A 55,754-nucleotide genomic window follows, 5' to 3' on the forward strand; every position below is an offset into this window, starting at 1 on the left:
CGCGGTTCTGTTCCTCCAACACGGCCCCACGTACCGCGTCGATACGAGGAAGGACTGTGAACTCGCCGTACAGCTTCTGGCGGATGTCTGGAACTCGCGCCTGCTTGACGCCAGGCCCAGGAGGCACGGCCTTCGCGGCGATCTCGTCGAGTCCTCGTGCAAGGCCGTCGACCGTCATGTCGCCCGCTGCCAGCCAATGTGAGGGATACCAACCGATTGCGCGCTCGACATCCTCGACGTCAGGAGTGATGACGGCGTGCTGGTCGGCGTACCAGCCGACACCTTCCTGGTGCAGGATGTCGCGGAGCGCAATCTTCGCTCCGTCGGCCTGATCCATCGGCGACTCCCTCAACGGCCGCCAGTCCTGACGTCGGTCGATCGTCCACCACTTCCCGTCGGCCTTCCGCACCCCTCCTCCCTTGATCTCAAGGACGACGACCACTCCCTTCCAGAGAATGACGAAGTCCGCTTCGGCCTGCTGCTTATAACGATGCGAGCGAAGCTTCACCGAGTGGAAGCCCACCGCGTCCGGACCACCGTCCACGTCATGGAGGAGCTGTGCAACCAGTCGCTCGGCGGCGCTCGCAGTGGTGTCGAGGATTGTCTTGAGATCCGGCGACAGAATCACAGCTCCTGCTCCTTCCACAACGGTTCGTACTCGCGGTAGCCGAGGAAGCGACTCATGTCGCCGAAGTCATCGGCCATGTCGACGATCAGACATTCGTCGCTCCCCCCGTTCGCAAGACCCCGGAGCCCTCGGCCAGCCATCTGGATATAGGCGTTCGGACTGAAGGTGGGACGTGCGATATACAGGGCCCGCACGCCAGGCGCATCAAATCCCTGGATCAACAGGTCGCAGTTCGCCAGCACCTGGATCTCACGGCGTTTGAACTTGTCGATCACTTCGCGCCGCTGTTGCCGACCGGTCTGCCCGCTGACCGAGGCGGCCCGACGTCCCCGATAGCTTAGCGATGCTGCCAGCACTTGCGCCGACAGAACGCTCGGCGTAAAGACGAGTATCGGCCATTTCGGATCCTGGCTCAGGATGTGTTCCACCAGGATGGCCATCCGGGCCTGGTCTTTGCCGAGCCGGTCCAGGACGGCTGGGTCGACTCGACGCATCCGGCTGGCCTTTTCGATCTCGCCCGGGTTCAGGGTTACCTTGATACCGGGCAGCACATCGTGAGCTACGCGGGCGAGAACCCCGAGATCGGCAAGGTCCTGATAGGGGTTTCCGTCGAATGCCTTGATGATGTGGTTACCGAATCTTCTGGCGAGCGCTGTCGTTGCCGACTCGGACGTTCCCTTGAACGGAGTCGCGGACAGGCCGATCAGCGGGCGCTCCCAACCCGTTCCAGCAATGCCCAGCAGGTCCAAGATCTTCGTGTACATCGGGGAGTTGCCTGCCCTGTGGCCTTCGTCGACGATGACGAGGGTCGCTGCCCTCAGCCATGCGTACTCGTCGTCCTCGAGGACCGAATTCAGCTTGGCGTCCGTGGCTACGACGACGCTGAACTCAGTGTCGGGTTCATGAACCGTGTTGCTCTCCCACAGCCTGCCGACCGTCAAAGGTCGCTCGTCGCCAAGGCCTCGCCACACGTTGCTCCACGTCTGAACGGCCTGCTCACACAACTCTTGCGACTGCGCTATCCAGAGGACGGGCCCGTGCAACTCGCCGTCGATGAACAAGCGCAGGACTGTCTCGGATGCGACGCGCGTCTTTCCAGCGCCCGTTGGCAACTCGACCATGGCCTTCCGAGACCGACCATCGGCGTTCTTCTGTGTGATGACCGACCGGAGTTCCTCACTGATCCCCTGCTGGAAGTTGTGTAGGGGATTCAGCTTGACCGCACCTGGGACGACGAACTCGTCATCCTGACGCTCCGCACGTCGCCCCGCGTACTCCGCACCGAAGCCCATCTGCCGAAGCCTCGAGATGGTCGATGGACCGCCTGCCCACTCGGTGGGAATGTCCGGAAATCCCAACTGTCGGAAGTTGGCCTGTAACTGCTTGACAGAGTCCGACCCGTAGACCGTCAAGAACAGGTTCGCGACCGAGGTCCTGCCGTCTACAACTCCCTGGGCTTCGAGTGCCTGCCAAAGCCCTGAGGGCAGCACCTCACGCAAATCGTCCGGTCCAAAGTAGACGTCGAGTCTCGCGGCGTCATCGGCCGCTGCGGTCGCCTCGATGCGAAGTGCCTCGAGCTGACGGTCCAGCCCTGCCTTGAGCACGGCCGAGAGGTCCGCATTGTTCAGCCTCAACTCGAATGCGTCATTGACGAAGCCGAGTACCTGCCGCTCGTCTACATCATTGACGACAGCGAGATTCGAGCCGTCGAGATGCCACCGAATCGCCTGATCCTCGACGCCATCCTCGGTGGTGACTCGTTTCGCGAGTTGGGCCACGCGAGTGACCGTTGCGTGCTCGACCCGATCAGCGCCCATCCTGCCGCGTAGGCCGGGATAGACATCGATGACCCGTTCGCTCTCCTGCCCTCCTTCTACGAGCACCGAGAACGAGAAACTCTCGTCGAACCGCCTGCACCCGACAAGATCGGCTACTTCTGCGATCTGGTCTTCTCCCACGCGAAGATACGGACGGTGCCGCGTCGAGAGATAGCCTTGCTCTTCGTCGGTGCTCGCTAGGTATACAGCATTCGGTGGGCGGGCCTCGAGAGCCTTCCGGACTCGGGCTGGGATGCTCGACGGATGCGCGCCAGGATAGGCAATTCGACAGGCTGCCATGACGAACTCCACAAGGATCGAATCCTTGATCGTCGGTGGGAAGATCTCGGCTCCGAGAGCATCCCGCATGACAGCCGCAGGCACCGCATCCAGCTCATCGGGGAGTTGTAACGCTTCCGCGACCTCGCTCGGTCCCTTCAGGAGCGGGAGCAGGCCGTCGAACTTCACAAGCGAAGGCGCCACCACGTCAGCCGGGTCCAGGTATCCGCGGTTCGTGTTGAGTCTCCCCGCGTGCTCGGCCGCCCAACGCACCGGTGACTTGACGGAATAGGTTCGCCCGGTGTCGAGGTCTTCGCAGATCCAGTCCTGGTCACCTCCGCCCAAGAGTCTTGTGGTCCACAATTCCCGTGTCGACTCCGAAGCCCCGGCGTCGCGCAGCATGAAGAGCATCGAGAACGGTCCCGGGCCGGATTCGAAATCCAGCTCGATGCGCTCAATGGGCCGCTCACCGGGCCCGCGCGGCTCATTCAGCGTCGACAACAACCACTGCTTGTAGCGGTCGAAAGCCGGTTCGTCGGAGACGGGATACGCCTTGACCGGACGGCGGATCACACCCAGCTGATGTGCGACATCGGGCAGGCACCTCGACCGGTCGAGTGTCCTCGGCTCGAATGCCGAACCGAGCGACTCGTCGATGTCGAACACCTGGCGCGGAACACCCCAGTTACCATCCAATGTCGGGACCTTGACCTTGTCGACCTCGGCCCCGAGGACCTTCACGGCAACCTGGACGGGAACATCCAACACGGCGTCCCAAAGCCTCGTCAGCTCCTCGTCCGTGCCATGAGTCGAGATTCGTGCGAGGCGTGCGGTGAGTACGGCCTTCGGGTCGAGATCGCCGAAACCTGCCTTTCGCAGATCATCCTCGACTCCCTTCTTCTGCAGAAATTCGGGGCTGACGAATGCCGCACCGTCGATTTCGATGTCGACCTCTTGGCTCAGGAAGACGACGGCCCTGTCGGCCAATGCACGCAGCCCCCTGGTGGTTGGGATGACCCTGGCCTTATCGATGTCCTTCAGACTCCGATGGGCGCTGACAACCCGCAGCGCGTGCACCGCCGAGATGACATCGTCACCTTCGGCCCATTCATGCAGCCAAACGAGGAGACTTCGCTTTGGCATGCTCTCCAGCGCGCGCTTGTCGTCCCTGCCGCTGGCGGAGACCTCGTCCACGGATGCCCCGGCCGTGAACATGTCACGAAGTCGCGTGATGCGCGTCGAGTTCGCGTAGCAGCGCCACGAAGGCACGTCATCACCCGTGTTCGGAGACTCGCTCCAGGCCTTGTGAATCTCTGCCTTGAAATCGACAGCGAAATCGAGGGGTAGTAGGTCTGCCGCGTGCTTCAGGGCTCCCTTCGCATCAGGAACAAGTCCTTTGGCAGCAGCGAGGACAGGGACATGAGCAATCAGGAGCCTGTCGCCGAAGCTCAGGATCTCGCGTCCACGAGCAGGCAGGTAGTCAAGGTGTGCAGCAACGTCGTCGTCGGTCCGAACAGCAGGCAACAGGTCCACGAACATCGCCGAGAGCGTTCCGAGAATCTCTCGGTTGTAGTCGTTGTGGAGGAGCGTCGTCCGATCATCGTTGACGCTCCAGGGCGCATTGAACAGCGCCGAGGCGGAGGTTCGGTCCTGCAACGGAAAGTACGACCAGAACTCACCGATTCGCCGGCGAGCCTGGCGCGCAGGCAGAGCCACGGTTACCTTGACCTTCTCACGTGAGACCGCCTGGCCGACCTCCTTACGTGCCTCCGCACTCGGCGAGTGCATACGATCCTCGACAATCCACTCGTCCCCTTCGCCGTCCGGCCCTTCGATCCTCAGGCACCCGCCGCCGAGATCACGGGAGATGTGGCTGGTCTCGAACGGCTCCGAACCGATTATTCGAAGCCTGATCTCGCGGACGTCGTGCACGAAGAGCAGGAACTCCGACGAGAAGCTTTCGATCTCCTCCCTCAGCCGACGGAGATTTGTCGCATTCGGAAGCTTCACAACGGTCGTTGCCCACTCCGCCAGTTCCTCCAGGATCGGATCCGCATCGATCTCGGCGACTGCGTCGACAAGTGTTGCCGTGCGCAGAATGGGATACCGTTTAGCCTGAGGCACGACCTTCTCGAGGGCCGCCTTGGCCTCCGACGAGTTGAACCGGAACGAGATGGACCGGCTCAGCACCTGTGGCTCGCCGGAAACTGCCAGAACCGATTTGAAGCCGAGGCCGAACCGGCCGATCTCATCTCCTCGCTTGCCGCTCAGGTATGCCATTGTGATGGCTCTCAGTCCGCTCTGCGAGAATGGCCGACCGGCGTTCGCGCAATACAAGGTCCCGTTCTCGACATCCAGGAGAATTTCGACTCGCCCGGCACCCAGCCCATCGCCGTTCTCTGCACCGGACAGCGCGTCAGCAGCGTTCTGCACAAGTTCAAGCAGAGTTCGGTGAGCGTAACCCCCTGTGCGAATCGATTCCTCGTGATTCGCATGCTCTGAAACTAGGTCGGGGTGAATTTCATACGACCGGATCGCGCGCATGAATTGATCCCTGACTTCCGAAACAAGCGCGGGGTCGGCGGCCCATGCGTCTCGAGCGTAAGTCATCTCGAATGCCCCCCAAAAACAGCATCTACAACCGTGACCTGCATGAACCTTTCTGCGTTCACGTCCTGACGACGGGGGCGTTGCATCCGGTGACGACGCCTCGGATCAAGAATCGGGCGCGCGGACGATGTTCCGCCGGCCTTGCGCACCAGGTCGTCCTCGAACTGCTTGCGGAACGTCTCCGCCAGCTCGGGCAACGACCGTTTGAATCGATCGGCCGCTGCCGCTGCTCCGTGAGTTCTCGCGAACTCGGCGAACACCGCGTACAGCTCTGGATCTGACATGCTCCGCTCCTGCGGTCGATAACGTACGCACGCTGTGCGCCTGAACCCGGAGCCGTGCGCTCCCCCGAGGTCCCCCGGCGGCTATATCGCGACCGATGACCGAACGTTACGTACGGTCACCCGGATTCCTCTCGGTAGTCAAGGCCCCGACGACCCGACGAGCCGCTAGATCAGGGTCCTCGTGCTCCCAGATCCGCAGAACAGTCCAGCCCGCATCGCGCAGATGAGCGTCGGTCTCGCGGTCACGATCGACGTTCTTCCTGAGCTTCTCGGCCCACCACGCCGCGTTGTTCCGTGGGCTGGTGCCGTGCTCGGGACACCCGTGCCAGAAGCAGCCGTCGACGAACACCACGACGTGTTTCGCACTGAAGGTGATGTCCGCTCTCCGGCGCGGCAGTCCGGGCAGCGGGTAGTTGACTCGATACCGATATCCGAGACGGTGGAGGCGTCGGCGCAGCTCGATCTCGGGCTTGGTGTCACGACGCGCCTGACGCGACATCCTCGCCGACGTCCCCGCCGAGGTCTCCAGGATCCGCTCGGCCGATGCAGGGACTCCTGCCGCCTCAGCAGTCGCGTCGTTGGTCTCCATTACGCAGTCCAACTTCTCACGATCTGCGGGGCAGTAGCACGCCCCGCGCCTACGGCGTTGCGAATCGTCGGGCCTCTCGACGCCCATATACTCTCGCCTCATGACCCGGGATCGGCATGGTCTGCCTGCGGAATTCGACATGGTGGACCTGTTCGCAGGACCCGGTGGACTCGACGTCGCGGCGCGATGGCTCGGAGTGACAGCTGTCGGAATCGAATGGGATCCGAACGCCTGCGCTACTCGGCTCGAGGCAGGTCTCGCGACCGACGACGTCGGCGACGTACGCGACCACACGCCGGAGAAGTTTCGCGGGGCTAGGATCCTCGCCGGCGGGCCACCTTGCCAGACGTACACCGTTGCGGGCAACGGCGACGGTCGGCGCGCATTGAACCTGGTTGTCAGCGCTGCGAGGAGCATGGCGTCCGGCGACGACGCGGAGTCCGTGCTCACGACCGTCGACGAGCGGACCAGACTTGTGCTCGAGCCGCTGCGTTGGGCCCTCGACGCCTATCGGTCGGGCGATCCTTTCGAAGCGGTCGTTCTCGAGCAGGTTCCTGCCGTTCTGCCGGTCTGGAAGACGGTGCGAGAAGTACTTTCGAGCATCGGGTACAGCTGCGACTGCGGAATTCTCCGAACCGAGCAGTTCGGCGTCCCCCAGACCAGGCGTCGTGCGATCCTCGTCGCCAGACTCGACGCCGAGGCAGCCCTCCCGACACCGACCCATCGGCCGTTCCGCCGAGAGATCTCCCGCAACGACGGCGACTCGACTCTCAGGCCCTGGCGGACGATGTACGAGGCGCTCGACCGGCCTGAACCGTTCACAGTTGTCTCCAACTACGGGACCGGAGGAGATCCCAAGAAGCGCGGGCGTCGTACCTCCGACCAACCGGCGTTCACGGTGACCGGAAAGGTCACGCGCAACCGGGTGAAGACGGCCGGCGGACAGGACGATCGAATCACGCTCGCCGAGGCCGGTGTGCTGCAGACCTTCCCTCACGACTATCCATGGTCCGGACGCGACATCGCCCAACAGATCGGCAACGCGATCCCGCCTCGCCTCGCCGTTCATGTCCTGGCATCCGCGCTCGGCCGGTGCGTGGACGAGGACTCACTCGACACAGCCATCTCCCGAAGCTGGGCCGACGCCAAGATCGAGTCACCATTGGTCCAATCGACTGCCGTCGATCCGGAGCCTTCGCTGTTCTCGGCCGGCGCCTGACAGCCCTGCGCCATCGGCCCGACCGCTACCCCGCGCGGACTTTCAGAAGTCCGGGCGATCGGATCATGCGAAATCTCCTGTTGGAACTCTTAGCGGGGGCGCGGGAGGGTGGGGTATATGGACTTCACTCAGCTTGGGCGTACGGGACTGAATGTCAGTCGGATCGTTTTGGGGACTATGAACTTTGGGCCTCTGACCGAGGTGGGGGATGCGCACGCGATCATGGATCGGGCGCATGAGGTGGGGATCAACTTCTTCGATACGGCGAACGGGTATGGGCGGGCTATCTACCCGGGGCGGACCGAGGAGATCATCGGGGAGTGGTTCGCCAAGGACGCCAAGAACCGGGAGAAGACGGTGCTGGCGACCAAGGTGTACGGCGACATGGGTGACGGCTGGCCGAACGAGGGGAAGCTGTCGGCCCTGAACATCCGCCGCGCGCTGGACGCGAGCTTGAAGCGGTTGCAGACGGACTACGTGGATCTGTACCAGTTCCACCACATCGACCGGAACACGCCGTGGGAAGAGATCTGGCAGGCGATGGAGGTCGCCGTACAGCAGGGGAAGGTCCTGTACGCCGGGTCGAGCAACTTCGCCGGATGGCACATCGCGCAGGCGCAGGAGGCGGCGGCGCGGCGCAACTATGTCGGGCTGGTCAGCGAGCAGTCGCTGTACAACCTCGCCCAGCGGGACATCGAGCGTGAGGTGCTGCCGGCGGCGCAGGCGTACGGGCTGGGCGTGATTCCGTGGTCGCCGCTGCACGGTGGGTTGCTGGGTGGTGTGATCCGGAAGGAGAACGAGGGCGTACGGCGCCTTGAGGGCCGCTCCAAGGAGACGCTCGAGAAGCTCCGGCCGCAGATCGAGCAGTACGAGGCGTTCGCGGACGAACTCGGGCATGAGCCGGGTGAGCTCGCGCTCGCGTGGCTGCTGCACCAGCCCGCGGTGACCGGTCCGATCGTCGGCCCGCGGACGATGGAGCAGCTGGAGTCCGCCGTACGCGCGGTCGACATCAAGCTCGACGAGAAGTCGCTGACCCGCCTCGACGAGATCTTCCCGGGCTACAAGACCGCCCCGGAGGACTACGCCTGGTGAGTCGCAAGGCCGCCGTACACAACCGCGTGTACGGCGGCCTTCAGGGCTGGATCGAGTCGAGGAACTCACGTACGGCGTCGCGGTTGTCGGTACGGCGCCATGCGACCGCGAGCTCGGCCGGCGGGAGATCGGGGACGGGGCGGCAGACCAGGCCGGGACGTTGGTACAGGCCGGTGTTGCCTTCCGCGAGAAGGGCTATGCCGACGCCGGCGGTGACCAGCTCGAGGACCTCGTCGGCGGCGGTGGCCTCGGCCGCCACGACAGGTGGACCGGGTCGGGCGTCGACGGCCAGCCAGAAGTCGCGTAGCGGGCCGGCTGTCGCGGGAAGAGCCACGAACGGCTCGTCCAGGAGCATCGAGAACGGGATCGAAGGGCGGTCCGCCAAAGGATGCTGGACGGGTAGAGCGACCCAGCGGGGTTCGCTGATCAGCACGCGGGTCGCGAAGTCGGCGGAGATCGGGAGCCAGACGAAGGCGACGTCGCTGGTTCCGTCGGCCAGGCCGGCGGTGGGGTCGTCCCAGCCGACCAGGCGCAGCGAGACCGTCCAGCCGGGGAGCGTGGCGCGGAAGCGTTCGACGGCGGGGCGTTGGAGGTCACGGCCGACAGCGGTCTGCATGCCGACGACCAGCTGATGCGGGTGGGCTGCCGCCCGCGCTTCGGCGTACCCGCGGTCCCAGGCGGCGAGCACCTCCCTCGCCACCGGGAGCAAGACCGACCCCTGCGAGGTCAGGGTCAGTCCGCGCGGCCGGCGGTCGAAGAGGTCGAAGCCGAGGCGGCGTTCGAGGGCGCGGAGCTGCTTGGAGAGTGCGGGCTGCGAGACGAACAGGCGGGCGGCCGCGGCCGTCACGGTTGATTCCTCGGCGGCCGCGACGAAGTACCGGAGCTCGCGCAGGTGCGCATCCATAACCAACGGTTATATCAACAGGTCTTGGTGCCGCGGCGGGGTGCGCGTCGATGCTGGGCGCATGACGAAGACACGCAACCTCGGCGGGCTCGACGTACCGGCGATCGGGTTCGGTGCGATGGTGCTCTCCCCCGGCATGTACGGCGCGATCGACGACGACCGCGCACTCTCGGCTTTGACCGCGGCGATCGACGCCGGCGGGACGTTCATCGACACCAGTGACGCGTACGGCGACAGCGGGCACAACGAAACCCTGATCGGGCGGGCGATTCGCGGGCGGCGCGACGAGGTGACGGTGGCGACCAAGTTCGGGCTCCGGCTGAGCGAAGGTGCGCAGGCGCATCCCCTCGAGGTCGGGTTCGCGTTCGAGCAGCTGCTCGTGAACGCGGAGCCGAAGTACATTCGCGGGTACGCCGAGTCCAGTCTGCGCAACCTCGGCATCGACGTGATCGACCTGTACTACCTGCACTTCCCGGATCCGCAGGTGCCGATCGAGGACACCGTCGGCGCGATGGCCGAACTCGTTGCCGATGGCAAAGTTCGGCACCTCGGAGTGTGCAACGTGACGGCGCAGGAGCTGCGGCGAGCGTACGACGTACATCCGATCGCAGCCGTCCAGACCGAGTGGTCGATGTGGCGGCCGATCGCTCCCGAGCTGCTCGACGTGGCGCGCGAACTCGGCGTCGGCGTCGTACCGTGGAGCCCGCTCGGCGCCGGGTTCCTGACGGGCACCGTGCAGGCGCTGGACAAGGACGACTTCCGGAACAACGCGCCGCGTTTCGACGCCGCGAGCCTGAAGGCGAACAACGCGTCGTACGACGCACTTCACGCGCTCGCCGCGGACCTCGGGATCACGCGGAGTCAGCTCGCGCTCGCGTGGTTGCTGCACCAGGATCCGGCGGTCGTGCCGATTCCGGGCAGCCGTACGCCGGCGCACATCGTGGAGAACCTGGCGGCCGCGGACATCACCCTGCACCCGGACACGCTCCAGCGCATCGACGCTGTGCTCGCGCGTCTGACACCAGTCGGCGCGACCCTGCTCCGGGACAAGCGGTGATCGCTGCCCGCGCGGTCGGACCGTTGGTTGCCGCGGCAATCGTCCTCACCCTCGCCGGCTGCGGCCGACCGTCCGCCGCGCCCGAAGAGGGACGCCGTTCGAGTGAGCCCGCTCCATCAAGCGGGTCCGGCGCATCAAGCGGGACCGGCGGGTCGAGCAGTGCGGGTACAACGGCGCCGTACGACGTGCTGCCGGCGGCACGGACGTACGTCGACGCGGTCAACCGGCGGGACCTCGACGGTCTCGTGAACGCGTTCCGCCCGGATGGACAAGTCGTCGACGTGTCGCGGACGATCACCGGCCGGGACGCGATCCGGACCTGGGCTCGCAACGAGGTGATCGGGGGCAGCCTGCGCGTCGTACGTGTCGTGGAACGGCGGCCTGACGGACAGAAGCTGCTGGTCCACTGGGCACCGGCCGGATCGAATGGCTGGCCGGCCCACTACGACTCACTGTCGCGGGTGCTCAGATCAGTCAGGCGGACCTGCAGTACGCGTGACGCTCACTTGGCGGCGATTGCTTCTATTTCCAGCAGCCATGCTTCGTCGTAGATGCCGGTGATGATGACGGTGAGAGCTGGGGCGTGGTCGCCGAGCATTTCCTGGCGAATGGTCGAGTTTTCGGCCCGATAGGCGCGATCCGACAGGTAGGTCGTGACCTTGATCAAGTCGGCGAGGACCATGTCGTGATGACTCAGAGCGGTCGTGATGTTGGTCCAGGCCTGGCGGCACTGGGTGGCGAAGTCCGGGGCGAGGTCGCCGGTGGGTGAGACCGGAATCTGGCCGGAGATATAGACGGTGCGGGCGGGGGCAGCGACCTCGACAGAGTGCCGGTAGCCGCCTCCGTCAGGGACGAGTGGTCCGGGTGTGATCACACCCGGATCATCGCAACGCCGAAGGTCAGGCGTGGACCGCCGTCGTGGGGAGCATGCCGATCAGGGCGTCGGCGGCCAGGGAGGCGGCGGGGCCGGTGGGGACGGCGACGGAGACTTGCCAGTCGGAGGCGGTGCCGGGGGCCAGGGAGACGGTGACGTGGTCGCCGCGTTTGGCGGCGATGCGTTCGGGGACGAGCGCCACGCCGAGGTCGTAGGCGACCAGGGCGAGGAGGGTGTGTACGTCGTTGACCTCGATCGTCACCGGGTGTGCGACGCCGGCCGTGGTGAACGCGCGGTCGGAGATGGCGCGGGCGCCCCAGGTCGGGTCGAAATCGACGAACGACTCCCCCGCCAGATCGTCGAGGGTCACGCCGGACGCCTTCGCGAGCCGGTGGTCGGGAGCGCAGACGAGAACCATCGACTCACGCGACAGTGGGCGCAGGTCGAGCCCGTCGACCGGGTCGCCGGCGGTCGCGACGAACGCGACGTCGAGGCGGCCGGACGCGAGTTCGTCGAGCATCGGCGTGGAGCCGCCTTGGCGGACCTCGATCTCTACGCCCGGGTACGCGGACCGGAACTTTGCGAGCAGCGCCGGTACGTCGACCACCCCGAGGCACTGCTCGAGCCCGACCGTGAGGTGACCGCGCAGCAATCCCTGGACCGCGGCGACGGCGTCCTTCGCGGCCTCGGCGGCGGCGAGGGTACGTCGCCCCTCGCAGAGCAGCGCCCGCCCTGCCTCGGTGAGCTCGACGCTGCGGGTGTTGCGGACGAACAGACTCGCTCGAAGCTCACGTTCGAGCGCGCGGATCGAGGCGGACAACCCGGACTGCGAGATCGACATCGCCTCAGCAGCCCGCGTGAAGTGCTTCTGCTCGGCCACCGCCACGAAGTGTTCCAAGTGCCTCAGCTCCATGACTAAGAACTGTAGTCGATGGAAGGAAATCGATTCACCTGTCCCGCATGTTGGCGCGACCGCTCGGCGCACCACCGCGGACTGCCAGGTCCATCCCGGCCGACCGCCAGGCCATCACAAATGCGCATGTGCCGCTCGCTCCAGGCGGCGAACGGCGCCGACTGCGCGATTGTGATGGCCTGGCGGTCGGCGTCCAGCGGGTAGGGCGGACGTGGGCCACTCACCAAGCGGGCGAGGACCGGGAGCCGCACCAGGCCGCCACGCTCAGGAGGGACGGCATGGCGCCGCGGTGGTGACGTTGGTGAGTGCGGTAGGTCCGCACGGGGAGCGAGCAGCCAGATATCCACAGGTCGAAAACAGCGCGCTCGCGGCGAGGCCGTTCCGAATACGTTCCCCGGCATGGAAGACCCGCTGGCGGACGAGCTCCGCGATCACTGGACAGACATCGGCCTTGGCCGGACTTTCACCTTGCTCATCGCCGCTCAGGAGCACGTGAAGATGAGACGGGCTGAGCGAGCGTTGGCGATTTGGCAGCAGTTGATTGATGAGGGAGGCACAGCTGGTGATGACGCCCGCGTCGACCATGCCGACTTCCTGTTCGAGCAGGGCAGGAACGACGAAGCACGGAGCGAACTCGACGCCGTGATGGCGAGCAATCGGATCTACAGCTTCGCGTGGTGCAGCGCAGCCGAGTTGCTCGAGAGGCGCGGTGAGTTGGACGAAGCCCGGTTCTGGTACGAGATCGCGGCCGACCAGCTGACCGCCGACGACATCACCACCGGGTTGCACCGGATCCAGGATCTGTTGACCGGTCGCCGGCGCGTGAACTGGGCGTTGGGGCTTCCGCTCGATGCGCTCGATCTCATGGGAGCCCAGAGTGAGGATGAGGCGGCGGACAGAGAGGCCGAGCTGCACGACCTGCTACGCAATCCAACGGTGAGCGATGGCAGCATCCAGGTCTGGGATCGCGGCGAGTTCGACGACACCGTGCGATGGCGCAGGCACTTCATCGGCGAGAACGCGGACGGCTACTGCCGCAGGGTCGAGCGAGTGCTGCGCGCCCAGGATCAGCGCGTCACCATCGCCACCTGGACGTACGGCGGCCTGCTCGATTGCCTGCGCGATGCCAGGATCCGGCACGATGAGCTGCCTGACGGCAGACGGATCGCGTGGCCACCGCCGCGTAACCAGCCGTGCTGGTGCGGATCTGGCGTCAAGTACAAGAAGTGCTGCGGCGGACCATTGCCACGCGTTGAGCCTGCGTCGAATGTCAGTAGGTATGGTGTCGCCCATGGCGGATGAGGAGTTTCGGGTTGAGGTTGTGCTCAGTGACGAGGGGCACGGGTTGACGTTCTGGGATCGGTTGCGGGCGTTGGATCTGGATGACGACGCGCGGAAGCGGCTCGGGAGTCAGGTGACGGTGACCCGGGACGGGAACCGGATGCTGCTGTACACGCACACGCTCGACGACGCGCAGGAAGCCGAGCGGACCGCGAAGGATCTGGTGGCCGACGAGCACCTCGACGCGACGTACACGGTCACACGGTGGAATCCGGCCGAGCAGGACTGGACCGACCCGAGCGTGCCGGTCGGCCCGCACGACGCCGCCGGTGACGCCGCGAAGAACGCGGACATGGAAGTCCCGGACCCGCGGTACGTCGTGATGCAGGCCTACAAGCCCGAGTTCCTCCGCGACCTCGGCCTTTAACCGGTCAAGCCGGGTCAGCGCGGGGTGTAGCCCGTTTGGTGGCAGAAGGTGTTGGCGGCGGTTTGGTGGGTGGTCGCTTCGGTGGGGCGGTTGAGGGCGGTGCAGCAGTGGGCCAGGAGGCTGTGGGACCACTGTTGGCCGATGCCGTACTCGGCGGCGTCCGACTCGGCTAGGGCCTGGGTCGCCTGGGCGTAGGCCAACTCGACCTCGCCGTCGAGGAAGTTGCACTGGGCAAGGTCGGCGTGGAGTTCGGCGAGGATGGTCCCGTAGCCCGACTTCGTGGCGAGTGCCTCGCCTTCCTCGAAGTACGCTCGGGCGGTAGCCACGTCGCCGGCGAACAGGTGGGACTCGGCAAGTGCCTGCAGGGCGACACAAGCGTCGTACCCGTTGCCGATCTCGCGGCTCTCGCGTAGTACCTCGGTCGCGATCCGGCGCGCCCCCTCGTGGTGCCCGAGCCGGTTCTCGACACCAGCCCTGGCCAGTCCCCACTGGACCCGGTCGAGGCGGTTGTCCACCAGCGGCTCGGCGGTCCGCAGATCCGCCGCGGCGAGCTCCAGTTCGCCGAGTTCCTTGTACGCCCCGGCACGGTTGACCAAGGCAACGAGTCGGTCGTTGCTCGTCGGACCCGTGTACTCCAGTGACTCGGTGATGCAGGCCACGGCCTCGCGGAACTCCCCGAGATGAATGTGGTTCATCGCCTGCGCATTCAGCCCGCGTGGCATCCGCGCGAACTCGCCGCAAGCCCGGAACACAGCCAATCCCTGCCGGAACGCCTCAGCGGACTCGCGGAGCCGTCCCTGAGCGTTATAGCTGACCGCGATGTTGCACCGCAGCGCACCTTCGCCAAGCGTGAACCCGCACGCGCGGTACAGCTCTGCGGCCTGCTCGAAGAGGGCGACCGCCTCCTCGTTCTCCCCCGCCTGCCGAGCGAGTACGCCGCGCGCGTGCAGCATCGCGCCGCGGCCGGCCTGATCACCCGACGTACGAGCGCCGAGCTCGCCGAGCCGGATCAGCGCACGCCATGTGCCGGACAGACTGTTTTCATAGAGGTAGAGCCGCACGATGTCCGCGAGCTGCCACGCGACGTCGGGCGTCCCGAGCTCCAGGGCACGTTGCGCGACGGCCTCGACGTTGAGCAGTTCGGCCGCCAGCCAGTCCTCCGGATCCGTCACGGTGAGGTCGTCGTACGCCGGGATCGGGATGCGGACCGCGCCCGGTTCCAGGACGGTCATCGCCGCGTTCGCCGTACCGACGTACCAGCGGCACAACGATGTCCACGCGTCGAGGTCCGGCTCGGCGAGGTGGGCGGCGTACTCCTTGACCAGGTCGTGCATGAGGTAGCGGCCGTGACCGACCGATTGCAGCAGGCTGGCGGCTTCGAGGCGGTTGAGGACCTGGTCGTACGTCGGCCCGATGAGCGCCTCGGCCGCGTCCGGCGCGAACTCCTGTCCCGGGAACAGCGAGAGCAGCCTGAAGCCGCGTTGCACCTCCGGGTCGAGCAGGTCGTACGACGTTCTGAAGGCGGAACTGACCGCGGTGTCGTCGTCGATGGTGAGTGTCGCGAGCGCCCCGGTACGACGCGTGCGTGAGACGAAGGCCGCGACCGAGCCCCGCGAGGCGACGGCGCCTGCGATGCGGAGGGCGAGCGGAAGGCCGGCGCACAGATCGACCAGTTCCTGAACGTCCGCATTGGTTGCCTGAAGCATCGAATGGACGAGGGCGGTGCCGGCCTCCGGGCTGAGGACCGGGACGCGGAGCGGGATGCCGCCGTCGAGCGCGGCAAGCGCGTCCAGCGGGTTCCGGCTGGTGACCAGGACGGCGCTGGTCGGCGTACCGGGGAGGAGCGGCCGGACCTGCGCCGCATCCTGCGCGTCGTCGAGGACGAGCAGGATGTTGCGCGTCGCCAGCCGCGACCGGAAGAGGGCGGCGCGCGCATCGCGGTCGTCCGGGATCGCGTGCGGGTCGACGCCGGACGCCCGCAGCAACTCGACCAGTACGTCGTCTGCGCGCCGCGGCTGGTCCGATGCGCCACGGAGACGAACGAACCACTGCCCGTCCGGGAAGCGTTCGGCCAACTCACTCGCGACGCGAACGGCGAGAGCCGTCTTGCCGACGCCGGGCGTGCCGGAGAGCGCGACGATCCGGACGCCGTCGGTTGCGGTGAGCAGTCCAGCAACCTCGGTCACGAGGTCGTCGCGGCCGACGAGGTTGCGGATGTCGAGCGGGAGCTGGTTCTGATGCTGCCACTCGTCGTCGAGGGAGGAGGTCAGGATCGATTGGCGGAGTGCCCGCAGTTCGTCGGTCGGGTCGAGCCCGAACTCGTCGACGAGCCGCCCTGCGAATCCGTCGTACGTCGACAACGCCTCGGCCTGTCGTCCGCAGCGGTACAGCGCCTTCATCAGCAGCGCGGTCAGGCGGTCGCGCAGTGGTTCCTGTGCGCTGAGGGTCTGCAACTCCGGGAGTACGTCGGCGTGCTCGCCGCGGGCGAGGCGCGCATCGTAGTACTGCTCGATCGTGGTCAGCCGCTCCTCGCGCAGGCCGACCGCAACGGTCGGCTCGACCTCGACCGGATCGCCGCGCCACTGGTCGAGCGCGTGCCGAAGGTGCTCCACCTGCCGCGCCGGATCCGCCGCGGCCGCGGCCACCGCGGCCCGGAACGCGACGAGATCGGACGGTTCGGCAGCGAGCAGGTACCCGCGGCCGCGGGTCTGCAGTACGCCGCCGACGAGGTCGCGCAGGCGCCGCACATAGGTGTGGACGGTGGCGGTCGGGTTCGCCGGCTGGGGCGCGCCGTCCGGCCAGAGCCTGTCGATCAGCTCGTCCACCGGCACATCGTGTTGCGGCCTGTGCAGGAAGAGGATGTGGCTCTGTTCCAGCGGTTCGCGGTTGAGCCGGGGTTGATCGGGCTGGACTGGAACGGGTTCCGGGATGCGCAGGCTCCAGTACGGCGGTATGCCGAGGACGGGTTCCTGGGCACGGACGACGGGCGGCTGATGGTGCGCACCGGATCCGACACGGCAGGGTTAGTGAACTGGCGGTCGGGGTCGTTCGACGGGCGTACGACGTACTGGGAGATCGGGATCGCGCTGCTGCCGGAGTACCGCGGGCGTGGGATCGGGTGGCGGGCGCAGGCGCAGCTGACGGCGTACCTGTTCGAGCACACGTCGGTGCACCGGATCCAGGCGGCGACGCATCCGGAGAACGCGGCCGAGCAGAAGTCCTTGGAAAAGGCGGGTTTCCGGCTCGAAGGAGTGATCCGCGGGTGCGAGTTCCGGGCCGGACGGCTGCGCGACGGATACCTGTACAGCCGGTTGCGGGACGATCCGGCGCCCGAACTCGGCAACGGTTCGGTGACAGGATCCGGCGCGGCACCCGTTGAGGAACCTCTCGCAGATTAGTCTCGGCGGGTCGCTGCACGCTTACGCGGCGTGGTTCTGCGACGCTGAAAAAGCTGAGGGAGAGGGGAATTCGTGTCTCGTCGACGTGGTCTCGTTGCCGGAGCCGTCGTTCTGTCGTTCGTGCTCGCCGGCTGTTCCGACGTGGCCGCGAGTGAGACGACGCCTTCTCCATCTCAGGCTTCGAGCAGCACGCCTGCGACGACTCCGACGGCTTCACCGACCGTCAAGCCCACGGTGAAGCCGACCGTGAAGCCGAAGCCCAAGGTGAAGCAGAAGCCGGAGTACTACGCGCTACGCGTAGAACGGCAACTGAACAAGCTCGGGTACCCGGTCGGCGACATCGACGGCGACATCACCGCCCGCGCCAAGCAGGCGCTGTGCGCGTGGCGAGAGACCCACGGCCTGCCGGTCAGCCGCAAGGGACTCAGCCTGAACGACGCGTACTCGGTGCTCAACGCAACCAGTCGCCCGGCGCCGACCCGCTCCCCCGGCATCTACGTCAACAAGACCTGCCAGATCCTGTACCAAATCGTCGGAAAGTCCTACAAGCGGATCGTCTGGATTTCGACCGGCGGCCCCGGGTACGAGACCCCGAACCGCACCGGCGCGGTCTGGCGCAAGTGGGCGGGCGCACACGAGAGCAGCCTGTACGACGACGCGTACATGTACGACTCCCTCTACTTCCTCAAGGACCGCCCCGGCATCGCCCTGCACGGCTCCCGGGTCAACTCCCTCGTCAAGCCCTACCCCGACAGCCACCGCTGCGTCCGCGTAGTACGCCCCGAAATCCACCAGATCTTCACCGACACCCCCATCGGCACCAAGGTCCAGATCTACGGCGAGTACTAGTGACGTTCCTGCCGGGCTCAGCCGGCGTGTGATGGCCGATCGGGAGACGCTGGAGCTTGCGTACGCGCGGCTGGCCGAGTATCACAACGAGGATCTGCCGCAAGGTATCCCTCCGGTCACCGCGGAGACGTTCGCGGGCTACCAGGTCACGCCGTACGAGGAGTGGCTGATCTTCACCTCTGCGGACGGATTCACCAACCAGACCTTTCTGGTCAGTGGCCAGATGGTCTACGAGTCGCCAGGCTGGCAGTCGTACGAGGACGCCCTCACCGAAGCCCGGGCTTTGAAGGCGACCGGCGCTACCCGGCGCCGGTCGCAATCGTCACGACCAGTGTGGCGGCGCGGGTGGTCAGCTCTTCGGGGGCGGCTGCGCCGGCGTGGATCTGCATCGCGACCCCGTCGAGCAGGGACGTGATCAGGCGCGCGCGCATTCGAACTTCCGCCTCGGGGACTCCTTCGGAGACAGTGCGTAGGAGAACTCCGAGTTCCCTGTAGAAGGCCTCATAGATCTCGCGGTTGAGACGCGAGAAGCGTTCATGATGGTAGGCAAGGAGCGACATCGTTCCGAAGATGCTGCCTGCTCCGGTCGTCCAGTTCCGCACCAATGCCCGCGCGGCCGCTTCCAAGCCGTCGGCTGTCGTCGCGCTGTGGACGGCCGCGAGATCGTGCTCGAACTCGGCTCGGATCAGCGCCTCGAGCAGGTCGTCCCGGGATCGGAAGTAGTACTGCAGATTCCCCAGCGTCATCTCGCTCCTGGCCGCAACGCGCCGGAGGACGAACTGGTCGAACCCGTCCTCGACCAGCAACTCCCGCGCCGCAGCCAGCACGGCGTCCCGGCGTGCTCTGCCACGGTCGCTGAACGAGGTGGTCACACCCGCACCCTAGCTGACTCTAGGTCGTTGACCTATCATTAGGTCAACGACCTAAATGAGAGGAATCCGGATGCCAGACCGTATGACCCGGGCGGAGCGCGAGACCTTCCTCGCCGAAGTACGCGTCGGAGTGCTGTCCGTCGAATCGGAGGATCCAGAGCGTGGGCCGGTCACCGCCCCGGTGTGGTACGACTACTCGCCGGACAGGGGCGTGACCGTGATCATGAACGGAAAGTCCCGCAAGGGCATCGCGATCGACGCCGCCCGGCGGTTCGTTCTCGTCGTCCAGTCGGAGGCGACCCCGTACCGCTACGTGACCGTCGAAGGACCGGTCGCTGAGATCCGAGCAACCGATACAGCGAAAGACCTACTACCCCTCGCGATCCGCTACCTGGGCGACGCCTTCGGCAAGGAGTACACGCAGGAGTGGGAACGAGCCGGCGGGCCTGACACCGACCTCGTCTACGTCATGAAGCCACAGCAATGGAACACCGCCGACTTCACGAGCGATTTCAGCTGATCGCACCGAGCAGCCACCTGCCGAAGGCGTGGCCGCTCGGCTCGATGCCGTGAGTTAGTGCTTCGGTAGGCGTTCGACGTGGGGTTTGGGGGTGCCGTCGTAGGGGTTGGGTGGGAGGCCTGTTAGTAGGTCAGGCAGGTTGAAGGTTTGGAAGAGGGTCAGGTCGAAGAAGGCGACTGCGTGGACTATTGCGGTGGCAGTGAGGGTCAGGACCTGGATCTGGAAGGCTCGGTGGATGTCGTCCTTCGGGTCTCGCATGTAGACGGCGAAGGCGGGGTGGCCGTTGGCGGTCAGCGGGACGAGGTACTGGTCGCCGGGGCGTTCGGCTGGGCAGTGGGTGCTGATCAGGCGGCCGATGTCGCGGGCGCCGCGGAACCATGACGTGAACGGGGGCATCTCCCAGATCGCGTCGTCGGTGAAGAGCGTGACGATCGCGGGTACGTCGTACTGCTCGAACGCCGCGCGGTACCGGGCCAGGGAGGACTTCGTCGGGTGCGACGAGCAGGCCGGCGTTGATCGGTGCGGGAGGAATGTCGCTCAGCAGGTCGGCGATGCTCGGTCGGCCCTCGAGGTGGAGGACGGTCACGGCGCGTTCGACGGGCGGGAGGCGTTGCAGCGCGGCGATCAGGCCGAGATCGATCGGATGGTCGTCCATCAGGTCCGCTGGAATGGGTTCCAGCCAGAGAATCTCGGAACGCTCGGAGAGCGCTCCCTCAGGATCATCGCTCGGCGCGGCGAGGTCTGACGGAAGCGGACGGCTGCCGACCTGCTGCAAGCAGGCGCGAGTGGCGTCCTCGTATCCCTTGCTGACAGCAGCGATCTCGACGGCGTCGGTGATGGATCCGAGCATCCGGTAGCAGTGCGAGACAAGACCGCGCTGCAGTTCGTCAGCGCGGTACGCCGTACCTCCGGAGCCGTTCATAGGACCAAGTCGTCACCTCATCGGCCAGTCTCGCTGTTCCGTACGCCGGCTGTCGAGATACTCGGCCAGGGCGAGCGCGCGCAGGTCCTGGTGATGCGGTACGGCGAGTTGCGCGCCGATCGGCAACCCGGACGTCGACCAGCCGGCGTTGACCGTGGTCGCGGGGTGCTGGGACATGTTGTACGGGACCGTGAAGGCGATGTGCTCGAACGGCTTCCCGGGATCATCCGTCGGGTACGCGAGCTCCGCCGGGAACGCCGTGATCGGGGCGACCGGCGACAGGATCACGTCGTACGTCGTGAACACCCGGCCGACCGCGGCCGCCATCGCGCCCATCTGGCTGTACCCGTCGAAGACGTCCGAAGCGGTGAGATCGGAGGCCGTCGAGACCCACTCGCGGATCTGCGGAAGCACCTTCGCGCGGCGTTCCTCGGGCAGTGCGGCGATGTCCGTGGCGGAGCGGATCCGCCAGAAGCGGTCGAGGCCGTCGAGCATCTCGCGGGTGATGATCGGCGTGATTGGTTCGACGATCGCGCCGGCCTTCTCTAGTACGGCGGCCGCGGACGAGACCGCTGCCGTGACCTCGGGATCGACCGGCAGCCCGACGCCCGCATCGAGCAGCAACGCAACGCGCAAACCGTCGAGGTCGACCTCGAAGACGTCGGACGCCAACGGGATCGAGGTGTGGTCGCGCGGGTCGTACCCGGACATGACCTGGAGTGCGAGCGCCGCATCCGGCGCCGTACGGGTCAGGGGTCCGATCGCGCGCCCGGCGTACGGGTTGCCGACCGCGATCCGCCCGTGCGTCGGCTTCAGCCCGACCAGTCCGCACCATCCGGCCGGCAACCGGATCGACCCGCCGATGTCGGTGCCGACGTGGATCGGCCCGTACCCGGCGGCCGCCGCGGCAGCCGCGCCCGCGCTCGAACCGCCGGCCGTCTTCGTCACGTCCCACGGATTGCGCGTCAACCGGTGGAAGGTCGAGACGCCGGACGACAACATCCCGTACTCGGGCATCGTCGTCTTGCTGAAGATCACCGCCCCGGCCGCCCGCAACCGCGCCGCGGCGGGCGCGTCCTCCGTGGCCGGGGAGAGAGCGGTTGCCGCCGTTCCTTGCGGTACGGGCGTTCCGCGCGTTGCGATGTTCTCCTTCACGGTCACCGGTACGCCGTCCAGTGCGCCCGCCGTACCGTCCCGCCAGCGACGCTCCGACTCGTGTGCCGCGGCCCGCGCACCCGTTGGGTCTGGTGCGTAGAGCGCGCAGAGCTGGGGTTCGAGCTGGTCGACGCGGGTCAGCACGTCCTCGATGACCTCGACCGGGGACACCGAGCCGTCGCGGTACTTCGCCAGGAGTTCGGTTGCCGTCAGGTCAGCGAGATTCATGCAGGCTCCCTCAGTAGCGGATCAGTTCGGTGGGTCGAAGCGGCCGTCGACTGCGGTCCAGCCGCCGTCGACCGCGAGAACGCTCCCCGTGACGAAGCTCGAGGCATCGGAGGCGAGGTAGACGACCGCGCCCGCGAGTTCGCTCGGTTGGGCCCAGCGGCCGAGCGCACCCTTCTGCGCGTACGCGTCGTACCAGCCCTTGTCGGCCTTGATCTGTGCGGTGAGCGGTGTTTCGACGACTCCCGGGGCGATCGCGTTCGCGCGGATGCCGGACGGGCCGAGTTCGGCGGCGGCGGTGCGCAGCAGCTGGACGAGGCCGGCTTTCGTTGCCGCGTACACCGATTGGCCCGGCTCGACCGTGGTGCCGCGGATCGAGCTGAACCCGATGATGCTGCCGCTCCCCCGCTCCGCCATGCCCCTCCCGAACGCGCGCAGCAGCTGGAACGACGCACGCAGGTTGAGCGCTACGACCCGGTCGAACTCCTCGCCGGTGTAGTCGAGAATCCGCTTCCGCACGTTCGTCGCCGCGGTGAACACCAACACATCCACAGGATCCAGCTCAACCACAGCCCGCTCAATCGCCAAGTCATCAAGCACATCAAGCCCGTACGCCGTCATACCCTGATCACCCGTCGCGTGCGCTGCTGTTTCTTGGGCGGCGGTGAGGTCTCGGTCTGCGCAGGTGACGCGGGCGCCGTGCGCGGCGAGGGCGAGAGCGCTCTCCCGGCCGATCCCGCTGCCGGCGCCGATCACCACCACGTGCTTGCCGTCGAGCCGGAACAACGTCGAGTAGTCCGTCACCGTGTCACCTCGTGTTCCTGTCTCGACCTTGTGCCCGCACCAACCGTTTTCGGCACCCCGAAGTGGTTGGTGGGGGCACAAGGGGGATCCGCTGGTCATGGGCGCGGGCGGATGATCGCCATCCGGGTCGTGGTGAGTTCCTCGATCGCGAAGCGCGGGCCCTCCCGCCCGGTACCGGAGTCCTTTACGCCGCCGTACGGCATCACGTCGGACCGGAACCCAGGCACCTCATTGATCACCACTCCCCCGACGTCGAGCCGATCGATCGCCGCGAACGCCGTCTCGAGCGAGGACGTGAACACGCTGGCGTGCAGCCCGTACCGGGTCTCGTTGACCGCGCGGAGAGCGCTCTCTACGTCCGGAACGGATCGCACCGCGATCACCGGCCCGAAGATCTCCTCGTCCCACGCCGGCAGCCCGTCCGGTACGTCGGTCAGCACGATCGGCCCGAGTACGTCGCCAGGGGCCTCGTAGGCGATCGATGCGCCGGCATGGACCGCATCGCCGACCCATTGCCGAACCCGATCGGTCGACGCCGGGTTGATGAGCGCGGACACCCGAGTCACTGGATCACGCGGATCGCCAACCACCACGCCAGGCATCCGAGCACCGAGCTTCTCGAGCAACGCTTTCCGCACCGACTCGACGGCGATGACGCGCTGGACCGAGATACAGGCCTGCCCGGACGCGTAGTACCCGCCGCGCACGATCGCGTCGGCGGCCGCGTCCAGGTCGGCGTCCGCGGCAACGACCAGCGCGGAATTGGACCCCAGTTCGAGCAGCACTTTTGTCGGCGCCGCGTCCCGCGCGATGCGATGCCCGACGGCCGCGGATCCGGTGAAGGAGACCGCACCGATCCGATCGTCGGTGGTGAGCGTGGCACCCACGTCGGCTCCGCCCGTGATCAACTGGAGAGCGCTCTCTGGTGCTCCCGCATCGGCAAGTGCGGTTCGCATCAGGTGCGCGAGCCAGAGCGTGGCGAGCGGCGTCTGCGGCGCGGGCTTCACGATGATCGGGCAACCGGCCGCGAACGCCGGCGCGATCTTGTGCGCGGCGAGCAGCAACGGGTAGTTGAACCCGGTGATCCCGATGACCACGCCGATCGGTTTGCGCACCCAGAAGCCCTGCAGCCCTTCGCCGCTCGGCAGCAGGTCGAGCGGCACCGTCTCACCGTGCAGCCGGGCAACCTCCTCCGCCGAGGTCTCGAGGGTGAGCAGTGTCCGATCGATCTCGACCCGGCAGTCGACCAGCGGTTTGCCGGTCTCGAGCACGAGTAGATCCACGAACGCGTCCCGCTCGGCGAGTACCGCGGAATGCACGCGTTGCAAGACGTTCCGGCGCACGTACGACGGCAGCCGGCCGACCGTTTCTCGCACGGAGAGCGCGTTCTCGAGCGCTGCCCGGGCGAGCTCGACGTCCCCGACCGGTCCGTCCGCCACGGTCGAGCCGTCGTACGGGAAGATCACCGGAGCGGTCGACGGTGTCTCGACCCAGGTCTCACCGATCGGCAGACCGGCTGGCATCGTGATCGTCCCGCCGCCATCGAGCTGGATCTTCACGCTGATTCCCCCTTCGCGAGTAGGTCGGCGGTGGTCGCACCGGAGAGCGCTCTCTGAAGTGTCGGGATGGCCGAGACCAGGCGCTGCGTGTACGGATGCTGCGGGGCGGCGTACACGTCACCGGTGTAGCCCGTCTCGACGATCTGGCCGGCGTGCATCACGGCCACGCGGTCGCAGACGTGCTTGACCACGGAGAGGTCGTGGGAGACGAACACCAGCGTGAGGTTGAGTTCGTCGACGAGATCCGAGATCAGGTTGAGTACCTGGGCGCGGACGGAGACGTCGAGAGCGCTCACCGGCTCGTCCGCGATCAGGATCCGCGGGCGTGGGGCGAGGGCGCGGGCGATGGAGATGCGCTGCCGCTGGCCGCCTGAGAACTGGTGCGGGTACCGGTCGCCGGCGTCCGCGGAGAGGCCGACGGCTTCGAGCAACTCGCGAACGCGCTCTCCCGACGCCGGATGTCCTTGAACGACCAGCGGTTCGGCGATGATGTCGCGGACCCGCATCCGTGGGTCGAGTGAGCTCATCGGGTCCTGGAACACGAGCTGCAGGTTTTCGCGCAGCGAGCGCAGCCGGCGTTCCGGGAGACGGGTGATGTCGGTGTCCTCGACGATCACGTGCCCGGACGTTGCCCGGTCGAGTGCGGCGATCAGGCGCAGCAGCGTCGACTTGCCGCAGCCGGATTCGCCGACGATGCCGAAACGCTCGCCCTGCTTGACTTCCAGGCTCACACCGCGAAGTGCGTGGACGACCGGAGCAGGCTGGAGCAACGAGGTGCGTGGGCGGGGGTAGTCGCGCACGAGATCGACGACCTCGATCGCCGTCGGCGTCTCCGGCTCCCGCGTCGTCGGGATGTGCTCGGGTGGCGGCGCTGGCTCAGGCATCGTCGCCTCCTGCTGGGTGGTGGCAGGCGAACCCGTTCGCTTCGTCGCCCGTCCACGCAGGTGTCTCTTCGCAGAGAGCGGTTGCGTGGGCGCACCGGGTCCGGAAGACGCAGCCAGATGGGAACCGTCCAGCGGGCGGTACGTTGCCCGGGATCGTGGTCAGGCGACGGGATGTCGTCTCGAGATCGGACGCCGCCAGCAAGCCTTCCGTGTAGCGGTGCCGCGGACGCGTGAACACCTCGTTGACCGGGCCTGCCTCCACCACGCGTCCGCCGTACATGACGAGGACCCGTTCGCAGACCGTGGCGACGACGGCGAGGTCGTGGGTGATGAAGAGCAATGCGGACGAGCGGTCCACGACGCCGCGGACGATCAGGTCGAGTACGAGCGCCTGCACCGTCACGTCCAACGCCGTCGTCGGCTCGTCGCAGATCAACAGCGCCGGATCGTTGGCCAAAGCAAGCGCCAGAACAACTCGTTGCCGTTGGCCACCGGACAACTGGTGCGGGTACGCGCGGAGCGTCTCGGCTGGGAGCTGCACACGGTCGAGCAGATCAGCCGCAACGGCCCGGGCCGCGGGTTTCGCGAGGGTCTTGTGGACAAGCATCGTCTCGGCGATCTGGTCACCGATCCGCATGGTCGGGTTGAGCGCGGTCATCGGTTCCTGGAAGACCATCGCGATGTCGCGGCCGCGGACGCGGGACATCCGCCGTTCGTCCGCGCCGACCAGTTCGTGGTCGACACCGTCGAGGCGCACCGATCCGCCGGCCCGCACCTCCTCGGGCAACAACCCGAGAATGCTCAGCGCGGTCAGTGACTTGCCCGATCCCGATTCTCCGATCAGCCCGACCCGCTCTCCCGCGCCGACCGTCAGATCGACGTCGGACACGAGCGCCGTCTCCCGGACGGTCACCGACAACCCCTGCACCGTGAGAACGTTGTTCATCTGCGATCCTCCAGTTTCGGATCGAAGCGGTCCCGGAGGCCGTCGCCGAGCAGGTTGAACCCGAGGACGGCGATCGCGATCGCGATCCCGGGGAAGATCGCCAGCCGCGGCGCGCTGAACAGGAACTCCTGGCTCTCCTGCAGCATCCGGCCCCAGGACGGTGTCGGCGGCGGCGTTCCGTACCCGAGAAACGACAACGCCGCCTCGGCGAGCACCGCGATCGCGAAGGACACCGAGGCCTGCACCGTGATCAGGCTGGTCACGTTCGGCAGCACGTGCCGGAGAGCGATCGGAAACGGTTGCCGGCCGGCCGCGCGCGCCGCGAGAACGTACTCCGTCCGCATCACCTGCAGCGCCCCGCTCCGGATCACCCGCGCGAAGCTCGGTACCGAAGCGATGCCGATGGCAACCATCGCGGTCAGCGTGCTGGCGCCGAACACCGCGCCGAACATGATCGCCAGCAGCAACGCCGGGAACGCGAGCAACAGGTCGTTGGCCCGCATGATCACCTCGCTCGGCCACCGCCGTACCATCGCCGCCAGGATTCCCATCGGTACGCCGATGACCGCGGCTACACCGACCGCGACGACGCCGACGAACAGCGTGGTCCGCGAGCCGACCATGATCTGGCTCAGCACGTCCCGGCCGAACTTGTCGGTCCCGAACCAGTGCGACCACGACGGTTCCAGCAACCGCGAGGCGGGAGTCACCAGCGTCGCGTCGTACGGCGTCCAGACGAACGACACCAGCGCCATCAGTACGATCACGGCGACGATCACGCCGCCGGCGATCAGACTCGGGTTCAGTCGCTTCATCTACGCCGTCCTCAGTCGTGGGTCGAGGGCGACGTACAGCAGGTCGACGAGGAAGTTGACCAGCAGTACGGCGATCACGAGGACCATCACCACGTCCTGGACGAGCAACAGATCCCGGTTCGAGACGCCGTCGAGCAGGAGGCTGCCGAGGCCCGGGATCACGAAGACGCGCTCGACGACCACCGCGCCGATCAACAGCGTGGCCAGTTGCAGGCCGAGCACAGTCACCACAGGTACGGCGGCATTGCGTAGACCGTGCCGCCATAACGCCTGGAACGGTCGCAGGCCTTTGGCACGAGCGGTGCGTAGGTAGTCCTCGCGGAGCACGTCCAGCACAGCGCTGCGGATGTAGCGGGTGAGGACGGCGCCTTGAACCAGGCCGAGGGAGAGCGCCGGCAGGATCAGTTGCTTGAGAAACATCGCCGGATCCTGCGCGGGCGGCGTCCAGCCGTTGGCCGGCAACCAGCCGAGCCGCACCGCGAACACCACGATCAGCAGGATCCCGGCCAGGAACGCCGGGACCGCGACGCCCACCTGAGAGAACGCAGAGAGCGCTAACCCGGAGATCTTGCGGTGCCGCGCCGCCATCACCGTCCCGGCCGGCGCGGCGACCATCAGGGCGATGATCATGCCCGCGACGACCAGCCACAGAGTGACCTGCAGCCGGTCGAACACCTGCGGACCGATCGCCGCCTTCGACACGTACGACGTACCGAGGTCACCGTGCAGCAGGCCGCCCAGCCAGTCGAAGTACTGCGTCGGCAGCGGGCGGTCGAGGCCGAACTGCCGACGCAGTTCGGCCACTGCCTCGTCGGACGCGTTCACGCCGAGTGCGACCCGGGCAGGATCGCCGGGCAGCACCGCCATGAACGCGAAGACCAGCACAGAGCTCACCGCAAGACTGACCAAGAACACGCCGGTGCGCTCGATCAGGCGGAGGATCATCGGGCGAGCTTGGAGAGATCGAAGTTCTCGGTGATCGCGTTCGTCGGCAACCCCTTGAGGCTCTTGTCGGCGACCATCAGGTTCGGCAGCAGGAACAGCCAGTCGCCCGCGGCCTGCTCGGACAGCCGGCGCGCCGCCTTCTTCAGGTTGTCGACCTGCGCGGCCTCGTCACCGGAGTCCGCCGCGGCCAGGTAGCCCTGCAGCGTCGGGTCGTCGTACCGGGTGTAGTACTTCGCGTTGAACACGGCGCCCAGGTCGCGCGGCTCGACGTGGGCGATGATCGACATGTCGTAGTCGGCGTTCTTGAACACCGTGGTCAGCCACGCCGCCGGGAACTCGAGCTGGTCGATCGCCACCTTCAGACCGGCCTGCTCCAGCTGGCTCTTCACCACCTGGCCGCAGGACGTTGCGTACGGCAACGTCGGGAGCCGGAGCCGGAGCGTCTTGCCGGCCGCACCGGAGGCCTGCAGCAACGACTTGGCCTTGGCGAGGTCGTACGGCGCGACGCCGGTCAGGTCCTCGTACCACGGGTCGGTCGGCGGGACCATGCTGCCGATCAGCTTGCCGCGACCGGCCCAGCAGGTGTCCAGCAACGCCTTGTGGTCTATCGCCATCCGGATCCCCTGCCGGGTCCGGATGTCCTTGAACAGCGGCAGCGAGTTGTTGAACGACAGCAGTACTTCGCCGTTCGTGGTGCCCTCGATCACCTGGTACTTGTCGTTGCTGGTGAACTGGCTCAGGGCCTCCGGCGCCTGCACCGTGCCGATCACGTTGATCGTGCCGGTGAGCAGCGCGTTGTTCAGCGCGGTCGCGTCCTTGAAGTACTTCAGCGTGATCTGCTGGAAGTACGGCTTGGCGCCCCAGTAGTTGTCGTTGCGGACCATGACGATCGAGTCGCCGCGGTTCCACTTCGAGAACGTGAACGGTCCGGAGCCGACCGGAGCGGTCGCGAGCGCGCTGACACCGCTCTCCGAGAACATCGCGCCGATCCGGGTGGTCATCCGGAACAGCCAGTCGTTGCTCGGCTTCGTCAGCGTGACCTGCAACTGGGTCGGCGACAGCGCCTTGGCCTGCGAGACCACGTCCATCGCGGCCTTCAGCGACGTCGTCCACGCGGTCTTCACCCGGTTGATGCTGAACACCGCGTCGTTGGCGGTGAACTGCTTGTCGTTGGTGAACTTCGCGTTGTCGACCAGGTCGAACGTGTACGTCTTGCGGTCCGGCGACACCGTCCACGACTTCGCCAGCGACGGCACGATCTTGCCGGAGTCGTCCTGCTTGACCAGCGTCTCGTACACGTTCCCGAGCAGCACCTGCGGGATCGCGGCGCCGTCGGTGGTGGTGAAATCCAGGCTGGCCGGCTCCGCGACCAGACCGATCGACAGGTTCTGGTCACCCCCCGGTGAGCTGCCGGACGACGTACCGGATCCGGCCGAGCAGGCCGTCACGGCCAGCAGCGCGGCGGACGCGAGGAAAGCGACCGCTCGAGTGGAAAACGACGGCTTCACGTCTACTCCTCCGGTGCGCCGACTGGTCTGACCAGTGGACTAGGTCTTAATGGGCCACTAGGTTTGTCCCCTGGTCAGGTGCCTGTCAAGCGAATGGGGGTGTGCCGGATGACAAAGGGTCCGCAGTTCGAACCGGTACAACCCGTGCGCGCTTATCAGCGGATCGTCGAGCAGATCGAGGACGCGCTCGCCCGCGGTGACCTGACACCGGGCCAGCGGCTGCCGAGCGAGCGTGAACTGGTCGCGCAGTTCGCCGTCAGTCGGTCGACGGTTCGCGAGGCGCTGCGGGTGCTGGAGAGCAACGGCGTGGTCCGCTCCCGGCCCGGCGATCCGAACGGCCCGGAGCTCCTGCCGTACTCCTCATCCGCGCTGCGCAAACAGGTGGCGAGGCTGGCGCGGGTCGACGAACTGACTCTGAGTGAGCTGATCGGGTTCCGGATGATCATGGACGGCGCCGCGATCCAGGTCGCGTCCCGGCTGCGGACCCCGGAGGAGCTGGACGCCCTCGAGGCGACCCTGGTCGCGATGCGGGACGCGATCGACGTCGACTTCGCCGCGTTCAGCGAGGCCGACCTCGCGTTCCACGAGCTGATCGCGCGGATCAGCCGGAACTCCCTGATCCAGACCTGCAACGAGGTCGTCCGCGGCGTCGTACTCGGACTGATCGCCGACAAGATCGCCCATGCTCCCAACAGCCGCGCCCTGATGCTCGAGTCCCTGCACCACCACGCCGAGGTGGTCGACGCGATCCGCGCAGGCAACGGCCACGCCGCGGCCCGGATCGCCCGCCAGAACATGTTCGACTACTACGCCGGGTACGTGCCTGACTCCGAGCAGGAAACGTTGCGTGCGCTCATAGAGGACTGAGTCATTCCCGTGGCATTCTGACGGGATCGGTTCACTGCTGTGGGGGGCACAAGCGTGAGCAAACCTGCGATTCTCACGGTCGACGACGACCCGATGGTCTCGGCGGCCATCTCCCGCGACCTGCGACGCCGGTACGGCGACGACTACCTGGTCGTCCGCGCGACTTCGGGCGATCAGGCGCTCGCCGCGCTGACAAAGCTCGCCTTGCGCAACCAACCGATCGCGTTGATCGCAACCGACCAGCGAATGCCCGGCATGACCGGCATCGAACTGCTCGAACGCGCCCGCGAGCACGCCCCGAGCGCGAAGTACCTACTACTCACCGCGTACGCCGACACGGACGTGGCGATCCGAGCGATCAACGAGATCGGCCTCGACTACTACCTGCTGAAACCCTGGGACCCGCCCGAGGACCAGCTCTTCCCGGTCGTCGACGACCTGCTCGGCGACTGGCAGCACGCGAACCCCGAGCACACCTCCGACGTCCGTGTCGTCGGCAACCGCTGGTCGGACCGCGCGCACGACATCAAGACGTTCCTGGCCCGCAACCACGTCCCGTACCGCTGGTACGACGTCGAACGCGACACCGAAGGCCGGCGCCTCAAAGAACTCGCCGACGCCACCGACCACGACCTCCCGCTGGTCCTGATCCCGGAAGGCGACACGCTCCGCTCCCCCACCGCCCTCGACCTCGCCTCCGCCCTCGGGCTACGGACCCGCGCCGAGCAACCGCTGTACGACGTCTGCATCGTCGGCGGCGGACCGGCCGGACTCGCGGCAGGGGTCTATGCCGCATCCGAGGGCCTCAGCACAGTGATCGTCGAGCGCGAGGCCCCCGGCGGACAGGCCGGACTCAGCGCGGCGATCGAGAACTACCTCGGGTTCCCGCGCGGCCTCACCGGCTCCGACCTCGCCCAGCGCGCCGTCGCCCAGGCGTCCCGCTTCGGCGCGGAGATGGTGCTCGCGCGCTCGGTCGTGGGCCTCGAGTCCCGCGGCCCCGTGCACGCCGTACTGCTCGAAGGATCCGGTGAGATCGAGGCCCGCGCGCTGATCGTCGCGACCGGCGTCTCGTACCGCAGCCTCGACGTCGACGGCCTCGGCGACCTCACCGGCCGCGGCGTGTACTACGGAGCGACGGCAAGCGAAGCCAGGCAGGTCCAGGACGACGAGGTGTACGTCGTGGGCGCTGCGAACTCGGCCGGACAGGCAGCGCTCAACCTGGCCCGCTACGCCAAACGCGTCGTCCTCCTGGTCCGCGGCGACACGCTCGAGAGCTCGATGTCGCGGTACCTCATCGACAAGATCTCCGAGGCCGCGCACATCGAGGTACGGTGCCGGACCGAGGTGGTCGGTTGCCGCGGCGACGGTCATCTCGAGGCCCTGACGTTCGCCGACCGCACCTCTGGCCGGGTCGAGGAGGTGCTCGCGAGCTGGTTGTTCATCTTCGTCGGCGCGATCCCGCGGACCGATTGGCTCGGCGACTCCGTCGTACGCGACGCCAAGGGGTTCGTCGTGACCGGGCCGGATCTGATCGCACAGAACAGGTGGTCGCTGGCCAGGCCGCCGTACGCGTTGGAGACCAGCGTGCCGGGGGTGTTCGCGGCCGGCGACGTGCGGCTCGACTCGATGAAACGCGTGGCGTCCGCGGTCGGCGAAGGCGCCATGTCGATCTATCTCGTCCACCGCTACCTTGCGACCGTCTGATGTACGCCGTCGACCTGCGCGCCATCCCGCTCTTCGCCGGGTTGAGCGATGCGCAACTCGAGGAGCTGATCGACGGCAGCACCGAGGTGTCGATCGAGCGCGGCGTCGACCTGTTCCACGAGGGCGAACCCGCCGACTTCTGGTGGGTGCTCGTCGACGGCGCGATCTCGCTGCACCGCAAGATCGGCCGCGAGGACACCGTGATGGGCAAGATGGACGTCCCGGGCCGCTGGGCGGGCGGGTTCCGCGCGTGGGACGAGCACGGCGTGTACCTCGCCAGCGGCCGCGGCCTCGCCGAAGGACGGGTACTGCGGGTGCCGGCCGACGTACTGCGGGAGCGGATCGACGACTGGTTCCCGCTCGCGGGGCATCTGATCAAGGGCGTGTACGGGACCGCGCGGGCGATCGAGTCGACCGCCCGGCAGCGCGAGTCGCTGATCACGCTCGGTACGTTGGCGGCCGGGCTGGCGCACGAGATCAACAACCCCGCCGCGGCCGCCGCACGCTCGGTCAGCGCACTCGACACCGCGTGCGTCACGCTTCTGTCGGCGCTGCGCGGGCTCGCGGAAGGCGACGCGACGGCCGCGCAGTTCAGTGCGCTGGACGAGCTGCGGCTCGAGCTCGGCTCGGGTACGGCGGCGCCCGATCCGGTGGACCTCGCCGATCACGAGAACACCATCGCGGACTGGCTCGACGACCACGGCGTCGACCGGTCGTGGTTCATCGCTCCCCCGCTCGCCGCGGCCGGCACGAGCGTGGACTGGTGCGAGCGCGCAGCCGACATACTCGGCGATGCACTGGAGCCCGGCCTCGAATGGGTGGCCAGCACCTTGTCGGTCGCGACGCTGCTCAGCGAGGTCAAGGAGTCGACGCGGCGGATCACCGAACTGGTGGCCGCGGTCCGCTCGTACTCGCAGATGGACCGCGGCTCGATCCAGACGATCGACATCACCGAGGGCATCGAGAGCACGCTCGTGATGCTCGGGCACAAGCTCCGCGACGGCGTCGAGGTGGTTCGCGCGTACGGCGCCGGCGTACCCCGGATCGATGCGTACGCCGGCGAACTCAACCAGGTCTGGACGAACCTGATCGACAACGCGGTCGACGCGATGGAAGGCGTCGGCACGTTGCGGATCACGACCCGGACCGACGGCGACCGGGTCGTCGTCGAGTTCACCGACACCGGACCCGGGATGCCGCCGGAGGTCGCGGCCCGCGCGTTCGAGCCGTTCTACACGACCAAGGACGTCGGCAAGGGCACCGGTCTGGGCCTCGACATCGCGCAACGGATCGTCGCCGAACACCACGGCGGCACGATCGCCATCACGTCACGCCCCGGCGAGACCACGGTCCAGGTGCGACTCCCGCACCAACCACCAGGCTGAGATCAGGTGTCGTGTTCGAGGATGCGGACTCGGGGCACCTTCAGGAGCTTGCGTGCCTTGGTGGTCCAGTCGGAGCACACGAATGATGCTGCGGTCTCCGGCCAGGCGACCACCACGACCTCTTGGCTCTTGGTGGTCTTCACCATCTGCATCAGCGCCAGCAGCACCTCGCCGTGCGTGATGGAGACGTGCACCGGGTAGCCGCTCGCCGCCCGAAGCTGCCGGGAGCTGTGCTCGATCACCGAGGCGAGATCGACGGCCGGGTCCGCGAGGGTCGCCGTCGGTGGTCCGCCCTGTGTTCCACGCTGTGTTCGACTCTGTGCTCGGTCAACTGTTGCCGGCGGGCTGGTGCGCGCCGACGCCACCGTCGCCGAGCCGACAACGGACGCCGAGCCGGTCAGACCGGCCACATCCGCGAACGTCGATCCCAGCAACGCCATCGGACCGCCGAACCCGCTCTCCGGATGACTGGAGACCAGCAGGTGGTAGTCCACGGCGTCTTCGCGTCTTGCATGCAGGGCGGCAACGCGGCGCGCGTCGCCCTCGCTCATCTCCCGCTCGATGAGCACCACCACGTCATACGTCATTCGTGGCTCCCTTCGCGTCAATTCCGTTGTACTCCTGCCAGGGACCGGTCCAAAGCACCGGCCCCGCCTCCGTCACGGAATTGTCAATTTCTTCTCAGGCTCCTGCCAGACTCGCCCGAGCGAAGGTCAGGGAGCGGGAGAGGTTGCTCCGAGGCTGGCGCGAGCGCGTGAGTCGGGGGCCAGAGCCGACAGCAGGTACGGCGCGTCGATGAGCGACAGGCTCGCGCCGTCGAGTAGACGCGGATGCAGCGCGTAGACCTCCGCGCCCGCACGCGGCGTCACGTCACCGGTCAGGACCGCCACGAAATCGGCGCGTTTCGCCGCGTCCTCGTCCCAGCTCCGGTCCGGCTCCAGCCGCGCGACGACCCGCCGCGCGAACGTCGCCGCCTCCTCGGCCGGGTCCCGGACATAGCCCACGACCGACCCGTCGGCGCACCGGACCGCGATCTCGTCGGCCCGCGCCGCCGCGTGCCAGCAGCAGATCTCCCACAGGCTCACCCGGTCGCCCGACCCGTGCACCTCTTCCAGCGTCGCCGCCATCAGCCCGAGACGACCGCCGTACCCCGCGATGTTGTGGCCGTAGCCGGCCGCGCCGAGGTTCACGTCGTACCAGCGCAGTTCCTTGTTGTGCAGGTCGACGCCGAACGGCATCAGGATCTTCGCCGGACCGGCCAGGTCGAAGCGGTCCTCGACCGCCGCCGGATCGAACAGCCCGTTCGGTTGCCGCAGCATGCCGACGAAGCCGCGCTCCAACTCGTCGAACGGTACGTCGTTGTAGCTGAACACCACCGGCAGCAGATAACGACCGCTCACCCGGCGCACCGCGCGCAGGTCGATGTCCACGAACTCCGTCGATCCGTCCGGGCCCGGCGCGGACGTCAGGTCGCCGGAATGCACCAGCGCGTCCTGGTCGAACCGCAGCCGGGTGTAGTCGCACAGCCCGACGAAACCCCACTCCTCGTCCAACACCGCCACGGACAGATCGAGATCGATCCGCAGCCCCCGCGGCTCGACCCAGTGCAGGAACAGCCGCAGCAGCTCGTCCTGCGGGATCGGCACCGCGCTCCCCCGCGTCATCCGCAGCAGGCTCGACGACGCGTTCCGCTCCGAGCCGGGCGCCGCCATCCGGGACAGCTCCTCGTCCAGGAACACCCGCTGCCAGCGCGGCAATCCCGTTGCCCGGCGCAACATTTCCCCGGTCAGTACGCCGGACAGCTCGACGGCGAGCGCACTGGGCAACGGCTCCCGATCGTCGACCGATGTCCAGATCCGGGTGGTCCCGCCGCGCGGGAAGAACAACCGCAGATCGCCCGGCGGCGTCCGGACCTGGCCGAGTGCTGCTGTGATGACCGCCGGCGAGACGTCCGACACCGCAGTCGTCACGGCGTCGACGAGCTCCGCGTGTTGCGCGGGCGGAAGCGCACGCGCCAGGTGCACCAAACGGCGTACCAACTCGCCGGGACGCTGCCGCAGCAGGTCGAGCGCCTGCTCCGGTCGCCCTTGTATGAAAGCGCCCTCGACGCGCGAGCTGAACGTGCTCAGCACGAGCCGCCCGTGCTCCACCCGCACCAGCGGATGCTGCGAAGCCTCGCCCGCCACCGCCCGTCCAGCCGGCGTGCCGAGGTCCAGATCGGTACGCCGGAGGACCGCGAACGCCAGCGCGGCGACCGGGGAGCGCGCGGCGAACTCGAACGGATGCAGGTTCTCGCCGATCCGTTTCCAGGCACGCTCGTGGCGCAGCATGTCCTCCACCAGTGTCTCAACCGGGAGCCGGTCTAGACGCTCCAGCACGAGCCGCCGAGTTGCCCGCGGCAACGACTTCCGCCGGGCCGGCGGCGTCCGCAGCCCGGGGTCGGCGTCCATCAAGGCGTAGATCAGCCGCAGTACGTCGGTGGCGGTGTCGGCGCGATCGATCAGCTCGGGATCGTCGGCGAGGAAGTGCGCGATGACCAGTGCACGGGTTTCCCGGACCGGGATGTCATCGGGGATCCAGGCCGAGCTGGCGCCGGCGAGCAGCACCTGCAGGTCCGCGCGGTCCGCGGCGGACAGGGGTGCGCGGCGGGCCAGCAAGGCGCCGACGGTCTGGCGGACCGAGTGGGCCGTGGCCAGCGAGAGTAGCCGCAGGCGATCCGAACGGACATGCGTGGGCGGCTCCTCGGCCGGCGACGGCTTGAGGAACGGATCCTTCGGGTCGATGCGGCGCAGGCAGAGCGGACAGGCGCTGAGGTCGGTGCCGTCCCAGCACGTGCGGCAGACCAGGTGTGCGCACGGAGAGACCGCGTGCACGGAGGTCGTGTCGCCGCAGAGCACGCAGGGTTGCTCAGGCTCCTGCAGCAGGCGGGCGAAGACCCGGTTCACGTAGAAGGTCTCGGTGTTGCCCGGCACGCTCTCCGGGAAGCCCCGGAACAACGGCGTGTGCTTGGCGTCGAACCCGGACTCGGCGTCGAGCAGGTCGAGCAGCGCACTGCCGAAACCGGCCAGCGCGGGCGCCGACAGCGAGGCGCAGTGCCGGTACAGACCGACCGAGAGCAGGAGGCCGCGCTGGATCAGGTCCGCCTGCAGCGCGGACAGGCCCGCCTGGATCGTGAGCGGTCGGCGCGGCCACTGCCAGGCGGAGCGCCGTACCGGTGGAGTGAGGGCGGTGGCGTCGACGAGCCGGCGGCGGCGCAGCAGCACAGCCGCTTGCGGATCCGCTGGTTGGTCCGGCATACCGTCTCCCCGCTGACGTCCTTCATCTGAAGAGTGCGCCAGGGGCGGAGAGCGGACGCGCTACTTGGCCTGGTGAAGGAGAAGGAAGCACGTCCAGGAGCCGCCCCTGGCACTGAGAACGCTACCGGGCGCCACCGACAGTTTCCGGACTCGCCACAAGGCCCGCGCAGAGGGGCCAGAACGAAGAGCTCCGGTAGCAGGGTCGGGGCCGCCCCGCCCAGACCCCGCTACCGGAGATCTCCAGAGTAGAACGTTCACCCAAATCGCGCGCCACCGGGTCCCCGATTCGTTGCCGAACTGGCACTGATGCGCCGCGCCGCCGCCGTTGCGATCACCCTCGGCAGGCAGGATGCCACGGATAGTAATTGGCATAGTCCATGGATAATCCTGGTGCGGTAAATTGCCGGGCTTCCGGGTTTATGCGGTGAACGATTCCTGTGGAATGTAAGAAAGCAGTAAAGAAATACCGTCGGTCACCAGTCGTTGCCGCCACCGGTGAACCAGTCATTGCCACCCGTGAACCAGTCGTTGCCGCCGACGCCGTCGGTGCCGGTACGGGTGGGGAGCGCTGAGATCTGCATGTTTTCGACCCTTCTTGGTGCTGACCAACTGGTGGACTGACCCGGGCATCCGGGTGACCTGATGTGAACAGGTCGTTACTATGAATGCATAACCGCTCAGATCGACCGCTTGTGAGGCAGACGATGATTCTGATCGGTCGGAGCAGCTGGGTGCTACCTCGGCAATGGAAGCTCTGGTCGTTGCCCAGGACCGCCCTGGCTTATGTGCTCGCGATTGATTTGATTGCGGTGACGATTACCACACTCGCGGTCCGGAGCACGCTGAGCGGCCCGAATTCCGGCGTCCGGCATTCGGAGTGGGTGGCGTTCGTCGTACTGGCCGTGGCCTCGACCCTGCACCTGGAGTGTGCCCGCGGAATCGAGCGCCGACGCGAGATGGCGGCCAACACCTCGCCGCACACCAATCTGAAGTGCCTGTGGATCTTCGCGGCCCTGCTGCTGCTCCCGCTGTCGCTCGTGGTCCCGCTGGTCGTGCTCGCCTACACGTACTCCTGGTTCCGCGTGTACGGCCGGACCGTCGCGCACCGCAAGGTCTTCTCCACCTCGACGTACATCCTGGCCAGCGCCGCAGCAGCCGCCGTACTGCGTGCAGGCGGTCTCCTGGACGCTCCGCGCGTACCAACCGGCTTCTGGTCGCTGCTGGTGGTTCTGGCCGCGGCCGCGACCTGGTGGCTGGTGAACTACGCACTGGTCATCGGAGCGATCCTGCTCTCCACTCCGGACGCCACGGCGCGTGAGGCGCTCGGTGAGCTGTCGGACCAGATGGTCGTGTGCGCCGGTCTGGGGCTGGGCGTGGCGATCGCTGCGGTGCAGACGTCGTACCCCTGGGTCGTTCCGGTGCTCATGGTGACGGTGCTGGCGTTGCACAGGGACCTGCTGCTCCCGCAGTACCAGCGCGCCGCCGGCATCGACTCCAAGACCGGTCTGGCCACTTCGTCGTACTGGGCGAGCGCAGTGCCCGCAGAGCTCGCTCGCGCGGACACACTGCGCAGCACAGTCGGTCTGCTGATGCTGGACCTGGACAAGTTCAAGGAGATCAACGACACCTACGGCCACCCAGCTGGAGACGAGGCGCTGCGTGCCGCCGGTGAGGCGATCCGTGCGGAGGTCCGTAACGGCGACCTGGTCGCCCGGGTCGGTGGAGACGAGCTGGCGGTGCTGCTGCCGGGTGCGTTCGAGTCCGAGGTGCTGGAGATCGCGGAGCGGATCAGAGAGCGGCTCGTAGGCCTCACGGTCTCGGTCAGTACGACGGACGGGGGTACGGCGACGCTCGACGGCGTACCGGCGTCGTTCGGCGCGGCCGTCTACCCGGCTGTCGCGAACACGATGGACCAGCTGATCCTGGCCGCCGACGACGCACTGCTGAGAGCCAAGCGGTCCGGGCGGAACCAGATCATGGTCGCGCGCCCGAACCACCCCGAAGACCTGCAGCCCGACGAGGCTGCGCAACAAGAGGCTGCCGAGCAAGAGGCTGCCGAGCGAGCCGTCAGCGACTGACCTCGATCAGCGCCTTACCGCGCAACGTGCGGTTCTCGAGCGCCCGGTGCGCGTCGGCCACATGGTCGAGGTCGTAGACCTGGTCAATGACCGGCTTGAGATCCCCCGCAGCCGCGCGGGCGATCACGGCGGCGCCGGTGACCGACGTGGTCGTCGAGTCCGCGCGCAGATCCATGATGCCCTTCACGGTGAGGCCGCGCCGCTCGACCTCGGCGGCGTCGTACGGCGCGAAGCTGCCACTCGGCGCGCCGTGGGCGGAGATCCAGCCGCCGTCCTTCACCACGCTGAACGCAGCCGCACCCAGGTCGCCGCCGGCGCCTTCGAACACGATGTCCGCGCCTTGGCCGCTCGTTGCCTCAAGCACCAACTTCTCCCAGCCCGGCTTGCCGTAGTCGATCAGTACGTCGGCGCCCTGGGCCCGGCTGAGTTCGAGCTTCTCGTCGCCGCGGGCGGCCGCGATGACGCGGGCTCCAGCCTTGTGCGCGAGCTGGATCAGCAGCAGGCCCATGCCGCCGGCGGATGCGGTGATCAGTACGTCCTGGCCGGCCATCGGCGGCACGAGTTCCTCGAGCATGAGGGCCGTGAAGCCGTCGCCGTACACCGCGACCGCGGTCCGCAGGTCGAGTTCGGGCGGTACCTCGACCAGATCGGTCGTGGTCAGGGCCAGCTCCGCATGAGTGCCGAAGGCCACGCCGCGACCCACGACGGTCTTGCCGATCCAGTCCGCGGATACGTCGGGGCCGACCGCGCGGACCCGTCCGCCGAGGTTGGTGCCGGTGACGTACGGCGTCTGCACGTTGAAGAACTCGCCGTGCTCACCTCGGCGGATCGCGGTCTCGACGAAGATCACGTCCGCCACGCCGACCTCGACGAGCACCTGCCCCGCGGCGGGCTCGGGAGCCGGGACCTCGCGGGTCTCGATCACGTCCGGACCGCCGAACGCGGTCACTACTGCTGCACGCATATTCACACTCTCCGGTTGTCTGCTTGGAGCCTCCGAGCCTGCAACCTCAACACTGGTTCAGGTCAAGTCCGGGATTGTCGGTGGCGCCGCGTACTGTGCAGGGCATGTTCGACGCCGTCTTCGTGCCTGCTGACCCGCCGCGCGCGGGCCGGCTGGCGCTGTACGGCGACTTGCCCGGCTCGGGTGAAACCGCCAACGGGACGGTCGACCTGGTCCTCCCCCGCGGCACCACGGTCCGCCGTACGACGGTCCCCGCTCGTCTTCTGGACATAGAAGAAGTACTGACCCGCCTTGCCGAGCAGGACTCGGATCGGCTGGACGGCTCGGGCAGCTGGGCGGCGTGGCGAGCGGCTGGGCTTGCGGGGTTGGTGCTGATCGGGCGCGGGCGGCTGGTGCCCGACAGGAGCCCGGAGGGGTACGGCGCTTGGCGGGTGGCGCCGCTCGACCCACTCGACCACGCCTGGCTGCGGAACCTCAGCGCCGCAATGCCGGCGTACGGTCATGCACTGCCGCTCGACGGCACCCGTCCTGTTCGGCTGGTCGAGCCGGAGCAGCTGGTGCGCGCGTTCTGGGACGCGCTCGCGGACACCCTGATCCGCACTCCCGCCGCGGCCGTAGCAGTCCGCCCCGGCGCCGCGCCGTTCGCGGCCGCCGAGCCCACAGCGCTCGCTGGCCCGACCGCTTGGCTCGATGAAACCGCCCTCGCTGAGCAAGCCGGCACGCGCCTCGTCCTCCGCATCGAACCACCCGAGTCCACGGACGGCTTCCGGGCAGTTCTGCAGTTGCGGAGCGGCGTGGACCCGAGCCTGCTGGTCGACGTCGCCGACATGTGGAACGCACCGGCCGCCGTACTCACGGCCCTCGGTGAACGCGCCGAGACCGACCTCCTCCTCGCCCTCCGCCGCGGCGCCCGGGTCTGGCCGCCGCTCGGTTCGGCCCTCCGTGACGCTGCGCCGGAAGACGTCCCGATCGACGACGAGGCGTTGGAAGAGCTCGCCGAGGGCAGTACGGCACTGGAAGGCGCCGGCATCGAGGTGCTCTGGCCGACCGAGCTGTTCGCCGGCGAGCTGGCCGTCCGCGCCACCGTCGCAACGCCGACTCCTGGTGCCGTCACCGGGCCCGATTTCAGCCTGACCGAGCTCGTCGCGTTCCGCTGGCGTCCCACGCTCGACGGCCAGGACCTGACCGAGGCCGAGGTCGCCGCGCTCGCGGAGGCGAAGCGTCCGATGATCCGCATGCGCGGCCGCTGGATCCGGGTCGACCACGACCTCGTCCGACGACTCCGCAACGGCTCCACCCGCCAGCTCACCGGCGCCGAGGCGCTGGGTGCCGCGCTCACCGGGACCATCGAGGTCGACGGCGAGCTGGTGCCGTTCGACGCCGACGGTTCGCTGGCAGCGATGCTCGCCCGACTGCGAACGGCCGAGGAGCCGGCACCGTTCACCGAGCCTGTTGGTCTCAAGGCGACCCTGCGCGACTACCAACGCCGCGGGGTCGCGTGGATGGCGCAGCTCGCCAACCTTGGTCTCGGCGGTTGTCTCGCCGACGACATGGGCCTCGGCAAGACGATCCAGGTCATCGCGCTGCACCTGCAGCTCAAGGGGCGCGGCCCGACAGTCGTCGTGTGCCCGTCGACGTTGCTCGGCACCTGGGAGCGGGAGTTCGAGCGGTTCGCCCCCGACGTGCCGACCCGTCGCTACCACGGTGCGGGGCGGACGCTCAGTGATCTCGCGCCCGACGAGGTCGTGCTCACGACGTACGGCGTGGTGCGCCAGGATCACCGCGTGCTCGGTGAGATCGCGTGGGGCCTCGCTGTCGCGGACGAGGCGCAGCACGCGAAGAACCCGTTGTCCCGCACCGCCCGCGCGTTGCGAACATTGCCGTCAGCAACCAGGATCGCGCTCACCGGTACGCCGGTCGAGAACCGGCTCTCCGAGCTGTGGTCGATCCTCGACTGGGCGGCGCCTGGGCTGCTCGGCACACTCGACAGGTTCCGCCACGACGTCGCCGTACCGGTCGAGCGATTCCACGACGAGGAGGCGACCGCTCGGCTCGGTCGGGTCACTCGGCCGTTCCTGCTGCGTCGGCGGAAGAGTGATCCGGGGATCGCGCCGGAGTTGCCGCAGAAGTCCGAGCACGATGTCGTCGTACCAATGACCACCGAGCAGGCCACGCTCTACCAGGCCGTCGCGAAGGAAACGCTCGCGAAGATCGAGGATGCCGAGGGCATCGCGCGGCGCGGGCTGGTGCTGAGTCTGCTCACGCAGTTGAAGCAGGTGTGCAACCATCCGGCGCAGTTCCTGCACGAGCCCGGTCCGCTCGAGCGGCGGTCCGGCAAACTCGCGGGGCTGGACGAGCTGCTCGACGTGATCCTGGCCGAGGGCGAGTCGGTGCTGATCTTCAGTCAGTACGTCGAGATGTGCCGGCTGATCGAGGCGCATCTGGCCGCGCGGCAGGTCAAGACGCTGTTCCTGCACGGTGGTATCGGGGTGCGGAAGCGCGAGCAGATGGTGGAGCAGTTCCAGTCGGGCGAGGCGCCGGTGTTCCTGCTGTCGCTGAAGGCCGGCGGGGTCGGGCTGACGCTGACACAGGCCACGCATGTCGTGCACTACGACCGGTGGTGGAACCCGGCGGTCGAGGATCAGGCGACGGACCGCGCGTACCGGATCGGTCAGGACCGTCCGGTGCAGGTCCATCGGCTCGTCACCGAGAACACGCTCGAGGACCGGATCGCCACGGTGATCAACGCGAAACGCGACCTCGCGGACGCCGTCGTCGGGTCGGGTGAGGCATGGTTGAGCGAGCTGTCGGACGCGGAGCTGACCGAGCTCGTCGAGCTGTCGACAGGGCCGGTGCGATCCGGGTCGGCGAGCGCCTACAACCCTTCTGCGGTTGGGAAATCCGATGGTTGACGATCGGACGCCGTGGCAAGGATGGCGGAGGAAGGGCGAGGACGCCGGGTTGCCGGCGGCCAAGGGCGCGGGGAGCCGGCGGACGTTCGGGGCGACGTGGTGGGGCCGGGCCTGGTTGGAGGCGCTCGAGCAGCGGGCGCGGCTCGATCCGGGGCGGCTGTCGCGCGGACGGTCGTACGCGCGGCGCGGCAGTGTGCTGGAGCTGACGGTCAGCCCGGGCGAGGTCGAGGCGGTGGTGCAGGGCAGCCGCGTCACGCCGTACCAGGTGACGGTCCGGATCCGTGCGTTCTCCGCGGACGAATGGGACGCCGTACTCGACGTTGTGTCGGCGCAGATCGGGCGCGTTGCCGCGTTGCTCGACGGGGAGTTGCCGCCGGAGGTTGTGGAGGACGTCCAGGCGGCCGGGCTGGATCTGCTGCCCGGCGCGGGCGAGGTGCTGACGAACTGCAGCTGCCCGGACTTCGCCGTACCGTGCAAGCATTCCGCGGCCGTTTGCTACCTCGTAGCAGATGCACTGGACGACGACCCCTTCGCGTTGCTGCTCCTCCGCGGCCGCCGCAAGGACGAACTCCTCACCACCCTCCGCACCCGCCGCACCGGCACCACCAGCCAACCTCTCGCGCCCCGCACTCCCGCACCAGCAGGCATCCCAGCAATAGCAGCCTTCGCCCGCCACCTACCCGATGGGAATGCTTTGAGTGTGGTTCCTGTGCCGGCGCCGCCTCGGCCGCTCGGGGCGCCAGGTGTGCCAGCGGCGGTGAAGGTGCTGGATCCACCGCGTTCGTCCGGCGTCGACGTACGCGATCTCGTCGCCCTCGCCACCGACGCCGCCCGCCGAGCCTGGCAACTGGCGTCCGGCGACGCCAACCAGGCACTCACGTTCGAGCAGGACCTCGCACGCCGAGCAGCAGCCTCCCTCGGTACGCCGGAACTCGCCGACCTAGCGCACCGAGCCGGCATCTCCGCCCGTCAACTCACCACCTGGGCCACCGCCTGGCGCCAAGCCGGCCCCGGCGGCCTGGCCGTCACCGTCGACGACCCCCACGACGTAGACCCCGAAGCCCTGGCCGAAGCGCTCGAAGCCCTGCCCCAAGCCACCACCGAAGCCAACCGAGTAACCACCGCCAAAATCCAACTCCGCCTCGGCCGAGACAACCTCTGGTACCGCTTCGACAAAAGCTTCAACGACTGGACCCTCACCCACCCACCCGCAGCTTCCCCCCAAGACCTCCTCTGACCCTCAGCCCCGAGCCGCGACGAAGGCTTCGGTGAGTCGGGTGATGAGGTCGTACGGGATTGGTTTGTTGAGGGGGAATTTGAGGGTGCCTTTGCCGGAGCGGTAGGGGGTTAGGGCTTCGGTGAGGGTGGGGTCGGTGGGTGGAATCGGGTAGATCGCGAGGTGGGTTTTCCAGGCGCTGAAGTGCAGGAGGGAGGTGCCGTCGAGGGTGATGGTCGGCATTTGGTAGCTGATTTTCTCGCCCGCGTCGGGTACGGCCGCGTGGATGGTACGGCGTACTTCGTTCAGGACCTCGCGGACCTCTGCGGGGAACGACGCGATGTACTCGTCCACGGTCTCGAATGCCATCTGCTTATCCTGCCGCGGGCAGTGGGACGAACGGCATCGGTTCGGGCTTCGGGTTCGCGTCCCAGGGTTCGTCGAGTGGGGTTGGGCGCCACTTCCACGAAGCGGGTGGCGGTGCGGCCGCGACCGTCGTACGGCCGGTCAGTCGGCGCAGTTCGAGCCACGGGTCGTCGGCTGCGCGTGGTTCGTGCGGGAACAGCCGCATGAGGACGCGATCGCACAGGTCGGCGGGCGCGTCGAGCGGGCAGTCCATACCGTCGGCGAGATCCTGACCGTGGACGAGCAGCTCCACACACGCCATTCCGGCGAAGCCTTCCGGATCGCCGATCCCCCATGGGTGGAATGCCCGCGTCCCGGGCGGGCTCGCGCGGACGACCGACGCGAGGATCCGCCCCGCGGCCTCGACGAAATCGAGTACGCCGGCGGGTGGAGCGAGCTGTTGCGCCTGCGCGGACCAGCGCACGTACTGCGTGCGCGCTCCGACAGCGAGCTGCGACGCCCAACGCAGTTGCGCCTGCCCGATGTGCTCGGCCGTCTTCCGGCAACTCCACTCGATCGTCCCGGCCCGCACACCCCAATCAGCTTCCACCGCCGGCCGCAGCGCCCCCACTACGCACTCGGTCGCCACCTCGACATCACCCGCCGTCACCACAACCCCGCTCCTCTCGACGCCCCCCAGTCTGCGGTCCCTGGATGCCGAAAAAACAGTCTGTTGCGCAACGCCCCTTTTTGTCATAGATAGAAGGAGGAGCTGCCTCGCAGGCACGTAGACCGGGGCCGCCGGATCAGCCACAGCAGGAAGGGATATCCCCTGCTGTTGTGGGTTCTCCCTTGTTACACCACCGGAGAACCCACAACTGCGGGGGATATCCGTCCGTGTTCGGCCAAACGCAGGGAGGGTGTGCCGCGCGGCGCGCCGGAGGGTTAGGCGGGGCGGCGGAGGGAGGTTTGGGCTTCGAGCGCCTTGGTCAGGTGGGTGGCGATTTTGGTGTGGCCTGCGACCGTCGGGTGGACCTGGTCGGTGCAGTCGTCCTCGGTGATCCAGCCGGTGGAGTCGATGCAGATCAGGTTCGGGTCGTCCAGGGACTTCACCGCGGCCTGGATCGTCTCCGCGTGCTTGCCGTTGAACGGGGTCAGCGACACGAGCGTCGCGGACGGGTACGCCGCCCGCACCCGGCGTACATAAGCGGCGTACTCCTCGACCTCCAGCGTCGGGTCGTTCACGCCGAGGTTGATCACCACCACGTCCGACGGCTCGACCCGCTCGGCCGGTGAACCGGCGAAGTTCCACCCGAACGAGTCGACCCCGGCCGGCACCTCGCCGTTCCCCGGCTTGCTGATCCCCTGGCTCCCGAACCCGACCTGGTACGACGTGGCGCCGAACGCGCGCGCAGTCAGATAGGCGTACGACGTCGTACCGTCCGCCCCCTCCGACTCCGGGTGCTCGCTCAACGACCGCACGCCCTGCGTGATCGAGTCACCGTAGAACTCCAACCGCGGACCACTCGGCCGACCACTGAGCCGCAACACCGACCGAACGTCGAGCACGAGACCCGCGAACACAACCGCGCATTCGAACGGCGGGTTCCACCGGTTGACGTGCTCGTTGACGTCCTTCACCAGCACCGACACCTGGTGCCTGCCATCGGGCGCTGACAGTTCGATGACCGGTCCGTCGAGCACATGCAGCGAAGGCTCGCCGTCGTCGACCGTGATCCACAGATGCGGCGCGACGGTCAGTCCATCGGTGTCGAACAGCAGTTGCAGCCGCTCACCGGCGTACGAGAACGAGATCCGCGACCCGGAGTTGACGGTGATCGCCACTCCGGGCTGCTGTCCCCACTGTCCTTCGAGGACGATGCGCGGATCGGACGGGGCGACGACCTCGCCTGGCTCGAACGGCACGGGCACTCTCCTTGTCTTCGGCGGCGGTGCCATTGTGCCCAATGCGTCACCAACCTTCCTTCCGAGCCCGCGCCTCGAACAGCAGGATCCCGGCCGACAGCGCGACGTTCAGCGAATCCGCCTGACCGAGCATCGGGATCGACACCGCGTCGAACCCCTCGTCGTGCCACGCCCGCGACAACCCCGAGCCCTCCGAACCGACCACGAACGCGGTCGGACCGTTGTACTGCGGAACTCGATAGGTGCCCGTCGCGGCCGGGTCCGCGAGGTGCACGCGGAACCGGTGACTCCGCAGCCACGCGGCCGCCGACGGGATGTCGTCGAACTCCACGATCGGGGTCGACAGCACGGTGCCGCGGCTCGCGGAGTACACAGCGGGGTGCGTCGGGCGCGCGCGGCGGCTGGTCAGGACGAGGCAGTCGGCGTTGGCGGCGTCCGCCGTACGGATCAGGGTGCCGAGGTTGCCTGCGTACTCGACCCCGTCGGCCACCAGGACCAGCGAGCGGCTGGTGAAGCGGAACGCCTGCGGCCGCCACTCCGGGACCCGGGCGATCGAGATCAGGCCGTCGGAGCGGGTCTTGCGGGACAGGCGGGTGAGCAGCTTCTCCGAGATCCGGTAGACCTCGGTGGCGCGGTCGGCGATCCGGGCGACGTCGGTCACGCCGGCCTCGGGACACCAGAAGAAGGTGTCGACGGTGGCGGTCGTGGTGAGCAGGCGGTCGTGTTCCCAGATGCCTTCGACCATGATCCGGCCGGGTGAGCCGTCCTTGCGCAGCGCGAGCAGGTCACGGACACGGGGGTGTTGCGCGCCGATAGAGCGGACAAAAGGGTGCACAGTCATGTGCAGGCTCCGTACGGAGAGAATCAGCAAGCGCGCCGGGGACCATGGGTCCACTCCGGCGGGGCGACACCCGTGGGTGCCGTGGTACTGACGCGGCCTATCGACCGCATCAGCCAAGGATTCTCATCACACCTCGGATGGTAGGCAGCCGCGCATCCGCCGTCATCCGGTTTTCCACAGGAGAGCGGCAGCCGGGTTTTGGTCTGTCGGTGCGGGTGGTTAGAGTCCTTTTCTCACGGGAGGGAGTGCGGATGGACGCGACATTGCTCGACGCCGAGGCCGACGCGGCCGTGCTGCGCGTCTACCGTCAGGTGTTCGCCGTGCTCGCCCGCGAGGCCGGCGCGATGATCGTCGACCCGGATCTGCTCGACGCCGACCAGGCGATCCTGGACGCGTTCGCCGAGGCCGGCAGCGACGGTCTGACCGTGGAGCAGGCCACCCTCGCCTGCCGGGCGTATCCACACGATGTGATCGTCCGCCGCTTCGACGTCCTCCGGCAGTACGGCGCGATCACCAAACTCGTCGACCGTCCGAACGAATTGCGCCACCGCGCCGCCTTCGCGCCGTATGTGATGCTGATGTTCCTGCGGCGGATGTCCGTCCAGGGCGGCCAGGGCGAGCTGCACCAGCTGCTCACCCTCGAGGCGCACAGCGTGAGCGATCCGCAGGCGACGGCCGACGACGGCAAGGCCTCGATCGGCCGCCTGACCAAGGTCTTCCGCCTGCTCGGCAACGAGCTCGCCATCCTCGTCTCGACCAGCACCACCGCCCAGCTCCGCGAGAACGCTCAGCTCGCGTGGGGCAACGAGCGCCTGATCGAGCAGGCCGAGAAGGTGCACCGCCTGGTCCTGGACCGCTGGCCCGAGCTGCATCGCGACTGCACCTCGCTCCGGATGGCGCTGGCGGCGTACGCCGACGCTGTCCAGCTCGCCGCCGGCCGCCTGGTCGAGCGCGCCGGTACGACGCGGGCGCTCGGCCTCCTGCCCATCGAGACGTGGCTGACCTTCTCCCGAAGCAGCGAGCCCGACACGCTGGCCGCCGTACTCGACGGTCTGTTGTTCGACGCCGCCGCGCCGGACTTCTCCGCGCAGACGATGGTCGAGGCAGTAGAAACAGGACGCCGCAGCGGCACCGCGCGGATGGCGCCTCCGCGGCCGACTGCGGACGCGGATGCTCCCGAGTCCGCCGCCGCGACGGACCGCGAGGACCTGCGCGCCGAAGCGGAGCGGGTGCTGGCCGGGCGACCGTCCGTAGACATCGTCGAAGTCATCGACGAGGCAGGCGACTGGATCACCGCGCGCCGCGTGCTCGCCGAGCTGACGGCGGCGCACCTGCACGACGAGCTCGAGTACGAGCTGGTGTGGTCCGACGGCATGCGGATCGATCCCACCGCGGGTACGCCGTGGGCGACCGAGGGCGTGTTCCGCCGGGTGGTCCGATGAGCACGGAAGCGGTCGAGCGGCGGCTGTACAACGCGCTCTGGTGGGCGAAGGTGCAATCCGCCGGTCCGCTCGAGGTCGACCCGGACACGCCCGCCGTCGCCGGTCTCACTCGAGCCGCGGCACCGGATGGGTCAACGGTCTGGCTGGTGCCGACGCTCCCGTCGGGCGCGGGTCATGGCGTGCTCGACGAGCTCGACGCTCCCCCGGTCGCCGTCGAGCAGCCGAACGAAACGGCCCGCATCCTCGCGATCTGCGTCGCCTGCTGCTGGACCGATCGCAGCGCACCGGCCTGGCCCGGTTCGACCGGCACGCTCGCGCAGATCAGGTCCGTGTACGCCGGGATGCGCGGCCGCCCCGAGCAGTCGAGCGACCTCACCTTGATCATCGGCAGCCTGCGCCGCCTGCACGCCACGCACTGGCTCCTGTGGAACGACAAGGCCGGCGAGGTCCGCCTCGGCCCGCGCGTCATCAGCTGGACCGCCGCCGACCTGACCACCCTCCGCGACCTCTGCCGCCACCTCCCAGAGCCCCCGGCCCCCATCCTGTCTACCCAACCGATGGCAACGGATGAGGAGCAGTTGGAGGTGACGGATGACTGAGCAGCAGCACGCGTTGTTCGACCCTCTGCTCCAGGACCTCAGCGACCGCTCCCGCGACGAGGTCCTCGCCGCGTTCAGCGCAGTGCAGTACGCCGCACACCCGGTTGCCGAGGTACAGCTGGCCGGTCTCCGCGACGTCACCCTGCGCCGCCAGGTGCAGCGCATGCTCAAGCTCATCGGCCGGACCCTCGTCCACGTCGACGGCACCCATTGGACCGCGGGGTACGACGACGACATCGCCGCCAGCCTGGTGGCTCAAGGCTGGCAGCCGTTGTCCGTCATCGACCGCGCGGTGCTGGTGCTCGTGCTGATCCATTCCGTCGCGATCCCCCGCAGCGAAGGCATCCTGACCGGCGACAGCTGGAAGTCCGCACGGCCCACCACGGTCGACGAGCTGCGGACGACCAGGATCAGCGGCGAGGAGCGGCGGCTCGCCCTGCAGCGGTTGCGCGCCGCGGGGTTGATCCAGCTGTCCGGCGATCACTCGGGCGGACCGTCGTACATCCCGGGTCCGCAGCTGCAGCGACTGACGCCGGCCGCACGTCGTCGCCTGCAGGATCAGCTGATCCTCGCCGCCGCCCCGGCCAGTCCGATCGCCGAAGCCATCCGCGCCCGCAACGGGGTTCCAGCAGAAGTAGGAGAAGAAGTATGAGTGCTGGTGAGGACGGGCCGTTCGACATCCTGGGGTCGAAGGTGCTGCTCGGTGTGCAGGTCGTCGACCTGTCCCGGCTGTCGACGCACCCGATCCCGATGATCGGCCGCGGCCTGATCACGGTCGCCGGCCAGGGCCCCACCGACTCGAACGGCGCCGGCAAGTCCTCCTGGATCGCCGCGCTCAGCCTCCTGCACGCCGACGACCAGTGGCGCCTGACCAGCGGCGCGCCCGGCGCGGCCGAACTGCTGTTCACCGCCGAGGCGGCCGGCCAGGAAGGCAACTGGTCGAACGTCGACCGCGGCTACATCGTCGGCGTCTTCTCCGACCCCGACCTGACGGACCTCGACGAGATCGAGGCGGCCGCGATCACCGTCTGGATCCGCATCAACCGCAAGGCGTCGTACATCGATCTGCGCTGGAAACAGGGCCTGCACATCCCGTACGGCGCGACCGAGGCCGAGCGGGCTGCCGGCGCCGACGCGTTGTGGTCCACCCTCCCGCACTCGAACGGCCGCACCGACTTCCACGCCAACAAGCTCTCCCAGGTCCTGTACGGCGGCCAGGTCCGGTGCGTCTCGTTCCTCTCGACGTCGGTGCGATCGAGCCCGACCGCGAACCTGCTCGCCGAGCCGCTCAACGAGCTCGGCCCGGCCCGCATCTTCAACGCGATCGCGACGCTCACCGGTCTCGATCACGAGCTCGAGCAGGAGCAGGCGCACCGCTCCGCCGAGCACACGCAGCGCGAGGCGACCAAGCAGGCGACTGCCGACCTGCAGCGCTGGGAGCAGGAGATGGCGACCGTCGAGGCCGGCATCCTGCAGCGTGCCGCGGCACGTGAAGCGCTCGCCGCGGCCAAGGAATCCTGGCAGGCGCGGTCGGCGCGGCACCTGATCGACGGCTCCGCGCGGAACGACGAAATCCTTCAGGAGCTGACAGTTCTCGACGAGCGGGTCGCCGAGCAGGAGGCCCGCAAGGAAGCGATCGAGGCCGACATCGATGCCTTTGGCAACGAGGAGGGCATGCTCCGGGACGTTCAGCTGACCCGCCAGGAGCGGGACAAGCTCGACGCTCGCGACCGGGAGCTCGACCTGGCGCAGCGGTCGATGCGGGAGCAACTGGAGCGCCTCGGACAAGAGCACCGGCGGCTGCTGGAAGCGGGCCGTTCGGCCGACGGCCGCGACCTGGCCGCCGCGGCCGAAGAGCAGGCCGAAGCGCGCGAGGTCCTCGAGGAACACATCGGCCGCGACCACGCCGCACGGGTCGCCGTCGAGCACACGACGGCCGAACTGCGCGAGGCCGAGAGCGGTCAGACAGTCTCCGCGCCGCAGCAGCAGGTCCTGGCGAACGCCGGGATCGACTGCGGTGCGCTCACCGACATCACCGAACTGCCCGAGTCCGACCGGGCCGAGTGGGAGCCGCGACTGGCGCCGTACCGCGAGGCCGTGGTCATCGACGCGGGCGACGCGACGGTTGCGTCGACCGCGCTGGCCGACGCTGGGTACACCGGATTCGTGCTCGTGCTGGCGAATCGTCCTGGCGCCAAAGGCTCCATCAAAGGCCCGAAGTCAGCCGACAAACGATTCGTGCTGGACTCGTTCTTCGCTGCGATCGGCGAGCGTGCGACCAAGGACAACATCGACGATGTCGCCGGGGTGGTGGCCGTCGGGCAGTTCGACGAGCCGATCACCGGCCGGACCGCGCGGATCGAGGCCGCCCGCCGCCGCGTCGAGGCCGCAGCAGAAGCACGCGCGGAAGCCTCGGCGGCCTTGGACCAGGCGCGATCCCGGGTCGAGCAGGCAGAGCGTCGTACGGCGGCCGCTCGCGCGCTCGCCGATGCGGACTCAGTGCAGGAACAGATCCTCGCGCTCCGCGAGACCGTCGACCGGCACGAGACCGACCGCGACGTGCTCGCGCCGCAACTGCAGGCCGCGAAGGAGTCCGCCGAGACCGCCGCCGGCCAGCAACTGGTCCGTGACGAACGGCTGAAGAACCTCGAGGCGACCCGTCGCGACCACGACCGGATCCTCGACGAGCTGACCGGCCGCCGCCTCGCGCTGCGCGAGGAGCAGACCACGCTCGACCTCACGTCCCGGACCACGGCCTGGGGCGGGACGCCCGCGGAAGCCGAGGAGTTCATCCTCGGACTGGCCGACGACGCGCAACGCCGTACGACGGCCGACTGGAACCACCAGGCCTGCACGCAGCTCGACGACGTCATCCGCCGCTGCTTCCCGAACGCCCGCTCGCGTGAAGAGATCCCGACCGAGCTGTGGGAGATCCTGAACGGCGCGGACGGCTGGACGAACGGCACCCTCGGCGACCGCGTCGGCCTGGTGCCGGCGCTGCACCGCACGCTGAGCAGCCACCTCGCCCAGCACGAGACGTTCGACAGCCTGCAGCAACAGCAGATCGCCAGCCAGCGCGCCGAGCGGAACGCCGCGCTCGAACGCGCCCGCGAAGGCCTCGGCGAAGCGGAGAGCACGGCCCGCGCCCACCGCGCGTCGCTCGCCGACGGCATCAAGGCACGACTCCGCTTGGTGTCGCAGGAGTTCGACCGCCTCGACCAGCAGTACGGCGGGTACGGCGCGAAACTCGAGTTCCCCGAGCCCGATCCGCCTGCCGAGCCCGACAAGCCGTGGCGCTGGACGGTCACGCCGAAGTGGCGCCGGTCCGAGGGCGGTCCGTTCTCCGCGTTCAACGTCAAGGGCAACACCGCCCAGATGGACGAGAAGGCGGTGAAGCTGGTGTGCGCGGCCGCGCTCGCCGGCGGTTCGGACCGCCCGCTGCTGCTGATCCTCGACGAGCTCGGACGCAACCTCGGTTCGCAGCACCGTCGCGAGGCGGTGGCACTGTTCGAGCAGATCGGTCGCGACCGGAACATCACCGTGATCGGCGCGCTCCAGGACGACATGGAGCGGTACGCGCTCGCCTCCTCCCGGCTGTACGTCAAGCTCCGGCGCAGCTCGGACACCATGCCGTACAACCAGGCGCCGGTGGTGAAGGGCAACGAGGACAACGCGGCCCGGGTCGAGCTGCTCCGCGAGTGGATGACGTCGTACCGCGGCGCCACTCCCACTCTGGAGCCAACCCTCACGTAGTCCGACAATTTCCGACAGAAACAATCACATGAGGTCTTGACCTCGCTTCCGTGGGCCCGCATACTCACCAGGTGAGAGCGCTCTCTTCCTACCGCCCCAGGGAGATCACCCGGCGCGGTCCGCGCGTGCGGGCGAGCCGTCGAAGGCCAGAACGGCAGCTGTACGGCGTGGGCGCGGCCGGCCTCGGACCGCACCGGTGCAGCCGCGGACGCGCTGATGTACTCGTATCAGCCGCACACTGCGTGGTGGCTGTCGAGTTGGTCGAACTCCGCGGTGGCGGTGACGACGCTGATGGATTACCAGCAGCGCACCCGCCGTACCGATCTGCGCTGGATCGTGAACGAGGTATTCGAGAAGAACAATGGAGTGTTCCCGGCGGGCGAGAAGAGCGGTGACGCGCTGGAGGGAAACTTCATCAGCCGCGCGATCGACGACACCGAATGGTGGGGTATCGCTTGGATCGAGGCGTACGACCTGACCGGCGACCGCAAGTACCTGGACATGGCGGTCACCATCGCCAAGTACGTCCAGGGGTACTGGGACACGAGCACGTGCGGCGGCGGGGTGTGGTGGGACCGCGAGCGCACGTACAAGAACGCGGTGACGAACGGGCTCTACATCCGGCTGACCGCGGCGCTGCACAACCGGCTGACCGGCGACACCGTCTGGTTGCAGCGGGCGACCGCGGGATGGAACTGGTTCGTTGGCAGCGGGATGATCAACGCGTCGAACCTGGTGAACGACGGTGTGACCGGTGCGTGCACCAACAACGGCCAGACCGTGTGGACGTACAACCAAGGCCTGGCGATCGGCGGCGCGCTGGAACTGTGGCGTGCCACCGGAGAGGGTTCCCTGCTCGCGAGGGCTCGGCAGCTGGGTGACGCGGCGATGTCCTCGCTCAGCCCGGGCGGCATCCTCACCGAGAGCTGTGATCCAGCGGGCAATTGCGACGACAACCAGAAGCAGTTCAAGGGCATCTTCATGCGGTACTTCATGGACCTGGCGGACTCCACAGGCGATGCGTCGTACCGGACCTATGCCCAGCAGCAGGCCGACTCGATCTGGCAGAACGACCGCGACTCGCTGAACCGGCTCGGTCAGCGCTGGGCAGGCGGCGGAGTGTGTGACTGGCGTACGCAGGCGAGCGCTCTGGGTGCGCTGATTGCGGCGACTCCGGCGGGCTGAGCTTGACACTTGTCCAGATTTCGATGTGTTGTTACCAAAATCGGACCCCGGTGCTGACCCTGCACCAAGGGGTGCAGCAGACTGGTCCGGTGACATTTCCGGAGAGGCGCCGAACCTGCTCACACCGAGTAGGCGGAGCTCTGGTCAAGCGGTCGTATGACGGCGTACCGTCGCCTGCATCCGGCACCGTGTCACGGTCCGGCGCTGCGTTCTGTCCGCCTCATCATGATCGGAGGGCGTGAATGGCTTCCTGGCTGCTCCGCGCCCAATGGCCGCATCGTGACGAGACCGTCGAGCACCGCGCACTCCGGGTCGGCCGGACGCTGACCGCGGTGGCGGTCGCGTTCCCCGACGTCCACAACTGGACGCAGGACGAGCGCTGGGGGTACCACGTGCTCGAGGCCGACGGCTCCACGCCGCTGGAGGAGATGGTCGAGGCGACGACCAAGGTGCTCGCCAACGGTACGAGTACGACGCGTCTGCACCTGCAGAGCACGGGCGAGCTGCCGTGGTTGTTCGACCTCTCCATGGGCGGCACGATGACGACCGTCTCGGACCAGCTCACGCTGCACTGGAGCGACGAGGACGCGCTGCAGCAGTCCGAACGCTTCGCTCAGGTCCTGCGGGCGGTCGTCACGATCTGGGAGCCACAGTGGGCGAGCATCGCCGACACCGAGCTCGCCGCCGCGGCCGGCGTCTTCCGGCGCGGGATCCCGATGATGGGCTGGCTCACGTATGTGCGGGGCATGGTGGCGGGCGCTCCCGGCATCGACATCACGCTCACGCCGTACGAACGTGGCACCCTTCTGCAGGCGCCGGTCTCCCCCATCGACCTCACACCGGTCCACATCTGCGCAGCGGCCGCGCTCGTCGGCATCGCGCCCGAGGAATAGCTAGTTTGTGAGCACGAGCTGCCGGTCCCAGCGCTGCAGTTCCTCCGCTGTCGGCACCTCGAACTTGGTGCTCCATTCCGCGAGTTCCTCCCGGCTGGCACGGAACGTCGCCGGCGGCAGGTTCGCATTACGCTTTCGGAGACGCTCCCAGAGCACCTCGAACGGCAGATCGAGTACGACGATCTCCGCGCTCGCACCGAGCGCCTGCGCCCGGGTCCGGAACAGGTCCCGCTCCTCTTCCGACCAGCAGCCGTAGTCGAGGATCACGTCGACCTCGAGCTCCAACGCTCTCGCCGCGACGCCCCAGAGGAGCTCGGACTCGAGTACCCAGCGCCTTCCGTCGACCTCGTTCGTATTGAACAGGGCGTCCATCCATTCGTCCGGAGTGAACCGGACAGCCTTCCGATCCTCCTCCAGCCGCCGAGCCAACGAGGTCTTACCGGCACCCGGCAACCCGACGATCAGCACCATCCCAGCCATCCCCGGAGCATAGGGCTCACGACGCCGTACAGTCGTCCGATTTGTTCAAGACCCATGCAGGCCTCGCGGGGCATGGTCGAAGCATGTCCAAGAGCGAACTCACGACTCTCATGAACGTCGGCCCGGCCGTCGCCGACTACCTGGGCCGCGCGGAGATCACGCGGATCGACCAACTGGCCGGCCGGGATCCGGTCGAGATCTACGAAACGATCTGCGAACGCGACCGGCAACGGCACGACCCGTGTCTCCTCGACACGATCATGTCCGCCGTCGACCAGGCGAACGGCAACCCGCCGCGGCCCTGGTGGACGTACACGCCCGCACGCAAAGCCGGCTGATCGCAATGCCGTGCAGAAATTTCAGGGCCACAAATGCTAAGGGCCACCCCTAGTGGGGTGGCCCTTAACAGTGTGAATGTCCGGCGGCGTCCTACTCTCCCACGACCTCCCGGTCGCAGTACCATCGGCGCTGGCGGGCTTAACTTCCAGGTTC

At 67.9% G+C, this 55,754-nt stretch carries 49 protein-coding genes and 1 rRNA gene (1 of these 50 cut by a window edge); 23 read left to right on the forward strand and 27 right to left on the reverse strand.

Features of this window, described 5'->3' with window-relative positions; all coding sequences use genetic code 11:
• The 4 genes from ACLJOO_RS40655 to ACLJOO_RS40670 form a co-directional block, all read right to left on the reverse strand.
• Window positions 1-628 carry the beginning of an NERD domain-containing protein gene (locus tag ACLJOO_RS40655; protein ID WP_410793461.1) on the reverse strand. The gene continues 893 nt to the left of window position 1, outside the view, so 628 of the gene's 1,521 nt are visible here — the first part of the coding sequence; the start codon lies at window positions 626-628; its stop codon lies off the left edge, out of view.
• The gene (locus ACLJOO_RS40660; protein ID WP_410793463.1) at window positions 625-5,268 is read right to left on the reverse strand and encodes a sacsin N-terminal ATP-binding-like domain-containing protein; all 4,644 of its coding nucleotides are present in this window, start codon (window positions 5,266-5,268) and stop codon (window positions 625-627) included. The genes ACLJOO_RS40655 and ACLJOO_RS40660 overlap by 4 nt, the downstream gene beginning before the upstream one ends.
• A gap of 62 nt (window positions 5,269-5,330) precedes the next feature.
• Window positions 5,331-5,618: a hypothetical protein gene (locus ACLJOO_RS40665; protein WP_410793465.1), complete on the reverse strand. Its 288-nt coding sequence runs from the start codon at window positions 5,616-5,618 to the stop codon at window positions 5,331-5,333.
• A 106-nt stretch (window positions 5,619-5,724) separates the two neighbouring features.
• On the reverse strand, window positions 5,725-6,207 hold the full coding sequence (locus ACLJOO_RS40670; RefSeq protein ID WP_410793467.1) for a very short patch repair endonuclease: 483 nt from the start codon (window positions 6,205-6,207) through the stop codon (window positions 5,725-5,727).
• Between the two features lie 100 nt (window positions 6,208-6,307).
• On the opposite strand from ACLJOO_RS40670, the gene ACLJOO_RS40675 reads away from it, so the two are divergent.
• Together ACLJOO_RS40675 and ACLJOO_RS40680 are read left to right on the forward strand one after the other, a co-directional pair.
• Entirely contained in the window at window positions 6,308-7,426 is a 1,119-nt protein-coding gene (locus tag ACLJOO_RS40675) for a DNA cytosine methyltransferase (RefSeq protein WP_410793468.1), read from the forward strand.
• Between the two features lie 177 nt (window positions 7,427-7,603).
• Window positions 7,604-8,518: an aldo/keto reductase gene (locus tag ACLJOO_RS40680; RefSeq protein ID WP_410793470.1), complete on the forward strand. Its 915-nt coding sequence runs from the start codon at window positions 7,604-7,606 to the stop codon at window positions 8,516-8,518.
• Window positions 8,519-8,558: 40 nt separating this feature from the next.
• Here the strand turns inward: ACLJOO_RS40680 and ACLJOO_RS40685 are convergent, their stop codons facing one another.
• Entirely contained in the window at window positions 8,559-9,422 is an 864-nt protein-coding gene (locus ACLJOO_RS40685; RefSeq protein WP_410793472.1) for a LysR family transcriptional regulator, read from the reverse strand.
• 61 nt (window positions 9,423-9,483) lie between these two features.
• On the opposite strand from ACLJOO_RS40685, the gene ACLJOO_RS40690 reads away from it, so the two are divergent.
• Together ACLJOO_RS40690 and ACLJOO_RS40695 are read left to right on the forward strand one after the other, a co-directional pair.
• The gene (locus tag ACLJOO_RS40690; protein ID WP_410793474.1) at window positions 9,484-10,479 is read left to right on the forward strand and encodes an aldo/keto reductase; all 996 of its coding nucleotides are present in this window, start codon (window positions 9,484-9,486) and stop codon (window positions 10,477-10,479) included.
• Entirely contained in the window at window positions 10,476-11,030 is a 555-nt protein-coding gene (locus ACLJOO_RS40695) for a nuclear transport factor 2 family protein (protein ID WP_410793476.1), read from the forward strand. The genes ACLJOO_RS40690 and ACLJOO_RS40695 overlap by 4 nt, the downstream gene beginning before the upstream one ends.
• Here ACLJOO_RS40695 and ACLJOO_RS40700 read toward each other — a convergent pair.
• Both ACLJOO_RS40700 and ACLJOO_RS40705 read right to left on the reverse strand, forming a co-directional pair.
• Window positions 10,982-11,353 (reverse strand): RidA family protein, encoded by a 372-nt coding sequence (locus ACLJOO_RS40700; RefSeq protein ID WP_410793478.1) that lies wholly within the window; start codon window positions 11,351-11,353, stop codon window positions 10,982-10,984. The two genes, ACLJOO_RS40695 and ACLJOO_RS40700, sit on opposite strands and share 49 nt — an antisense overlap.
• A gap of 25 nt (window positions 11,354-11,378) precedes the next feature.
• Window positions 11,379-12,266, reverse strand: coding sequence for a LysR family transcriptional regulator (locus ACLJOO_RS40705; RefSeq protein WP_410793480.1), 888 nt, complete (start codon window positions 12,264-12,266; stop codon window positions 11,379-11,381).
• A 399-nt stretch (window positions 12,267-12,665) separates the two neighbouring features.
• On the opposite strand from ACLJOO_RS40705, the gene ACLJOO_RS40710 reads away from it, so the two are divergent.
• Window positions 12,666-13,568, forward strand: a complete 903-nt coding sequence (locus ACLJOO_RS40710; RefSeq protein ID WP_410793481.1) for an SEC-C metal-binding domain-containing protein — start codon at window positions 12,666-12,668, stop codon at window positions 13,566-13,568.
• Window positions 13,558-13,974 (forward strand): hypothetical protein, encoded by a 417-nt coding sequence (locus tag ACLJOO_RS40715; protein ID WP_410793483.1) that lies wholly within the window; start codon window positions 13,558-13,560, stop codon window positions 13,972-13,974. Before ACLJOO_RS40710 ends, ACLJOO_RS40715 begins: the two co-directional genes overlap by 11 nt.
• A gap of 14 nt (window positions 13,975-13,988) precedes the next feature.
• Here ACLJOO_RS40715 and ACLJOO_RS40720 read toward each other — a convergent pair whose 3' ends face one another.
• On the reverse strand, window positions 13,989-16,799 hold the full coding sequence (locus ACLJOO_RS40720; RefSeq protein ID WP_410793485.1) for a BTAD domain-containing putative transcriptional regulator: 2,811 nt from the start codon (window positions 16,797-16,799) through the stop codon (window positions 13,989-13,991).
• Window positions 16,800-16,808: 9 nt separating this feature from the next.
• On the opposite strand from ACLJOO_RS40720, the gene ACLJOO_RS40725 reads away from it, so the two are divergent.
• Together ACLJOO_RS40725 and ACLJOO_RS40730 are read left to right on the forward strand one after the other, a co-directional pair.
• Window positions 16,809-17,372, forward strand: coding sequence for a GNAT family N-acetyltransferase (locus tag ACLJOO_RS40725; protein WP_410793487.1), 564 nt, complete (start codon window positions 16,809-16,811; stop codon window positions 17,370-17,372).
• A 72-nt stretch (window positions 17,373-17,444) separates the two neighbouring features.
• The gene (locus ACLJOO_RS40730; protein WP_410793489.1) at window positions 17,445-18,221 is read left to right on the forward strand and encodes a L,D-transpeptidase family protein; all 777 of its coding nucleotides are present in this window, start codon (window positions 17,445-17,447) and stop codon (window positions 18,219-18,221) included.
• 299 nt (window positions 18,222-18,520) lie between these two features.
• Here the strand turns inward: ACLJOO_RS40730 and ACLJOO_RS40735 are convergent, their stop codons facing one another.
• Window positions 18,521-19,093: a TetR/AcrR family transcriptional regulator gene (locus ACLJOO_RS40735; protein WP_410793491.1), complete on the reverse strand. Its 573-nt coding sequence runs from the start codon at window positions 19,091-19,093 to the stop codon at window positions 18,521-18,523.
• A gap of 70 nt (window positions 19,094-19,163) precedes the next feature.
• On the opposite strand from ACLJOO_RS40735, the gene ACLJOO_RS40740 reads away from it, so the two are divergent.
• On the forward strand, window positions 19,164-19,613 hold the full coding sequence (locus ACLJOO_RS40740) for a pyridoxamine 5'-phosphate oxidase family protein (protein WP_410793493.1): 450 nt from the start codon (window positions 19,164-19,166) through the stop codon (window positions 19,611-19,613).
• Window positions 19,614-19,667: 54 nt separating this feature from the next.
• On the opposite strand, the gene ACLJOO_RS40745 is transcribed toward ACLJOO_RS40740, so the two are convergent.
• Window positions 19,668-20,090 (reverse strand): nuclear transport factor 2 family protein, encoded by a 423-nt coding sequence (locus tag ACLJOO_RS40745; RefSeq protein WP_410793555.1) that lies wholly within the window; start codon window positions 20,088-20,090, stop codon window positions 19,668-19,670.
• On the opposite strand from ACLJOO_RS40745, the gene ACLJOO_RS40750 reads away from it, so the two are divergent.
• Complete coding sequence (locus tag ACLJOO_RS40750; protein ID WP_410793494.1) at window positions 19,996-20,358, forward strand: hypothetical protein; 363 nt, start codon at window positions 19,996-19,998, stop codon at window positions 20,356-20,358. The genes ACLJOO_RS40745 and ACLJOO_RS40750 overlap by 95 nt on opposite strands.
• 189 nt (window positions 20,359-20,547) lie before the next feature.
• Here the strand turns inward: ACLJOO_RS40750 and ACLJOO_RS40755 are convergent, their stop codons facing one another.
• The 8 genes from ACLJOO_RS40755 to ACLJOO_RS40790 form a co-directional block, all read right to left on the reverse strand.
• The gene (locus tag ACLJOO_RS40755; protein ID WP_410793496.1) at window positions 20,548-21,918 is read right to left on the reverse strand and encodes an amidase; all 1,371 of its coding nucleotides are present in this window, start codon (window positions 21,916-21,918) and stop codon (window positions 20,548-20,550) included.
• A gap of 21 nt (window positions 21,919-21,939) precedes the next feature.
• Window positions 21,940-22,719 carry an SDR family NAD(P)-dependent oxidoreductase gene (locus ACLJOO_RS40760; protein ID WP_410793498.1) on the reverse strand — a complete coding sequence of 260 codons (780 nt, stop codon included), beginning with the start codon at window positions 22,717-22,719 and terminating at the stop codon, window positions 21,940-21,942.
• A 95-nt stretch (window positions 22,720-22,814) separates the two neighbouring features.
• Window positions 22,815-24,278: an aldehyde dehydrogenase family protein gene (locus ACLJOO_RS40765; protein WP_410793500.1), complete on the reverse strand. Its 1,464-nt coding sequence runs from the start codon at window positions 24,276-24,278 to the stop codon at window positions 22,815-22,817.
• Window positions 24,275-25,162 (reverse strand): ATP-binding cassette domain-containing protein, encoded by an 888-nt coding sequence (locus tag ACLJOO_RS40770; protein ID WP_410793502.1) that lies wholly within the window; start codon window positions 25,160-25,162, stop codon window positions 24,275-24,277. The genes ACLJOO_RS40765 and ACLJOO_RS40770 overlap by 4 nt, the downstream gene beginning before the upstream one ends.
• Entirely contained in the window at window positions 25,155-26,108 is a 954-nt protein-coding gene (locus ACLJOO_RS40775) for an ABC transporter ATP-binding protein (RefSeq protein ID WP_410793503.1), read from the reverse strand. Before ACLJOO_RS40775 ends, ACLJOO_RS40770 begins: the two co-directional genes overlap by 8 nt.
• Complete coding sequence (locus tag ACLJOO_RS40780; protein WP_410793505.1) at window positions 26,105-26,923, reverse strand: ABC transporter permease; 819 nt, start codon at window positions 26,921-26,923, stop codon at window positions 26,105-26,107. The genes ACLJOO_RS40775 and ACLJOO_RS40780 overlap by 4 nt, the downstream gene beginning before the upstream one ends.
• The gene (locus ACLJOO_RS40785) at window positions 26,924-27,868 is read right to left on the reverse strand and encodes an ABC transporter permease (protein ID WP_410793507.1); all 945 of its coding nucleotides are present in this window, start codon (window positions 27,866-27,868) and stop codon (window positions 26,924-26,926) included. It abuts the gene before it with no gap.
• Window positions 27,865-29,376 carry an ABC transporter substrate-binding protein gene (locus ACLJOO_RS40790; RefSeq protein ID WP_410793509.1) on the reverse strand — a complete coding sequence of 504 codons (1,512 nt, stop codon included), beginning with the start codon at window positions 29,374-29,376 and terminating at the stop codon, window positions 27,865-27,867. The genes ACLJOO_RS40785 and ACLJOO_RS40790 overlap by 4 nt, the downstream gene beginning before the upstream one ends.
• Before the next feature lie 144 nt (window positions 29,377-29,520).
• On the opposite strand from ACLJOO_RS40790, the gene ACLJOO_RS40795 reads away from it, so the two are divergent.
• The 3 genes from ACLJOO_RS40795 to ACLJOO_RS40805 are packed head-to-tail and all read left to right on the forward strand — an operon-like array spanning window position 29,521 to window position 33,332.
• Window positions 29,521-30,243: a FadR/GntR family transcriptional regulator gene (locus tag ACLJOO_RS40795; protein WP_410793511.1), complete on the forward strand. Its 723-nt coding sequence runs from the start codon at window positions 29,521-29,523 to the stop codon at window positions 30,241-30,243.
• Between the two features lie 54 nt (window positions 30,244-30,297).
• A complete protein-coding gene (locus tag ACLJOO_RS40800) occupies window positions 30,298-31,947 on the forward strand; it encodes an FAD-dependent oxidoreductase (RefSeq protein WP_410793512.1) in 1,650 nt (549 codons plus the stop codon).
• Window positions 31,947-33,332, forward strand: coding sequence for a sensor histidine kinase (locus ACLJOO_RS40805; protein ID WP_410793514.1), 1,386 nt, complete (start codon window positions 31,947-31,949; stop codon window positions 33,330-33,332). The genes ACLJOO_RS40800 and ACLJOO_RS40805 overlap by 1 nt, the downstream gene beginning before the upstream one ends.
• A 2-nt stretch (window positions 33,333-33,334) precedes the next feature.
• Here ACLJOO_RS40805 and ACLJOO_RS40810 read toward each other — a convergent pair whose 3' ends face one another.
• Window positions 33,335-33,919 carry a hypothetical protein gene (locus ACLJOO_RS40810; protein ID WP_410793516.1) on the reverse strand — a complete coding sequence of 195 codons (585 nt, stop codon included), beginning with the start codon at window positions 33,917-33,919 and terminating at the stop codon, window positions 33,335-33,337.
• Window positions 33,920-34,045: 126 nt separating this feature from the next.
• A complete protein-coding gene (locus tag ACLJOO_RS40815) occupies window positions 34,046-36,628 on the reverse strand; it encodes an MXAN_6230/SCO0854 family RING domain-containing protein (protein ID WP_410793518.1) in 2,583 nt (860 codons plus the stop codon).
• Window positions 36,629-37,437: 809 nt separating this feature from the next.
• On the opposite strand from ACLJOO_RS40815, the gene ACLJOO_RS40820 reads away from it, so the two are divergent.
• Window positions 37,438-38,706 (forward strand): diguanylate cyclase, encoded by a 1,269-nt coding sequence (locus ACLJOO_RS40820; RefSeq protein ID WP_410793520.1) that lies wholly within the window; start codon window positions 37,438-37,440, stop codon window positions 38,704-38,706.
• Here ACLJOO_RS40820 and ACLJOO_RS40825 read toward each other — a convergent pair.
• The gene (locus ACLJOO_RS40825) at window positions 38,696-39,670 is read right to left on the reverse strand and encodes a zinc-binding dehydrogenase (RefSeq protein WP_410793522.1); all 975 of its coding nucleotides are present in this window, start codon (window positions 39,668-39,670) and stop codon (window positions 38,696-38,698) included. The two genes, ACLJOO_RS40820 and ACLJOO_RS40825, sit on opposite strands and share 11 nt — an antisense overlap.
• 80 nt (window positions 39,671-39,750) lie before the next feature.
• Between ACLJOO_RS40825 and ACLJOO_RS40830 the strand changes: the two genes are divergently transcribed.
• Together ACLJOO_RS40830 and ACLJOO_RS40835 are read left to right on the forward strand one after the other, a co-directional pair.
• The gene (locus tag ACLJOO_RS40830; protein ID WP_410793523.1) at window positions 39,751-42,582 is read left to right on the forward strand and encodes a DEAD/DEAH box helicase; all 2,832 of its coding nucleotides are present in this window, start codon (window positions 39,751-39,753) and stop codon (window positions 42,580-42,582) included.
• Window positions 42,575-43,819 (forward strand): SWIM zinc finger family protein, encoded by a 1,245-nt coding sequence (locus ACLJOO_RS40835; RefSeq protein WP_410793525.1) that lies wholly within the window; start codon window positions 42,575-42,577, stop codon window positions 43,817-43,819. Before ACLJOO_RS40830 ends, ACLJOO_RS40835 begins: the two co-directional genes overlap by 8 nt.
• Window positions 43,820-43,822: 3 nt before the next feature.
• Here the strand turns inward: ACLJOO_RS40835 and ACLJOO_RS40840 are convergent, their stop codons facing one another.
• The 4 genes from ACLJOO_RS40840 to ACLJOO_RS40855 all read right to left on the reverse strand — a co-directional run bounded on the left by ACLJOO_RS40840 (window position 43,823) and on the right by ACLJOO_RS40855 (window position 46,910).
• Window positions 43,823-44,167: an iron chaperone gene (locus ACLJOO_RS40840; protein WP_410793526.1), complete on the reverse strand. Its 345-nt coding sequence runs from the start codon at window positions 44,165-44,167 to the stop codon at window positions 43,823-43,825.
• Window positions 44,168-44,171: 4 nt separating this feature from the next.
• Window positions 44,172-44,816 carry a maleylpyruvate isomerase N-terminal domain-containing protein gene (locus ACLJOO_RS40845; RefSeq protein ID WP_410793528.1) on the reverse strand — a complete coding sequence of 215 codons (645 nt, stop codon included), beginning with the start codon at window positions 44,814-44,816 and terminating at the stop codon, window positions 44,172-44,174.
• A gap of 272 nt (window positions 44,817-45,088) precedes the next feature.
• The gene (locus ACLJOO_RS40850; RefSeq protein WP_410793529.1) at window positions 45,089-46,069 is read right to left on the reverse strand and encodes an SGNH/GDSL hydrolase family protein; all 981 of its coding nucleotides are present in this window, start codon (window positions 46,067-46,069) and stop codon (window positions 45,089-45,091) included.
• A 46-nt stretch (window positions 46,070-46,115) separates the two neighbouring features.
• Window positions 46,116-46,910 carry a TrmH family RNA methyltransferase gene (locus ACLJOO_RS40855; protein WP_410793531.1) on the reverse strand — a complete coding sequence of 265 codons (795 nt, stop codon included), beginning with the start codon at window positions 46,908-46,910 and terminating at the stop codon, window positions 46,116-46,118.
• A gap of 251 nt (window positions 46,911-47,161) precedes the next feature.
• On the opposite strand from ACLJOO_RS40855, the gene ACLJOO_RS40860 reads away from it, so the two are divergent.
• The 6 genes from ACLJOO_RS40860 to ACLJOO_RS40885 all read left to right on the forward strand — a co-directional run bounded on the left by ACLJOO_RS40860 (window position 47,162) and on the right by ACLJOO_RS40885 (window position 54,782).
• On the forward strand, window positions 47,162-48,352 hold the full coding sequence (locus ACLJOO_RS40860; protein ID WP_410793533.1) for a hypothetical protein: 1,191 nt from the start codon (window positions 47,162-47,164) through the stop codon (window positions 48,350-48,352).
• On the forward strand, window positions 48,349-48,951 hold the full coding sequence (locus tag ACLJOO_RS40865) for a hypothetical protein (protein ID WP_410793535.1): 603 nt from the start codon (window positions 48,349-48,351) through the stop codon (window positions 48,949-48,951). The genes ACLJOO_RS40860 and ACLJOO_RS40865 overlap by 4 nt, the downstream gene beginning before the upstream one ends.
• Window positions 48,944-49,603, forward strand: coding sequence for a hypothetical protein (locus tag ACLJOO_RS40870; protein WP_410793536.1), 660 nt, complete (start codon window positions 48,944-48,946; stop codon window positions 49,601-49,603). Before ACLJOO_RS40865 ends, ACLJOO_RS40870 begins: the two co-directional genes overlap by 8 nt.
• Entirely contained in the window at window positions 49,600-52,704 is a 3,105-nt protein-coding gene (locus tag ACLJOO_RS40875; RefSeq protein ID WP_410793537.1) for a chromosome segregation ATPase, read from the forward strand. The genes ACLJOO_RS40870 and ACLJOO_RS40875 overlap by 4 nt, the downstream gene beginning before the upstream one ends.
• Before the next feature lie 216 nt (window positions 52,705-52,920).
• On the forward strand, window positions 52,921-53,889 hold the full coding sequence (locus ACLJOO_RS40880) for a glycoside hydrolase family 76 protein (RefSeq protein WP_410793538.1): 969 nt from the start codon (window positions 52,921-52,923) through the stop codon (window positions 53,887-53,889).
• Window positions 53,890-54,131: 242 nt separating this feature from the next.
• Window positions 54,132-54,782, forward strand: coding sequence for a hypothetical protein (locus tag ACLJOO_RS40885; RefSeq protein WP_410793540.1), 651 nt, complete (start codon window positions 54,132-54,134; stop codon window positions 54,780-54,782).
• Here ACLJOO_RS40885 and ACLJOO_RS40890 read toward each other — a convergent pair whose 3' ends face one another.
• Window positions 54,783-55,262, reverse strand: a complete 480-nt coding sequence (locus tag ACLJOO_RS40890; protein WP_410793542.1) for an AAA family ATPase — start codon at window positions 55,260-55,262, stop codon at window positions 54,783-54,785.
• Between the two features lie 83 nt (window positions 55,263-55,345).
• On the opposite strand from ACLJOO_RS40890, the gene ACLJOO_RS40895 reads away from it, so the two are divergent.
• Entirely contained in the window at window positions 55,346-55,600 is a 255-nt protein-coding gene (locus ACLJOO_RS40895; RefSeq protein WP_410793544.1) for a helix-hairpin-helix domain-containing protein, read from the forward strand.
• Between the two features lie 78 nt (window positions 55,601-55,678).
• On the opposite strand, the gene rrf is transcribed toward ACLJOO_RS40895, so the two are convergent.
• Window positions 55,679-55,754, reverse strand: a 5S ribosomal RNA gene (rrf, locus tag ACLJOO_RS40900); the annotation flags it as partial.

Source organism: Kribbella sp. C-35 (assembly GCF_046549195.1).
GTDB lineage: Bacteria > Actinomycetota > Actinomycetes > Propionibacteriales > Kribbellaceae > Kribbella.

Coding starts and splice junctions, on each gene's coding strand:
- ACLJOO_RS40680 (WP_410793470.1), top strand. CDS start 7,604: ATGAACTTTGGGCCTCTGACCGAGGTGGGGGATGCGCACGCGATCATG.
- ACLJOO_RS40675 (WP_410793468.1), top strand. CDS start 6,308: ATGACCCGGGATCGGCATGGTCTGCCTGCGGAATTCGACATGGTGGAC.
- ACLJOO_RS40825 (WP_410793522.1), bottom strand. CDS start 39,670: ATGCGTGCAGCAGTAGTGACCGCGTTCGGCGGTCCGGACGTGATCGAG.
- ACLJOO_RS40840 (WP_410793526.1), bottom strand. CDS start 44,167: ATGGCATTCGAGACCGTGGACGAGTACATCGCGTCGTTCCCCGCAGAG.
- ACLJOO_RS40685 (WP_410793472.1), bottom strand. CDS start 9,422: ATGGATGCGCACCTGCGCGAGCTCCGGTACTTCGTCGCGGCCGCCGAG.
- ACLJOO_RS40875 (WP_410793537.1), top strand. CDS start 49,600: ATGAGTGCTGGTGAGGACGGGCCGTTCGACATCCTGGGGTCGAAGGTG.
- ACLJOO_RS40885 (WP_410793540.1), top strand. CDS start 54,132: ATGGCTTCCTGGCTGCTCCGCGCCCAATGGCCGCATCGTGACGAGACC.
- ACLJOO_RS40810 (WP_410793516.1), bottom strand. CDS start 33,919: ATGACGTATGACGTGGTGGTGCTCATCGAGCGGGAGATGAGCGAGGGC.
- ACLJOO_RS40710 (WP_410793481.1), top strand. CDS start 12,666: ATGGAAGACCCGCTGGCGGACGAGCTCCGCGATCACTGGACAGACATC.
- ACLJOO_RS40895 (WP_410793544.1), top strand. CDS start 55,346: ATGTCCAAGAGCGAACTCACGACTCTCATGAACGTCGGCCCGGCCGTC.
- ACLJOO_RS40835 (WP_410793525.1), top strand. CDS start 42,575: ATGGTTGACGATCGGACGCCGTGGCAAGGATGGCGGAGGAAGGGCGAG.
- ACLJOO_RS40815 (WP_410793518.1), bottom strand. CDS start 36,628: ATGCCGGACCAACCAGCGGATCCGCAAGCGGCTGTGCTGCTGCGCCGC.
- ACLJOO_RS40880 (WP_410793538.1), top strand. CDS start 52,921: ATGTACTCGTATCAGCCGCACACTGCGTGGTGGCTGTCGAGTTGGTCG.
- ACLJOO_RS40670 (WP_410793467.1), bottom strand. CDS start 6,207: ATGGAGACCAACGACGCGACTGCTGAGGCGGCAGGAGTCCCTGCATCG.
- ACLJOO_RS40785 (WP_410793507.1), bottom strand. CDS start 27,868: ATGATCCTCCGCCTGATCGAGCGCACCGGCGTGTTCTTGGTCAGTCTT.
- ACLJOO_RS40805 (WP_410793514.1), top strand. CDS start 31,947: ATGTACGCCGTCGACCTGCGCGCCATCCCGCTCTTCGCCGGGTTGAGC.
- ACLJOO_RS40870 (WP_410793536.1), top strand. CDS start 48,944: ATGACTGAGCAGCAGCACGCGTTGTTCGACCCTCTGCTCCAGGACCTC.
- ACLJOO_RS40755 (WP_410793496.1), bottom strand. CDS start 21,918: ATGAATCTCGCTGACCTGACGGCAACCGAACTCCTGGCGAAGTACCGC.
- ACLJOO_RS40740 (WP_410793493.1), top strand. CDS start 19,164: ATGCCAGACCGTATGACCCGGGCGGAGCGCGAGACCTTCCTCGCCGAA.
- ACLJOO_RS40705 (WP_410793480.1), bottom strand. CDS start 12,266: ATGGAGCTGAGGCACTTGGAACACTTCGTGGCGGTGGCCGAGCAGAAG.
- ACLJOO_RS40770 (WP_410793502.1), bottom strand. CDS start 25,162: ATGCCTGAGCCAGCGCCGCCACCCGAGCACATCCCGACGACGCGGGAG.
- ACLJOO_RS40865 (WP_410793535.1), top strand. CDS start 48,349: ATGAGCACGGAAGCGGTCGAGCGGCGGCTGTACAACGCGCTCTGGTGG.
- ACLJOO_RS40890 (WP_410793542.1), bottom strand. CDS start 55,262: ATGGCTGGGATGGTGCTGATCGTCGGGTTGCCGGGTGCCGGTAAGACC.
- ACLJOO_RS40715 (WP_410793483.1), top strand. CDS start 13,558: ATGGCGGATGAGGAGTTTCGGGTTGAGGTTGTGCTCAGTGACGAGGGG.
- ACLJOO_RS40690 (WP_410793474.1), top strand. CDS start 9,484: ATGACGAAGACACGCAACCTCGGCGGGCTCGACGTACCGGCGATCGGG.
- ACLJOO_RS40855 (WP_410793531.1), bottom strand. CDS start 46,910: ATGACTGTGCACCCTTTTGTCCGCTCTATCGGCGCGCAACACCCCCGT.
- ACLJOO_RS40860 (WP_410793533.1), top strand. CDS start 47,162: ATGGACGCGACATTGCTCGACGCCGAGGCCGACGCGGCCGTGCTGCGC.
- ACLJOO_RS40660 (WP_410793463.1), bottom strand. CDS start 5,268: ATGCGCGCGATCCGGTCGTATGAAATTCACCCCGACCTAGTTTCAGAG.
- ACLJOO_RS40775 (WP_410793503.1), bottom strand. CDS start 26,108: ATGAACAACGTTCTCACGGTGCAGGGGTTGTCGGTGACCGTCCGGGAG.
- ACLJOO_RS40780 (WP_410793505.1), bottom strand. CDS start 26,923: ATGAAGCGACTGAACCCGAGTCTGATCGCCGGCGGCGTGATCGTCGCC.
- ACLJOO_RS40665 (WP_410793465.1), bottom strand. CDS start 5,618: ATGTCAGATCCAGAGCTGTACGCGGTGTTCGCCGAGTTCGCGAGAACT.